Genomic DNA, 41,265 nt, shown 5'->3' on the forward strand with positions numbered 1-41,265 from the left:
AAAGCGGGTGAACTGGAGCAGACCATCGATATCATTAACAGTACAGGGTATGGACTGACCATGGGGATCCACTCCCGCATCGACGAACGTGCGTTTGAACTGGCCCAGTTGTCGCGGGCCGGCAACGTTTACATCAACCGCAACATGATTGGCGCCATTGTGGGCTCCCAGCCGTTCGGCGGACGCGGACTTTCAGGTACCGGTCCCAAAGCCGGCGGCCCTAACTATCTTGCCCGTCTGATGATTGAAAAGGCCACTCCGAAACCGTTAAGCGAATCTGAGGTGCCAGAGCAGGAACCGGCACTGGAAAGTAACCGGGACGCCACACAGGTAGCAAATACCCTGATGGATCAGGCATTCAGCGCGGAAAAAATCTGGCGACTCACAGCCCTCAACGACAGAGTCTCGGCAGTGCGTCAGTTGCTTGCCAATATTGCCCGGGTCGACATTGTCGAAGAGCTGGCCGACGACTTGAACGCCACCCTGGCGACTGCACGTTCGCAGCTGATCAACATTGAAAAGCACCTGCGTAAGCCGATCACCCTGCCGGGGCCAACAGGTGAGTCCAACAAGCTCTATTACGAGCCGCGTGGCATTCTGGTGTGTTTTGCCGATAAAGACGTAACCTTCGAGTACTGGACTCTGTCCATCGTCACCGCGTTGGCGACCGGCAATACGGTCATCGCCGTGGTGTCAGATCTGTTCTACGAAGAAGCGTTGGCGTTCAAAGCCAAATTCAATGCGACTCACGCGCCGGAAGGCGTTCTGCAAGTTGCCAAGTTGTCTCAACTGGAAGCCCTGTTGTCGCACCCACAACTGGCCGGTGTGGTCATTGACAGTGCCAGTGACCGTCGTGCTTACATCGCTCACCGCCTGGCAGAGCGTGACGGTGCCATCCTTCCGGTCATCACCTCTGAGTATCAGGACAACCTGATCCAGCGTTTGTTGACCGAGAAAACCATCAGCATCGACACCACCGCGTCAGGGGGTAACACCTCGCTGATGACATTGGTCGACGAAGACGACTGATCTGGTCTGGGTTGTCATCTTGCGGTGACAACCCAGCGCCAACTTTTTATTCACCACGCTGCAAAAATACACGGCCCTGAACTAGGCTTAGGGAATCAACCTGGGCGTTTGGCAGTGGGCCATGCATGAATGTAGCATTTTGTATCGTTGAAAATATCGTGTGGGTGCGGTTCTCCGGCCACATCGATGCGCTGGATCTGATCCAGCTTTCAGCCGATGACAACTACCTTGAGTCTCTGCGCAAATACCGCCGTGTTATCTTTGACTACTCCCAGGCAACATCGGTCAATATGGGCTTTGAAGAGATCCGGCAACTATCAACCATCACCCGGGTAGAGTGCAATTTTACCGAACACCTGCACGGTGCCATTGTTCCTCTGGACGATGCCGGCTGGATCCGGGCCAAACGTTACGCGGAAACAGTCAAACCCTATGGCTGGGAAATGGTTATCGTTGATTCCACCGAACAGGCGTTTGAGCACCTGGGCGCCCGCATACCGGGCTAGCGCGTCAACGGCAACCTTGCTATCGTAACAAGCCCATGATGAACAAGGAGACGTTATGCCTGCACTGGACACCTGGTTGGCTTTCGCCCTGGCGGCAGCGCTATTGTGCATATCGCCCGGCCCGTCAAATCTGTACATCATGGCCCGCAGTCTGAGTCAGGGCTATCAGGCAGGCACCGCGGCGGCATCAGGTATGGCCTTGGGTTCACTGACCTACGTACTGGCCACAGCACTGGGTATCGCGGTGATTTTTACCTATTCCCCACTTGCATACCTGGTCCTGAAACTGGCCGGTGCCGGATATCTCATATACCTCGGTGTGCAGTATTTTCGCCATGGTCAGGCGCATCACCCGGAAAAGCCCACCGTACGTTGGATGACCCGGCCAGCCATCTTTCGCCAAAGCATCGTGGTGGAATTGACCAACCCCAAAACCGCCCTGTTTTTTCTGGCATTCCTGCCACAATTTGTCGATCCCGACCAGGGCGCGGTGATGCTGCAGTTATTCGTACTGGGCATTACCTACACGATTATCGGCCTGCTCAGCGATCTCACCGTTGTCATGCTGTCAGGTACACTGGGGCGCTGGTTGTCGCAACACCCGCGCTTCAGTCAGTGGCAGGATTACACCTCAGGCGTGATGCTACTGGGGCTAGGCATGTTTATTCTTTACCAGACGGTGTCTGAGCAACCGGCATCAAACTGAGTATTTCAACCACGCACCATTACGGAGAACGGTTATGGCATTGCTGGCCAGATTGCTAAAAGCATTACACTCGGCAAACAGTCCCTGGCAACTGGCACTGGGTTTCGCCCTGGGCATGCTGTTGGGGTTGACGCCCCTGTGGCGACCACACAATCTGTTGGTGCTGTTGGTGGTATTGGCTACCCGCGTCAACCTGTCGATGTTTTTACTCGGCTGGGCGTTGTTTTCGCTGCTGGCAGTGGGTCTCGATCCGGTGTCCGTCGCACTCGGTGAAGGGTTATTGGCGGCGCCGGCATTGCAAGGACTCTGGGAAGCTCTGTATGCCACCGGCATTGGCCGGCTCAGTCAGTTTAACCATACACTGACCCTCGGCAGTCTGGTGCTGGGCCTGGTCCTGTTTTTGCCCATCGCAGTGATCAGCAAGGTGTTTATTGTCCGCTACCGTCAACACATGCAACGCTGGGCGGATCGCTTTTTCCTGGTGCAATGGCTGAAAACCAGTCGCGCTTTCAAACTGTTCCAAACGATGAGGGGCGAATCATGAACAGCATTTTCCGTTGGCAGGGATTGGTCGGTTTCGGGGTCTTTATCGCAACCCTCGCAGTGCTGGTGGCACTGTTTCTGGATACCGGGTTACGGCTGGCGCTGGTGTGGGCACTGGAAGACGTTCAGGGTGCGGAAGTGAACGTAGAGCGGGTCGAACATCAGTGGCAACCTTTCGGTGTCAGCGTGTACAGTCTGGCAATGACCGATCCGGCTAACCCCGACACCAATCAGCTTGAAGCTCAACGTATCAGTGCCACCCTCAACCCCTGGTCGCTGCTGATGCAAAAACTGGAAGTCGACCAACTCACCATTGACGGTCTGGCCTTGTCGACACCCCGTCAATCCACCGGCGCCGTATACCGTCCTGTTGAGCAACAAGACACGGTATCAACGTTTGCGCTACCCGAGGGCGCGCCAAAAGACATCGACAGTTTGCTGGCGGCGTTGCCGCTGCAAACCCCGCAAGCCGCAGATGCCCTGAAGCAGGCTTATCAGCAACAGCAGACGCAGGTTAAAGCAGCGTATGAAAACCTGCCGGATAAAAGCCGCATCGATGACTACAAACAAAAAATCGATGCACTGAAGCAAGCAGATACAAAAAGCCCTGAAGCCATTTTGGCTGCCAAGCAGCAATTGGATGACATTAAAAAGGCACTCAAAAAAGACCAACAGGCCATCAACGACTTCAAGCAAACGGTTGCTCAGGCGCGCGAAGCGATCAGTCCCAAACTGGCCGCACTCAAAGCCGCCCCTGGCAAAGACTATGCCCAAGCCAAAGCCCTGGCTGGCGGTGATGCCGGGGCCATCACCGACCTGACCCGTCACCTGTTTGGGGACAAAGCCGCGCAGACCGTTTCTTACCTTTTAGCCGCCACAGACACCCTGGCGCCGATGCTGAACAGCTCTGAACAGCAACAGGAAGCGGCAAGTCGCGCTGAAGGACGCTGGATCACCTTTGATGATGCCAGCAAAATTCCGGACGTTTGGATCAAGGATGCCAGCGTGTCCGTGATCCTGCTCGACCAGACCCTCAGTACGGTGTGGCAGGACATCACCTACCAACATGATCTGATCGGCAAGCCGACCCGCTTTTCGGCCACGGCATCCACATCGCCTCGCTGGCAGGGCATCGATCTGAAAGGCGACTTCGCCTTCTCCGAAACCGGCCTCAACGGCCAGCAGCAATGGGATATCAAAGGGCTATTGTTGCCTGCCGCCGAATTGCTGAACAGTCCGCGCCTGACCACCGCCCTTAAAGACGGCTTACTCAACGCCAGCGGCAAACTGTCGATCAGTGGCAACCAACTGGACGGGAACGGCCGCTTCAATCTGCCACGGCTGAGTATGCGTGCCGACACGGATAATCAAAAACTGCGGGTAATCGCCGATGCACTGCAGCAGTTAACATCACTGAACGTCGGTTTGAACCTCAGTGGCGACTACCGCACCCCCGATGTGGCATTCAGTTCGGATCTGGGCCGTCAGCTGGCCAGTGCCATGGTCAGCTCTCTGTCACCTGAGGTAGAACAGAAACTGAACCAATGGCAATCGGGCTTGTTGAATGACGCCAATGCGCAAAGCGGTGCCACCGAGAGCGGCCTGGGCCAATGGCAGCAATGGCTGAGCAACGGTGATCAGATGCAGCAACAAGTGGATAAATTGCTCGAAACTCAGCTGGATGGCGCGCTTGACAAGCAGAAAGACAAACTCAAAGACAAGCTCAAAAACCTGCTAGGTAAAGATGATCCCTGAGTGGGTCAAAGGCAGGCTGGCATTGCACTGCAAAGCTCGGCATAATGCGCTTATGAGTCACAATCAGAGACGTACGACATGCGCTGGATAACCGTCGTGTTGCTCACCTTGCTGGTGATGCTGCAGTACCGTCTTTGGTTCGGCAAACATTCGTTCCCCGATTATCTGGCCATGCAAGAGGAAGTGGCGGCGCAACGCGCACAAAACGCCAACCTGACCCAACGCAATGACTTGTTGAAAGCGGACATTAACGATCTGAAAATTGGCCTGGAAGCCATGGAAGAGCGTGCGCGCAACGAGTTGGGACTGATCAAAACGGGTGAAACCTTTTACCGAATTTTACCCAACGACCAATAACCAAACCGATGACCATCACGTCTGATTTCCCTGTCGTGGTACCCGCCGCAGGGGTTGGCAAGCGCATGGGCGCAGACCGCCCCAAGCAGTACCTTCTCATTCACGGTAAAACCGTTCTGGAACATACCTTGCTCCTGTTGCTGGCCCATCCCCGCATTCGCTATGTGGTGGTGGCGATTGACCCACAAGACCCGTATTTTGATGCACTGGACATCGCCGATCATCCCGACATCAAGCGTGTCGACGGCGGCAAAGAGCGCGCCGACTCGGTCCTTGCAGGGCTGCAACTGATTGCCGATCAGGATTGGGTACTGGTACATGATGCGGCCCGCCCCTGTGTGCGTCACGACGATATTGATGCCCTGCTGGCGCTGGCCGATCAACATAACGGCGGCGGTATACTGGCCACGCCGGTGCGCGATACCATGAAGCGCGCCAGCGAGCAGTTTCCGGACAGGGTTGATCATACCGCGCCTCGGGAACACCTGTGGCATGCGCAGACACCGCAGTTTTTCCCCGCAGGCCAACTGCGTCAGGCCTTGGAGCAGGGAATGGCGAAAGGATTACCCATCACCGATGAAGCCTCAGCCATGGAAGCCGCGGGATATCCGGTGCAACTGGTCGAAGGCAGCGAACAGAACCTCAAGATCACACGACCAGATGATCTGGCGTTGGCAGAATACTATTTATCCAGGAGGACAACCTGATGCGGATCGGTCACGGCTTCGACGTACACAAATTTGGTGGTGAAGGCCCTATCGTCATTGGCGGCGTCACCATCCCTTACTCTCAGGGGCTGCTGGCCCACTCGGATGGCGATGTCGCACTGCACGCCTTGTGTGATGCGCTGCTTGGCGCAATGGGCCTGGGTGACATCGGGCGGCATTTCCCGGATACCGATCCGGCCTTTGCCGGTGCCGACAGTCGCGACTTACTGCGTCAGGTTATCTCGCAAGTTCACCAAAGAGGTTACCAGGTGGGCAATCTGGATCTGACCATCGTAGCCCAGGCCCCTAAAATGGCACCTCATATCGACGCGATGTGCCAACACATTGCGACGGATGTAGGTGTGGATGTCTCGCAGGTCAACGTTAAGGCCACGACCACTGAAAAGCTTGGTTACACCGGGCGCAAGGAAGGCATCGCCTGCCATGCTGTGGTGTTACTGGTGGCTGACAAATGACCGTGACACTGAGCACAGAGCATTGGCATTACCTGCACGGATGCCCTTCTGCCACCGGTACCCTTAAAGCAGCGCCGGAAGATTTTCAGGTCGAAGAAATCCTCGGGTTCAGTCCCAGCGGGGAAGGCGAGCATGTGTTTTTATGGACCGAGAAACGCGGTCTCAACACAGCCTATGTGGCAGAGCAGCTTGCAGCCTACCTGAACCTGCCGCTGCGGGCAGTGACTTACGCCGGACGTAAGGACAAGCATGCCCTTACCCGCCAATGGTTTGGTTTGCACATGCCCGGTCAGGAGATGCCGGACCTCAGTGGTTTGAACGTGCCGGGATTTCGCGTTCTGAGCCAACATCGACACAACAAAAAGTTGCGCACCGGCGTTCTCAAAGGCAATCAATTCACCCTGCAGGTCAGAGACATCGATGACAGGACAGCCGTGGAGCACCGTTTGCGCGCCATCGCCGACAGTGGTGTGCCCAATTACTATGGTCAGCAACGGTTTGGCGATAGTCGTCACCACGCCAACGGCGGTAACCTTAACCTGGGCGAGCGACTGATCGCCGGTGAAGCCATTCGCAATCGCAACAAACGCAACCTGGCCATCTCGGCTTTGCGCAGTTGGTTGTTTAACCAGGTCGTAAGCTGTCGTCTTGCCCGCCAAGATCAACCCGCGCCACTGGCCGGTGATGTGTTTTTACTGGCTGGCAGTAACAGTTTTTTCGTTGCGCAAGGTGTGGATGCACAAATACTGCAACGTCTCGAACAACGTGATATTTTACTGTCTGCACCACTGTGGGGGAAAGGCCCGTTGGCCAGCCAGCACGGCGCCCTGGCCCTGGAACAGGCAGCCTTGGCTGATCACCAGCCGGTGTGCGCGTTTCTGGCCTCGCTCGGGCTGGATCAGGAGCGGCGCACATTGATGCTCTACCCTAAAGAATTGCAGTGGCATTGGCCCGATGACAAGACCCTCAGTATCACCTTTTCGTTGCCCAGTGGCTGTTTTGCCACCGCAGTGATCCGGGAGGTCTGCCAACTCACCAAACAGGAGGACAAACATGAAGCTATTGCTGAGTAACGATGATGGCGTGTTTGCTGAAGGTTTGGCCGTTCTGCATCAACACCTCAGCCAGCGTCACGATACCACGGTGATCGCACCGGACAGAAACTGTAGCGGCGCCAGCAATGCGCTGTCACTTCATCAGCCGCTGCGGATCCAGAAAATGAAAAACGGCTTTTATGCGGTCAACGGAACCCCGTCCGATTGCGTGCACCTGGGGCTCAACCGGTTTATGCAGGAAGAACCCCAATTGGTGGTATCGGGGATTAATCATGGCGCCAATCTCGGTGATGACGTGATTTATTCAGGTACTGTGGCGGCAGCAACAGAAGGGCGCTATATGGGCCTGCCGGCCATCGCCGTGTCGTTAACCAACTACAAAGGCGGCCATTTTGATACCGCGGCCAAGGTCGTGCTGGATATCCTTGAACGGCTCGAAAATCACCCGTTGGCGCCCGACCAGATCCTCAATATCAACGTGCCCGATGTCCCCTATGAAGAACTGGCCGGTATCGAAGTGACTCGCCAGGGACGTCGTCACCGTGCAGAATCGATGGTGAAAGACACCGACCCTTATGGGCGTGATATTTATTGGTACGGGCCAGTGGGCAGCGAGCAGGATGCCGGACCCGGCACCGACTTTTATGCCATATCCCGGGGCTATTGTTCAGTCACCCCCCTGAGCGTCGACATGACGGCCTATCAGAGCCTGGATGAGATGCAAAGCTGGCTGGAAAAAAAACATAACAATGACTGAAACACAGTCAGACAACGGAACCATAAAGACTGACGGAATGCTGTAACTATGATCCAATCATCCCGCAAGGGCGACACCCTCGCCCGCTTATTACAACAAGAGGGGATCAGCGATCCCCGGGTGCTGTCCGCCATTGCAGCTACACCCCGTGAGCTCTTTCTGCCCGACGCATTGCGTCACAAGGCATACCAGAATACCGCGTTGCCGATTGGTCAGGGCCAGACCATTTCGCAGCCCTACATCGTGGCCAGAATGACCGAGCTGTTGCTGACCAGCCTGTCGCCCCAAAGCACAGTGTTGGAAATCGGCACCGGTTCGGGTTATCAGACTGCGATCCTGGCCCAGGTGTTCTCGCATGTGTATTCGGTTGAACGGATTAAATCACTGCAATTCCAGGCAAAACGCCGCATGAACCAGCTTGATCTGCACAATGTTTCCATGAAGCACGGCGATGGCTGGCAGGGCTGGCCGAGCAAGGGACCCTTCGACGGCATTATCGTCACCGCGGCCGCCAGTCACCTGCCCACGGCGCTGATCGAGCAGCTCACAGAACAGGGTAAATTAGTGATCCCGGTAGGCAGTGCCGAGCAACATCTGCAATGTATTCACCGTACCGACGAGGGTTTCGACACAGAAGTCGTCGAATCGGTGCGATTTGTCCCCCTGATCGCCGGCGATATCATCTGATCACAACAGGAACCCAGCATGGACAATCTTCATAAAGCGCCGGCCAGGCAATGGAAAGACTACCTGCCTATCAGCCTCAAGGGCATGATGATGGGTGCTGCCGATGCAGTACCCGGCGTTTCCGGCGGCACGATTGCCCTGATGACCGGGGTGTACGAAGAACTGATCCATGCCCTCCGGCAGTTTGGTCCACATACCCTGATGCTGCTGTTCAAGCAAGGCATCAAGCCGGCCTGGCAACAGGTTCACGGCAGCTTCCTGCTGGCCCTGTTTGGTGGTGTACTGCTGAGCCTGTTGACCATTGCCAATGCGGTGCTGCACTGGATGGACACCGTACCCGAACGTCTGTGGGGCTTCTTCTTCGGCCTGGTCCTGGCAACGGTGTTTTCGGTGGCGCGACATGTGCAACAATGGCACCTGCGTTCAATCGTGGCGTTTGTGGTCGGCACCGCAGCGGCCTATGCCATTACCACGTTAACCCCCGGCCAGCTCGTGGCAACACCGCTGACGGTTTTTGTGGCTGGCATGATTGCCGTGTGTGCCATGATCCTGCCGGGTATTTCCGGCAGTTTCATGCTGTTGCTGATGGGCATGTATACCGCCATGCTAAGTGCCATCAAAGAATTTCAAATCGTTACGCTGGCCATTTTCGCCAGTGGCTGCGTCATTGGTCTGCTGAGCTTTTCCCATTTACTCAGTTGGATGTTCGACCGCTTCAAGAACATGACCCTGGCGTTGATGTGTGGTTTCCTGCTCGGCTCATTGAACAAAGTATGGCCGTGGAAACACACCCTGGAAACGATGTTAAACCGTCACGGCGAACAGGTTCCGGTGGTGCAGGAAAACGTATTCCCGGCCCAGTATTCGGTCTTGACGGGTCGCCCGGACGAGTTGTGGATTGTATTGGCCATGATGGTCCTGGGTGCACTGATCGTCGCCTGGATGGATCACTGGGGACGTAAACAGGGCGTTGACCCGCAAGGTTGAGCCAGATGAGCAGGATAGCGCACTGGACCATCGCAACCACCACGGCACTGAGCATCATTGTCATCGGTGGCTGTGCCCAGCGCACGACCCCGGCACCGGTGATTGAACTCTATCAGGGCAAAGACTACCGCGACTTTGAGGCCGATAGCTGGACACAGAAAACCTATCAGGTCAAAAAAGGCGACACATTGTTTGCCATCGCCTGGCAAACCGGAAATGACTACCGCGATCTGGCCCGCTGGAATAACATCCCAAAGCCTTATCACATCTACCCTGGGCAACAATTAACGGTACGAAAAAACGCCAATGCGGCGCCCTCTGCCACTGCGAAAAACACTGGTCAGACCTCAAAAATAAATGCAAATCAGGCAGTTGACCGCCCTCAGAAGCAGGCGTATGGTGATGAAAAAAGCAGCACAAAAACCACGGCTGATTCAAACGCCGCAAGTGATTTTCCATCACGGGTTTCGCGCTGGCAATGGCCTGCGAATGGCGCGCTTCTGAACCGTTTTTCGTTACAGGAGCAAGGCAACAAAGGCATAGATATCAGCGGTAAATCAGGCGATCCAATCGTCGCTGCTGCAGATGGCAAGGTGGTGTACACCGGTAATGCGTTACGGGGTTACGGTAACCTGGTCATCATTAAACACAGTGAAACCTTTTTAAGTGCCTATGCGCACAATAAGGACATCAAGGTTTCCGAACAGCAATGGGTTAAAGCGGGGCAAGTGATTGCCTCCATGGGCAGGAGCGGGACCGAGTCGGTTAAGCTTCATTTTGAAGTAAGGTATAAGGGCAAGTCTGTTGACCCTTTGCGTTACCTGCCACGCCAATAACAATAAATAATAATTATAAGTAAAGGGGAGTTTTAAAGATAAAACACTGAAAACCTTGCAGGAGATGTGGTCATGGGTGATACCAAAGCCGTAGTGGTAGAAAAAGCTGCCGCCAAAGACCTTAACAAAGACATCGACAAAGAACTCGAAGAGATCGAAGCCGATGATACTGACCCTATGGAAGAAATTCTGGCCGGTCAGGAAGAAATCCAGAAAAACCTCGACGCTACTCAACTCTATCTCGGTGAAATCGGTTACTCGCCGTTATTATCCGCCGAAGAAGAAGTCTACTTTGCCCGCCGGGCGCTGAAAGGCTGTGAAGCCTCACGTAAACGCATGATTGTCAGTAACCTCCGACTGGTGGTTAAGATTGCCCGACGCTACAACAACCGTGGACTGGCATTACTTGACCTGATTGAAGAAGGTAACCTTGGCTTGATCCGGGCGGTGGAAAAGTTTGATCCGGAACGAGGATTCCGCTTCTCAACCTACGCCACCTGGTGGATCCGCCAAACCATCGAACGGGCGATCATGAACCAGACGCGCACCATACGCTTGCCGATCCATGTGGTCAAAGAGCTGAATGTGTACTTGCGCGCCGCGCGGGAACTGGCGCAGAAGCTAGATCATGAGCCAACCGCCGAAGAAATTGCCAGTGCTTTAGATAAGCCGGTCGAGGATGTCAGCAAGATGTTGCGCCTTAACGAGCGTATCACCTCGGTAGATACCCCCATCGGTAGCGATAACGACAAAGCATTGCTGGACATCATCGCCGACGAAAAAGGCCATGGCCCCGAAGAAGAACTGCAAGATAAAGACATTAAGTCCAGTATTGTACGCTGGCTGCAGGAACTGAACCCGAAACAGCGGGAAGTACTGGCACGCCGGTTTGGTCTGATGGGCTACGAACCGTCGACGCTGGAAGATGTTGGTGCCGAAATTGGCCTCACCCGTGAGCGGGTGCGCCAAATCCAGGTCGAAGCACTGCGTCGCCTGCGCGACATGCTTGGCCATCAGGGACTCAATCTGGAAGCCTTGTTTAATCAGGCCCTGTAAATCTCCTGAACAATAAAAAAGCCTCGAACGAGGCTTTTTTTGTGTCTGATGTAACCGCGCTAGTCCTTATCGAGTGCAGCCAACGCCTGGTCATAATCGGGCTCGTCAGCGGTTTCAGCAACCTGCTCGTTGTACAGCACCACGCCCTGACGATCGATCACCACCACCGACCGTGACAACAAACCTTTCAGTGGCCCGGTGGTAAACGTCACCCCGTAATCTTTACCAAAACTGCTGCGAAAGGTGGAGCCGGTCAGCACATTGTCAATGCCCTCGGCACCACAAAACCGCGCTGCGGCAAACGGCAAATCTGCCGACACACACACAACGGTGGTGTTTTCCAGACCGGCAGCCTTCTGATTAAAAGCGCGCACAGAGGCAGCACAGGTCCCCGTATCCACCGATGGGAAGATGTTCAGTATGATATGCCGTCCGGACAAATCCTCCATTGTCAGCTCGCTTAAATCCCCCTTTACCAATGTGAATTCCGGTGCCTTGCTACCCACCGCAGGCAATGCCCCTTCGGTATCCACCGGGTTCCCTTGTAATGTAACGCGTGCCATGTAGACCTCCTTGATGATTAGATGAGGTCTCAGTGTAGTTCACCTGCCCTCCCTTTGCAGGCTACCTTGTGGATGGCGATGACTGTACACAGACCCTCAACCTGGGCTACAGTCACTACATATCCATGTCAGGGTGTTGTCCAGTGGTACGATGGTTGTTATTGATGGTGTTTGTCGTCGTTGGCAGTGCTGCTTATGCTGACAATGGGCTGCGCACGGTCTACTACCCGGTGCCGTCCAACCTGGAAGACAAGCGCAGTCAGTACCCCGAAGAACTGCTGTCACTGTTATTGACTCAACAGCAAGGGTTTAAACCGCAAGCGGTTTATTTTACCCACACCCAGGACAGGGCATTGCGCTTGCTGGAAAAGCAACAACTCGATGTAATGTGGAGCGGTGTGGATGACACTCGCCTGCAACGTTTTAGGGCCATTCGCTATCCACTGACCAAAGGTCTGTTGGGCTACCGATTACTGATGGTGAACCGTGGCTCTGCGCTGGCAACCGGCAAGGCGTTCGATTTGACTAACCTGCGCTTCGGTCAGGGTGCCGGATGGCCAGACACACACATTCTGCGCCACAACGGCCTTACGGTGATCACCGCCACCACTTATCAGGGATTGTTTTCAATGCTGGCTGCCCAGCGCTTCGATGCCTTTCCCCGCGCAGTGTCTGAAGTCTGGCTGGAATTGAATGCGCCAGGTAACCAACGCTTCACGGTCAACGATAGCGTGGCGTTGTACTACCCATACGCCTTGTTTTTCTACGTCCGCAAGGATGATGAGGAACTGGCTGACGCGTTGCAGCAGGGATTTGAGCGGATCATCGCCTCCGGCGCGTTTGAAAAAGCCTTTCACCACTGGCACGGTGAAGATCTGTTACGGGCGAACCTGTCGGGACGGCAACTGCTGATGCTGGACAATCCATCTTTTCAAATTGCGCCCCATGAGCGGGAACGTTATCTGTTGCCTAACCATCTCACCGGCACCACCCAGCCTTTAACCCCTTAACGCTGACGCTCAAGGGTTTCAAAGCGGTAGGCGTAAGGGTTTTTGTCATCCGCCTCGTGGTGTTCCTGCTCGACACAGGCCCATGTCGCCACAGCCTGATAGTCTGGGAAGTGGGTATCACCGTCCACATCAAGGGCAATGTGGGTCAGGTACAGTCTGTCCGCCCGGGGTAGCAGCGCGGCATAGATTGCACCACCACCAATGATCATGACTTCGTCTTCATTAGCGACCAATGTCAGGGCGGTATCGATGTCATTTACCACTTCGGCATCGGCCAGGGTGTAGCTGCTATCGCGACTGATCACCACATTCCGTCGGCCAGGTAACGCACGGCCAATCGATTCGTAGGTCTTGCGCCCCATCAGCACAGGCTTTCCCAGGGTAACACGTTTAAAATGGGCCAGATCTGCCGGCATGTGCCAGGGCATGTCATTGTCTTTACCAATCACTCGTCCACGAGCCATGGCTGCGATCATTGAGAGTTTCATCGGAGATTACTGCACCGTAAGTCGTTCGTGGCCTGCAACGCTAATCAAAGCGGCCTCACAACGCAAGCATCGCGGGGCAATCAGCATAAAAAAAGCCGGTAAAACCGGCTTTTCGTTATTCGTTTGTGTAAATGACTTCGACGTCGTAGTCGTCATCATCCCAATCATCATCATCGTCATCGACGCCATCCATTGCATCGGCAATGGCTTTCTTGTGATAACTGTCCCACTTGAACTCCACGTCTTCGGGTTCGTCGTCGGCCTGCTCCAACTCGTTGGGCAAGGTCGCAATGAAGTCCATGATCTTACGGCACAGCTCATCGGTGTTCTGCTTCTGGAACGCACTGATGGTGAAATACTCGCCGTCCCAGTTCAATTCGTCACGAATGCGCTGACACAATTCTTCAGCTTCTTCTTCAAGCAGCAAATCAATCTTGTTAAACACCAGCCAACGTGGCTTGGCAGCCAGTTTCGGACTGTACTTTTCCAGCTCCGCAATGATCGCTTTGGCATTGTCGACCGGATCGGATTGATCCGCCGGCATCAGATCGATCATGTGCAACAGAATACGGCAGCGTTCCAGGTGTTTGAGGAACTGGATCCCAAGACCTGCACCATCGGCGGCGCCTTCGATCAAACCGGGAATGTCAGCGATCACAAAGCTTTGCTGAGAATCGAGACGCACCACGCCAAGGTTTGGCACCAGGGTGGTAAACGGATAATCAGCCACCTTCGGCTTGGCCGCGGACACACTGCGGATAAAGGTCGACTTACCAGCATTGGGCAAGCCCAACAATCCCACGTCCGCCAGCAACATCAGTTCCAGCTTAAGGTTTCGGATCTCACCCGGCGTGCCGTTGGTCTTCTGCCGTGGTACACGGTTAACACTGCTTTTAAAGCGCGCATTGCCCAGGCCATGAAAACCACCCTGCGCAACCTTAAGGCGCTGGCCGTTTCGGACCAGATCACCCAACACTTCGCCGGTGTCAGTATCGGTGGCACGGGTGCCGATCGGTACTTTGACTTCCAGATCCTTGCCACCCTTACCGGTACAATTACCGCCCTGACCATTCTGGCCACGTTCGGCACGGTGAAAACGCTCGAAACGGAAATCGATCAGGGTATTAAGGTTTTCATCGGCCACCAGATAAACACTACCGCCGTCCCCGCCGTCACCGCCGTCAGGGCCGCCCTTAGGAACGTATTTTTCACGGCGAAAGCCAACCACACCGTTGCCGCCGTCACCGGCTTCGACACGAATGTCAGCTTCATCTACGAACTTCATCTGTTACCTCAACCTCGAAATACCTGATTGGATCAAAATACCATTAAAGCACAGACTGCTGGGGTCTGCTTGCCAGCCATGGTTACTGGCAACAAAAAGCCCCGCGGATGCGGGGCTTTTCACATCGATTAGATCGACTGCTTATTCAGCAACGATGCTGACGAATTTACGGTTCTTAGGACCTTTGGTCTCGAACTGTACTTTACCGTCAGTCAGGGCGAACAAAGTGTGGTCTTTACCTACACCCATGTTGTCGCCGGCGTGGAACTTAGTGCCACGTTGACGAACAATGATGTTGCCCGCTAATACAGACTCACCACCGAAACGCTTTACACCCAAGCGTTTGCTTTCTGAGTCACGACCGTTGCGAGTACTACCACCCGCCTTTTTATGTGCCATCTGTTCGTACTCCTACTTAAGCTTTAATACCAGTGATCTTCACTTCAGTGAACCACTGACGGTGACCCATTTGCTTACGAGAATGCTTACGACGACGGAACTTGACGATATTCACTTTATCGCCACGACCGTGAGTAACTACTTCAGCAGTTACCTTGCCGCCATTCACATAAGGGGTACCAATCTTGATATCGTCACCGTTGCTAACCATCAAGATGTTATCGAATTCAACAGTGTCGCCAGGGGCAACTTCGATCTTCTCCAGACGAACGGTTTGGCCTTCGGCCACACGGTGTTGTTTACCACCACTTTGGAAAACCGCGTACATACTAAACTCCGCTCTGCGTACTATGACGCTACAATTCAAAAACAGGGCGCGAATTGTACGGCAAGTGCCCTATTGCCGCAAGCCCAAAATTTGATTTTTTTGGTTAAAATTCCAGCGCCGTCGGCCAGGGTAAGGATTTTCTCGTCAGGGTGACTGGATACCGTGGTCAATTTCTGTAAAAATCCGTGCCATTCATACAGCAACCGTGATGTTGAGTGAGCCAGGCAGTATGCAACTCGAACAGATCCGCCAGCTAGCCGACGCCGACATGCAAAGCGTCAACCAGTTGATCCAGCAACAGGTCGCCTCCGACGTGGCACTGATCAATCAACTCGGTTTCTACATCGTCAACAGTGGCGGTAAGCGTTTGCGCCCGCTGCTCACCGTGCTCGCCGCCCGTGCGGTTGGGATCCAGTCAGATCAACATCACACCCTGGCCGCGATCATTGAGTTTATTCATACCGCCACCCTGTTGCATGACGACGTGGTCGACGAATCCACCATGCGCCGGGGCCGGGAAACGGCCAACGCCGTCTTTGGTAACCAGGCCAGCGTATTGGTAGGTGACTTTTTATATACCCGATCCTTTCAGATGATGGTCAGTCTGGATCGCATGCGTGTCATGGCGATCCTGTCGGATGCCACCAACGTGATTGCCGAAGGGGAAGTGATGCAGTTGATGAACTGCAACGACCCCGACACCACCGAAGCCCGGTACATGGACGTGATCTACAGTAAGACCGCTCGACTGTTCGAAGCAGCAACCCAACTGGCAGCGGTTTTGTCCGATCAGACTCCGGCGATTGAGCAGGCCATGCAAGACTACGGCAAATACCTGGGTACGGCATTCCAGCTGGTTGACGACATTCTCGATTACGCCGCCGATGCCGACGAGATGGGCAAGAACGTGGGTGACGATCTAGCCGAAGGTAAACCAACATTGCCGCTGCTGTATGCCATGTGGCACGGCACGCCCGAACAGGCCGCATTGATCCGTGATGCCATCGAGCACAACAACGGCATGGATCACCTCGATGCGATCCTTGCTGCCATGCACAGCACCGGTGCGCTGGAGTACACCAAGCAAAAGGCCTTGCAGGCCGCCCAGCAAGCCATTGATGCGCTGGCCCCCCTGCCGGAATCAGACTACAAACAAGCACTGATTGGGCTGGCACACATTTCGGTTGAACGGGCCAGCTAACGCACATTTCGCACGGTCACAAAAAGCCGCCTGAGGGCGGCTTTTTTTATGCCTATAGGTGCGCCTTGAGCCGCACTTCCGCCAGATAACAGATCGTTTTGAGCACCAGCGCGTATTGCAGGGTCAACAGACACACCGCCGTCGCCGGGCCAATCACCTCACGAAACACCTCAGGCTCGACATTAGACGCGATCGCAATGGCACCGGTGACGACCCCGAAAAAGCCCATCAACAGCCCGGCATTGCCCAGCACCTGAAAAAAGCGCGCCCTGGCCAACATGGCTGATTGATCTGCAACGATCTGGCCATTGAGCAGTTGAGCCAGCGCGTTGCGGGGAGTGCCGGCGGGTACCGAACACCAGGCGATCAGAATTGCCGGAGGTAATACGATCAATAAACTGGGCAGGTTAATGAACATGCTCAGACCGCCGCTGAGCCATAAACTCATCAACACCACCGCGACAATCACGGCAACCGAGATAACAAACATCATCACTCCTCGTTGGGTTTTCAGTGCAAACCGCAGTGCAATATCCAGCACCTGCTGTAAAAGCCAGACATTGGCCGTCGCCGGATGGGTCTGGTGCTGTTGTTGATACGCTTCGGTAACATCGCCGCTGATTGCATCGTTAAGCGCATCGGGCAACGACCAGTCCAGTATCACCTGGTAGATACGTGGAAGCTGCCGTACGTGTTGAAGTTTGTGATCAGCCATGTCCCGGGGCCCCTCGCAACATATCGAGCCCTTCCGCCAGGGTGCGCAGATTACGCAGGCTGGCCTTTAATGCCGACTGGCCCTGAGCGGTGACCGAATAGTACTTCTTCGCCCTGCCGCCGCGCTGCGCAGTGGCTTCACCCATCTGACTTGTCACCAGCCCCTTGTCTTCCAGACGCGCCAGGGTGGTGTACAGGGCACCGATGGCCACATCCCGATGTATCTGCGCTAACAGGGTCTGGCGTATCTCCACGCCATAGCTGCGATTGCCAACCCGCAGAATGCTTAGCAATACGGTCTGCTCAAATTCACCCAACGGGCGCTGTTGTGTGTCCATGTCCACTCCACCTCATTTCAACTACAATTTAGTACAAATAAAGAACCGATTACAACTACTTTGTAGTAGTATCAATAATCGCGACGTTGGCAGACTTGGTCGCAATTCCACCCACGCAGGTCGTACTGGTCTACACTTGTAGCACCCCGACTACCACAGGATTGGTTACATGGCCGACGCTCCCGTACTGCCGATTAAGTTTGATAGCACCTCCAACGGCGAATTCGTTCCACCTACCCTCAGCCAGCGTGAACAACAGATCAACGCGCTGGCACAGGACACCCTCGATACCAATGCGCGCCACCTGGGGCTGTCACGGCGACAGTTTTTGCTCACCAGCAGTGCTGCGGCGGCTACCCTGTTGTGTGCCAATCAGGTCAACGCCGCCCATGGCCTGACCGGCGGTTTCTATGCGCTGGCGTCAGACAGTGGCGTGGAGACCGGGCTTGCCGATCAGACCCTGCAGGGGGACGAGTTTATCTTTGACATTCAGGGCCATTTCGTCGACCCCAACGGTCGCTGGCTGAACAGCGTACCCGATGGCGCCAGACCCTTTTCCGGCCTGCCCAATGCGGCCTGTGGACTGGCCGACGCGCCGGGCGAGCGCAGTTATCTGCAATGCCTGGGGCCGGAGCAATTTCTGAAAGATGTGTTTATGGACAGCGACACCCAGATGATGGTGTTGTCGTTTGTGCCGTCCCGTCGCGAGTCAGAACCGCTGACCATCGAAGAAGCCGATGCCACCCGCCAGATCGTTGAATCACTGGACGGCGATCATCGCTTATTGTTGCACGGGCGAGTTAACCCCAATCAGGATGGTGATTTGCAGGGCATGGATGAACTGGCAGAACGCTGGAAGGTCAGCGCGTGGAAAACCTACACCCAGTGGGGACCGAGCGGTCAGGGGTTCTACCTGGACGATGACGTCGGTCTGGCCTTTATCGAAAATGCCCGCCGCCTGGGGGTCAACAACATCTGCATCCACAAGGGGATCCCGTTTGGGGCGCAGTCCTATGAGCACAGCCTGTGTACGGATATCGGTCGTGTGGCAAAACGCTTTCCCGACGTCAACTTCATCATCTACCACAGCGGTTTCGATCCCCAGGTCACCGAGACCGCCTACGCCCCGGATGCCAACAAAGCCGGCGTCGATTCACTGGTCACCTCTCTGCTGGAAAACGGCATCGCACCGAACAGCAACGTGTATGCCGAGCTGGGCTCAACCTGGCGGTTCGTGATGCGTCACCCGGAGCAGGCCGCTCATTTGCTCGGTAAGCTGCTTAAATACGTCGGTCATGACAATGTACTGTGGGGCACCGACAGCATCTGGTATGGGTCGCCACAGGATCAGATACAGGCCTTCCGCGCCTTTCAGATCAGCGAGGCATTTCAGCAACAACATGGTTATCCGGCACTCACCGCCGAGTTAAAGCGTAAAGTGTTCGGCCTCAACGCCACGGTGCCCTACAAGGTCGATACGCCCAAGATCAGTGCACAGCTACAGCGCGATAACATTGCCCGCTCACGGGCCAACTATGCCAACAACCCGCAACCCCATTTTCAAACCTACGGGCCAAAAACACGGCGTGAATTTCTCAATCTGATGCGTTGGGAACAGCAGGGATAAAGCGAAAACGCCCCCGACGACGCGGGGGCGGGCATGATTAGCGCAGATCATCCCGTAGCGGACGATCCACCAGGCGTACAGGTGCAGATTGCTGCTCCAGCAACGCCAGTTGCTTCTGATCAAACAGACGTAAATGGCGCAGTGCATAAGGCGCCTGCAAACCACGCTGGGCCAGCAGTTCGCCATCAAACGGCATCACCAGTTCGCTGCGACCGCTGTTCAGGCTTTGGGCCACATGGGTTTCCATCGCCGGTACCAGCGCGCCTTTGGCGTTGGTCGCGTACAGCACCGCGCGGGCTTCGAACCGACTCGGCGTGTTCACATCCACCTGCACCAGCGCACGGGGCTCGGCGCCCTGAACCAGTTGGGTGTCTGCCAGTGATGCGGTGGGTTGCCCGACACCGAAGGCCACTTTGGCCGAACGGCGAACGTTCAGACCATCCTGCTCGGTACGCACATCGACCCACACTTCCTGCAGTCCGTGGATAGGTGCCGGCAAAGACGCCATGGCCTCAGGCTGGATCACCCACTGTCCCTGCTCGGCGCGCACTGTCAATGGGATCACCCGCTGATCGCTGGTACGCAGCTCAGCACTGATCTGATCCCCGTCCAGAGCCCGTTCCTTGTCATTAAACATCAGGGTGATGTTACCCAGCCGATCCGCCTTGGGTGTCAGCGCCGTATCGCTCTGCTTTAAGCGCAAGGCGTAAGCCGAGCGTGGCTCTTTGACAGTCACACCACACGCTGATCATCTGCCAGGGTCTGATGGGAGCGCAGCAACAACGTGCCCGGCAGGGCATCATCGCGGCTTTGCATCGCCACGGCATTGCCATACAGGCCAACGTTGGCCAGCGAGTCAGCCGAGAACCGGCGTGCCGCCATGTCGCTGCCGTCTTTGCTGGTCAGGTACAGCTGGTCTACGGCCAGCGCACGACTGGCCTGTTGCTCACCGTCAACACTGACCAGGATCATCGCCCCTGGTGCGGTGGTGTGCAGGCTGACCCCTTTGCGAAGGGCCTTGCCGGTGGTGGTGAACCAGTAGGCCTGGCTGTCCAGTTGATGGGACTTTTGCATACTCAGCGCCGCATCCGGCGCCAGGGCAAAACTGAAATGGGTGTAATCACCACTCGCCTGCGCCGTACTGGCGGCCACCAAGAGCAGCCCGGTCAGCCATTGGGTTAATCGGTTATGTTTCATGGCGACCTCCTAAACGTCGTTGCGCAGTTGTCTGTCCAGGCCGAAACAGGCCCGACGGGATTGTTGGTGACTCAGCGGCTCGCTGCCACGGGTGCGTTGCTTGTCGCGGAACCACACACTGCCCGCCGCTTCCTGTGAGCTGCATTCCAGGAAACCATCCGAACAACTGGCCAGCCAGTTCTGGGTGAACTCCAGGCCCACCTGGTTCTGGTAGCCGCCGCAATAGCTGTCGCTGTCCCAGATGGCCGATTCGACATCCGTACCAACCACCGATTTGAAATTCACCGGTAATCCGGGACGGCCACTGGTGCCGTACAGATAGTTGGCGTTGTAATACGCCATCCAGCTGACCTGTTGCTGCTTGACGGCATTGCTGCCATAGCCCAGCAACCAGCCCAGGCTGGTTTCGAAGGTGTTGCCATTGATCACCGCATCGGCCAACGGCGTACCGGCGCTCGACGGTGCCAGCGCGGTGACATTGACGATGCGTTGAATGATGGCCGGGAAACGGCTGTCATAGGTGGGGTTAGACAGGATCCAACGCATCATGTTGCCACCGTGGGAGTGGGTGATGACGTACATCTGGGTGATGTTTTGCTGCTGGATAAACTGGGTCATCTGGTCGGCCACACAACCGGTGGCGCGACTGTCCCACATGTATTGTTCAAAGTCGCAGTTGATCACCGCATAACGTGACGGCGTGGACGTGCCCTGCATCACGGACTGGGTGAACTCCCGTGTCCAGTAGTCGTCTTCCGCGTCGGTCTGAGAGCCGGTGCCATGCATAAACACGACCCCGTAATTGGCCAGTGCATGAGCACTGCCCAAACCTATCAACAACAGAATGCTGCTGACCCGCTTCAACCAGCGGGCAAGTGTGAGTGTTGCCATAGTATTGCCTTTATTCTTATGTGTTTCCTAGATGAAAACAGTGAATTGTAGGGTGTGCGCGGTAAAAATTATGACCGCACGAAATGTAAAATAATTGTTAAGGAAGCATTTGTAAAGTGGTTGGACGTCTGAAGTCCGATCAGTTCACAAAAACGTCATCTGAGCACATCGCGATTTCAAACGAGAGATTGGGGCAAGAGTTGTGAAACGGGCGGTTAGTGCCAGATGGGGACATTTATGTCGGGTCGCCGACAGCGACCAGAGGGCGCAGTGTGACGCCCTCTGGACTCCCCGCAGCCCGTATCGCGAAAAACGTTCAACAGCTAGCCAGGCAAGGTGTCACCGTACCCAAAAATGAATCCCGCATCTTCGCTACTGCCTCGACCTCCTGTCTCGGCTGTCACCTTGCTGTTCTGGCTATCTGCTGAACTTCGCTAGAGCGGGCAGTAAGGCTCTGAATACGCAGTGGAGGTGAGTGTTAGCTATGTGCCAGTAGTGGACGGTGGTGATTGGAAGTTTGAAAGATGGCTTAGTACGTAAAGTAGACATTGTGACCTTTTCCCATGAAAACACAGAATATGTTTTTTCATGGGAAACGGGTGTTACTATGAAGTCTCAGTAATAAGCTGTTAGGTATACCATTGAATCAAGTAGAACTCGGCACATTGATGCATTTAATCAAAAAAGTAGATTCCATGAAGAATAGAGTTCTACCAAATGATTACATTGAATCCGAAGCCAATGAAGCTGATGCAGATTTAGCCGAAGACTTTAATCGTCTAAATCTTCTAAATACGAATTTAAGGGCGGCAATTCAGAGTGGGGATATAAAACGTGCAGAGTTACTTCTTGCCGAAGTAATAGCATTAGTATCGGGTATCGAAGGTTTATTTAGAAACGTTGCTGACGACGCCAGAGATGTTTTAAAAGGTGTGTATAGGTATACCTAACAAGCTGTTTAACAAGGACAAAATACAGTTGGTTTTTTGCTCCTCCGTCGCTAATTTTAACCAACTATATTTTGCCCATTAACAGGGCGTTGACTGTCCGCTCTTTGTCTTGAGCAGATCTACACAACTGAAGAAACCAAGGTCCACTACTCGCACTCAGCAGACTGCCGTGTTGAGCAATGTTGGCTTGTAAATTCGTCGTATGCCTCCATATCAGCACCATGAACATGAGCCGAGCGCCGTTACAGTGGACCACCCTGCTGTCAGCATTGTTGCTGATGGTTGCGGTGCAAGTGTCGCTGGTCACTACCACCCGACAGGCACAGGCACCGAACACGGTGTCAGTGGCTTCTCCACCGGCACAGTTATCAGCCCCGCGACTGCAGGCGCTGTGCCACCACAACGAACAGCCACTTGCGACGTTGCCTGTATCAACGTTCGCCAGCACAACAACACCGGTCATTGCCAAGCTGCCTCGACATCCGTGGCCGATACAAAGTCGGCTGAATCGCCTCTTCAGCCTGGTGTCCTGCGCCTATTTTAAGAGCGCACTGCGCCACAGCTCCTGACGCACGACACAACGTCCCGGTCTGGGCCGGGTTCACTCGTTTCAGGAGATCAATACTATGCATCCTTTACAGGACGTCCTCCTGCCACTGTTGGTGTGGCTGGGATTTGTCGTGGTGATCGGCTTTTTTGCCCTCATGTACCGCTGGGCCCGTGCTCAGAAAGGTGCAGCAATGGCATTTGGCATGTTTGTGCAGATGTTTCTGCCCGACCCCAATGTGCAGAAAACCATTGCCATCGTGGTGGAAGCCAAGGCCGAAGACAAACAGAAAAAGCCCTCGGCACAGACCAGCGCCGATGATCACGATGTGACTTAACCACCATTTGCGACAACAAGAACAGAGGCACAGCATCAAGCCTCTGTTCCTTTTCGTCGGTCATGCTAAGCTGGGCAAAAAAAGTAAGGACACGATCATGAATACTCCTCCCCTGATGCAGGCCAACATCGACGATAAAGTCAAACAATACTGGCTGGTGCTGACCCTGATCATCTGCTTTTGTGGCGTTGTGACCATCCTGGCCCTGCCCGTTATCATCCCGCTGGTCATGTTTGCCTCCAACAAATACCTGGCGGCGCTGAGCGTCACTCTGCACGAGCGCAAATTGTCGGTCAAAAAAGGTGTGTTCGTGAAAGTGGAGAAGTCGGTACCACTGGAAAAGATCACCGACATCAGCATGATCCAGGGCCCATTGATGCGCCTGTTTGGCCTTTACCGCCTCAATTTCGAAACCGCCGGACAATCCGGTGAAGGGGCATTGGTGACGGTGATTGGCATCATTGATGCCGAAGGGTTTCGCGAGCGGGTACTGGCCCAGAAAGATGCGATTGCCGGGGTGGTAAAAAGTGATGTGCCCAAACCCCAGATCGATGACCCGATACTGGCCAGTGTGCAATCCATCGAAACCATGTTGCGTGAGCTGATCGAGCAGCAGCGGTCATCCAACAAGGGCTAGATCGCCAGACACAAAAAAAGGCCAGCAAATGCTGGCCTTAGCGTATTCGAAAAATCGCGCTTAGTTAACAGCGTCTTTCAGCTGCTTACCTGCGGAGAAAGAAGGCACTTTGCTGGCAGCGATTTGGATAACTGCGCCAGTTTGAGGATTGCGGCCTTGACGAGCAGCACGCTCAGAGATTTTGAAAGTACCGAAACCGACGAGAGCGACAGACTCGCCAGCAGCCAGTTGCAGCGTGATTTGAGCGGTGATTGCATCCAGTGCTTTGCCCGCATCGGCTTTGCTCAAGTCCGCTTTTTCTGCAATGGCATCGATCAGTTGAGATTTGTTCATTGTTATTCCTTGTTGCTTAAGGTGGCTGGTAAAAATGCGTAAAGCAAACCCAAGACTACTGGCAGAAGGCACGGCAGGCAAGGCCTAGATAGCAATTTGCAGGTATTCTTTGCTGTATTTAGGTATATGAGCGGGCTTTTTCCCCGATTTGGTGCAAAAAATCGCCGCTATCCCTGCGCCACATCGGCCAGGCCTTTGACCAGCACGACCTGATTGCGACCCCCCTGTTTCGCCGCATACAAGGCTTCATCGGCATTGGACAATACCTGACTGACCGTATCACCCAGGCGAAAGCTACCCACCCCGATGCTGACCGTCACACAACCTACCCCTTCAATATCAAGGCGCTCGACACTGGCGCGGATCCGATCCGCCATCACATGCACCTGCGCCAGGGTCGATTGATGAATGATGACCAGAAACTCCTCACCACCCCAACGACCGATGATGTCCTCGGGTCGCACTGATGCTTTCATGGCCTGAGCCACCCTTTGCAACACCTCGTCGCCTATAACGTGACCGTGGGTATCATTGATCGGCTTGAAATGGTCCACATCGATGATCAGCAAAAACGCCTCATCATCCACCAGCAAGGTGTCCTCCATTGCCTTTTGCAGCGCCCGACGACTGGCCAGTCCGGTCAGACCGTCAACATTGGCGGCCTTTTCCATTTGCCGGGCACGGACTTCGGTGGCCAGATGGGTTTGCCGAATGCGCACCACCGCAAACATACAAAAAATGTACACGCCGTGGGCCAGTACCATGTTCAACAGCAGCACCCGGATCTGGGGTTCAGTGATCACCACCCAGGGTGTGTAGGTGATGGCCATCAGCATGATCAACACCAGGTAGATAAACAGGGCACTGACAATGGCCGCTTTTTGGGTCAGAAACAGGAATGCCACGATGTAGATGATCGGCATCCACTGCAGCGTTGAAGCAAGGGGGTAAATCGAGTGCCAGTTGAGGGCTTCAACAAAGCTCAGGATCGCCAGGGCGACCAGGTACAGCGTGAGGTAGTAAAACAGAATGACTTTGGCCAGCTCGGTACGGCTGGCCAGGCGGCTGAGGAAATAACACCCCAGGGTCACCACCACGGTCACCCCGTACCCCACGGTGTCGTAATAGGCCAGCAGGTTCGCCGTTTGTTCGACAAACCAGATAGTGACCACCACCAGCGAGCCAATCAACAGTACTCGTTGGAACAGCTTGTCCTGATCCGAATGGGGCACGCGCAAAAATCACCAGAGACCGACCATTCATCTAGTGTAGTTCAGATGATGTGACTCGTCGGGCACATTGCACCGGACAATAAAAAAAGGGGCCCAAGGCCCCTTTCTGTGTTAATTCAACCCCAAATCCCGGGTCATGTTTTCATTGCGATCCCGGTGCACCACGATGTTGTCCTCGATCCGGATCCCGCCATAGGGTCGGAAACTGTCGATCACATCCCAGTTGATGAAGCGCGACTGTTCGGTGCCTTTCAAATCGGCCAGCAGGCTGTCGATAAAGTACAGCCCCGGCTCGATAGTAAATACCTGTCCTGCCTCGACCTGACGGGTAGTGCGCAGGAACGGGTGGTCCGCCGGTGGCGGCTTGGGTGTGCCGCGATCATCCGCCACATGGCCGGCCACATCGTGCACCTGCAAGCCCAGGAAGTGTCCAATCCCGTGAGGGAAGAAGGTCTTCACGATCCCTTCGGCCAGGGTATCTTCACCGCTCAGATTGACAATACCGTACTCGCTCAACAGGTTGGCGATCTGGCGATGGGCATCCACATGGATATCGCCGTAATCAACACCGGGCTTGAGTTGCTCAATCAGGCTCAGAGTCACGCCGTGCATGGACTGGATCAGATCGGCAAACGGGTGTTCGTCACGACAATAGGTGCGGGTGATGTCGGCCGCATAGCCATGAAACTGCGCGCCGGCATCGATAAGGAACGAACGGGACGTCTGCGGTGCCACCGCCTCGTGCTGCATGTAATGCAGGATGGCAGCGTTTTCGTTCAGTGCCACAATGCTGCCATAAGGCACCTCATTGTTGTTCAGACGGGTCGCTCTTGCGTACGCCAGGTTGATGTCAAACTCACTCAGTCCCTGCTCAAAGGCCTCTGCCGCTGCGCGATGACCGGCCACCGCCAGACGGTTGGCTTCACGCATGCAGGCCAGTTCATAGTCGGTTTTATAGGCACGGTGGTAGTGCAGGTAGTGCAACACCCGGTCGGGGTTAACCAGATCGAATCCCAAAGCCCGGGCCACTTCCAGGTATTCACCGATGTAGGCGTAGCGGGCTTTATCATAGGGCAGGTGTTTTTCCACCGCATCGGCCTGGGCCAGCAGCACGATATTGAAGTGCTCCGCCCAGAACGCAGAGGGCTCCGGGGGCACTTTGTGCCAGAAATCCTTGGGCCGGTAGAAAATCAGCGTGGGCTTGTCGACGCCGTTGACGATCAACCAGCAATTGGGGTTATCAATCACCGGCAACCAGGCTTTAAAGTGAGGATTGACCTTGAACGGATAATCGTTGTCGTCCAGAAACAGGCGTTTGGCCTGACCGGAGTGGATCACCAGTCCGTCAATGCCTTCTCGTTCAAGGGCCTGACGGGTACGGGCCTGCAACGTGTCGAGGTGTGCAGGGTATAAAGCAGACAATGTTTGCATGTGTATTTTCGTCACCAGCAACTAACAATGCCGCTACACTATCACAGCCTTGCAGGGCGCCTCAATCCACGCGCGACGAGGGCTATTGCAACAACGTTGAGTTGATTTGCATCGCCGCGATGTTTTCAAACAGGTTGTCGGTATTGCCAAGCTGATGGGCGTAGATCTGTTTGTACGCCAGTACCGCTTTGACGTAGTTGCGGGTTTCTTTGTAGGGAATGGTTTCAATCCATACATCCACCGGCACACTGCCTTGTGCCGGGATCCAGTCTTTCACCCGCCGCCAGCCGGCGTTGTAGGATGCGGTGGCCAGGATAGGGTTATCGGCCATTTTGTCCAGCAAATAACGGAGGTACTGGGTGCCGAAACGGGCATTCTGCTCTGGATCATACAGGGTGTTAGTGCTGACTTTCTTTTTCGCCAGATAGCGTGCCGTACCGGGCATCAACTGCATCAGCCCTCGCGCACCGGCACCGGAATAGGCATCGGCCATGAACGAGCTTTCCCGCCGCGCAATGGCAAACGCCCAGGCCGGATCGATGTTCTGCTGGCGGGCACTGGTCATCAACTGATCGCTGTAGGCCATCGGGAAGCGGCGCTTCACGTCGTCCATGTAGCCTGCTCTGGACAGGGTAAAGATGGTCTGATCGTGCCAGCCCCACGAATCAGCCAGCACCGCCGCCATCAGCAATTCACGCTCTTCGAGGCGATCCCGAAGGGCATACCACTCGCGCCGGGCACTGACGTAACGCCCCAGTTGCAGGAACTCGTAGGCACGGCGTACCGCCGGACGGTTGGCCATATCGGACAGATCGGCGGCGCTGAATTGCAGCGGACGGTCAACAAACTTGGGCGCCTGGGCCAGCTTGCCGCTGGCCAGAAAGCCGTAGTAGTGACGCTTGTCCGCCAGCGAGGCCAATTCAATCTGCGCCTGCTGGGGTGCATCCAGCTCTTCGTAGGCACGGGCACGCCAATACTGATAGGCATAGTCCGGTGGCAGTTGCTCGTCCGCCATGTCGATCACGTCCATGGCATGCTGCCAGTCCTGCTGGCGGAGCACGTACGCCAGGTGCCAGCGAAACAGCTCTTCGTTCTGCACATGATCATTGGCACGTTCCAGCCACACTTCGGCTTCCGGATGATTCTTGCTGGCCAGTGAAATGGCAAAACGTTCGGCAATGCGTGCCATTTGCTCACCGTTAAAGCGGAAACGTTTGACGGCATTTTCATAACTGGACAGGGCCAGCTCCCGATCCCGCCAGATCAGACGCGACAACCCGTAGGCCAGAATATCGGCTTCTTTTTCACTGAAGGTGCCGGGGAACTGCGACAAGCGGCTGACAAAGGATGGCGCGCGTCGGGTCTTCAACCACAAATCGGCCAGATAGCGTTGATTCGCGGGCAACAGGGTTTTCAAATAGGGAATAAGGGTGTGTTTGCCACCATCGGCGGCCATGGTCAGGCGCTGCCAGACATGCTCGGTGGTGCGCAATCCGGCCTGCTGCCAGACCTTAAACGGCCGGTCACATTCTTTGGGTTGGGATTTGCCCACCAGCCAGAAATCTTCCACCTCTTTCATGGTGGCGGGCTTCTGGCCGTCACGGCGGACCCGGTAATCCAGCGCAATACAGGCCAGCCGATCATCGCCGATGTCACGGTAATAATGCAGAAACAGGGCCTGCTGATCTTTTTGCGCCAGGTACGTCAGCCAGCGTTTGCGCAGCGGCTCATCCAGCGGCGTGTCGGCATAGGCATCCAGAAACCGGTCAATCTTGTCCCGGTTGGACAGGTACGGAAAGGCCATCAGGGTTTTCAGCTCGATGTACGGCCACAACGGGTAGCCTTTTAGCTGTTTTTCGAGGTATTGGTAGTCCCAGCTTTTGGGGTTGGTGGCCACGTGTTCGGCCTTCTCGAACATCTTGCGCTGATGGATCAGGGTGTTCTCATCGGCAATGGGTGTCTGCCCACGGGCCAAGGACGTGGTGACAAGGAACACAAACAGAACTGATACGAACGCTGCTTTTGACAAGGCTTTGCTACTCCCCCGCTACCGGATAAACGATAATGAACTGGCGTTAATATGCAAGCAGGTTATTTGGAGTATAACAAAATAAAAGGGTTCACTACCCCTTGAATCCTGTACAGTCAGACCTATCTAAACAATTGTTTGAATTTGGGTTGAAAATTCCCCTGGCTTCAACAAGAATTTAGCCACCCTACACCGGAGGCCTGTGGCGTCCGGATTTGCCAATCCCGGCATTTGCTTGAGGAGACAATAATGATATTTGAAGGCAAGAGCCTTTCTGCAACCCTGTTGGAAGAGGGCATTGCTGAGTTGGTGTTTGACGCCCAAGGCTCAGTGAACAAGTTTGACAGACAGACCGTTTCCGAACTCGACCAGGTGACCGAAGCACTGAAAAATACCGCCGGCGTGAAGGCCGTAGTAGTGCGTTCTGCAAAATCCACCTTTATCGTGGGCGCCGACATCACCGAGTTTACCGGCCTGTTCAGCTTATCCGATGAAGAAGTACTGGCCTGGGTTAAACAGACCTCTCAGGTGTTTGACCGTTTCGAAGACTTACCTTTCCCCACCGTCGCGGCTGTAAATGGCTTTGCACTGGGTGGCGGCTGTGAAATGACCCTGGCCTGTGACTTGCGGGTTGCCGACACCACCGCCAGCATCGGCCTGCCGGAAGTCAAACTGGGCCTGATGCCCGGCTTTGGCGGTACCGTGCGTCTGCCACGCATCATCGGTTCCGACAACGCGCTGGAGTGGATGACCACCGGCCGCGATCGCAAAGCCGACAAAGCCCTGGCCGAAGGAGCAGTGGACGCCGTGGTTGCTCCTGAAGCGCTGCGTGACGCCGCCATCGCCATGGCCAAAGACGCTGCTGCCGGCAACCTTGACTGGCAGAACCGCCGCGCCGCCAAACTGGCGCCATTGTCACTGAACGCCAACGAAGCCACCATGAGCTTCTCCACCGCCAAAGCGATGGTGGCTGCCCAGGCGGGTAAACACTACCCGGCCCCTCACATGATGGTGGACACCGTGGCCAAGGCTGCCGGTCTTGATCGTGACGGTGCACTGGCGCTGGAAAACCAGGGCTTCGTGACCCTGGCCAAAACCGATGCTGCCAAAGCACAGATTGGCATTTTCCTGGCCGATCAGCTGGTCAAAGGCAAAGGCAAAAAAGCCGCCAAAGCCGCGACCAAAGCGGTTGAGCAGGTTGCCGTACTGGGCGCGGGTATCATGGGTGGCGGTATCGCCTACCAGGCTGCCAGCAAAGGTATGCCGGTGGTGATGAAAGACATCGCCCAGCCTGCGTTGGATTTGGGCCTGAACGAAGCGGCTAAAATCCTTGGCAAAGGCATGCAAAAAGGCAAGGTTGACGCCACCAAGATGGCCAAGACCCTGAACAACATCGTGCCGACCCTCGAATACAGCACCATGAAAAATGCTGACATGGTCATCGAAGCCGTGGTGGAAAACCCCAAGGTCAAAGGCATCGTACTGAAAGAAACCGAGCAAACCGTGGCCGACGACGCCATCATCTGCTCCAACACCTCGACCATTTCCATCAATCAACTGGCCGAGAACCTCGATAAGCCCGAGCGTTTCTGTGGTATGCACTTCTTCAACCCGGTGCACCGTATGCCGCTGGTGGAAATCATCCGTGGTGAGAAAACCTCCGATGACACCATCGCTGCGGTGGTTGCCGCGACGCTGAAAATGGGCAAAACCCCGATTGTGGTTAACGATTGCCCCGGCTTTTTGGTCAACCGCGTGTTGTTCCCTTACTTCGCTGGCTTCAGCAAGCTGGTGCTGGATGGCGCCGACTTCGCTGCGGTCGACAAAGTGATGGAAAAACAATTTGGCTGGCCGATGGGTCCTGCTTACCTGCTTGACGTGGTGGGCATGGACACTGCCGATCACGCCTCCGGTGTGATGGCTGATGGCATCCCAGAGCGGATGCAGAAAATTGACAACGATCCGGTCACCTGCCTGTACAAGGCCGAGCGTTTGGGTCAGAAGAACGGCAAAGGTTTCTACGATTTCGGCACCGACAAGCGCGGCCGTCCGACCAAGAACCCCAGCGATGATGCCTACGCGTTGTTTGCGCCCCATTGTGCCGACAAACGTGACTTCGACAGCGAAGAGATCATTGCCCGCTTGATGATCCCAATGGCCAACGAAGCCATTCGCTGCCTGGAAGAAGGCATCGTCGGCAGCGCCGCCGAAGCCGATATGGCACTGCTGTACGGTCTGGGCTTCCCGCCGTTCCGCGGTGGTATCTTCCGTTACATTGAAACCATGGGTCTGGCGAACTTTGTGGCACTGGCCGACAAGTACGCCGATTTGGGTCCGATTTACCAGCTGTCTGACGGCGTCCGCGAGATGGCCGCTGCCGGTAAATCGTATTTTGACCAAGCCTAACCCCGACCCAAGGAGAACATTATGAAAGACGTAGTCGTTATCGATTGTATTCGCACCCCGATGGGTCGCTCCAAGGGCGGTGTGTTCCGCAATGTGCGGGCAGAAACCCTGTCAGCCCATTTGATGAGCGCGCTGCTGGCGCGTAATCCATCGCTGGATCCGGCCGAGATTGAAGACATCATCTGGGGCTGTGTACAACAAACCAAAGAGCAGGGCTTCAACATTGCCCGTAACGCCCAACTGCTGACTGACATCCCCCGCAGTGTTGCGGCGGTCACCGTCAACCGTCTGTGCGGCTCTTCCATGCAGGCTTTGCACGACGCCACCACCGGTATCATGACCGGTCAGGGTGACGTGTACATGATCGGTGGTGTGGAGCACATGGGCCACGTGCCGATGAACTTCAACCTGGACTTCCACCCGGGTCTGGCCAAGTACACTGCCAAAGCGTCCGGCAACATGGGCATGACTGCCGAATTGCTCGGTCGCCAGAACGGCATTACCCGTGAAATGCAGGATACCTTTGGTGCCCGCTCTCACCAACGCGCCCATCAAGCGCACCTGGAAGGCCGCTGGGCCAACGAAATCGTGCCGATTGAAGGCCACGATGCCAATGGCCTGCTGACCAAAGTGGACTATGACGAAGTGATCCGCCCTGACTCCACCGTGGAGACCATGGCGGCATTGCGACCGGTGTTCGATCCGGTCAACGGTACGGTCACTGCCGGTACGTCTTCGGCCATTTCTGACGGTGCGTCAGCCATGCTGCTGATGTCTGCCGACAAAGCCAAAGCGCTGGGCCTGACTCCTCGTGCACGCATCCGTGCCATGGGCGTAGCAGGCTGTGACGCGGCAATCATGGGTTACGGTCCGGTACCGGCCACCCAGAAAGCCCTCAAGCGCGCCGGCATGACCATGGATGACATCGAGATTGCCGAGTTCAACGAAGCGTTCGCCGCCCAGGCACTGAGCTGTATCAAGCAACTGGGCTGGATTGACAGCTATGACGACAAGGTCAACCTTAACGGCGGTGCGATCGCATTGGGCCACCCGCTGGGTTGCTCCGGTGCGCGTATCTCCACCACCTTGCTGAACCTGATGGAGTCCAATGACAAGTCTGTTGGTCTTGCCACCATGTGTATCGGTCTGGGTCAGGGAATCGCGACCATCTTCGAGCGTGTCTAGCCCTCGCTGATTAAGTGTTCAAAAAGCCGATGACCTGTTCATCGGCTTTTTTTGCCCGTCAACAAAGGCCTGTAACAGGTCCACACACTTTTCCCCTGGTGCAACATAGCTTCTCTGCCTTATCCCCTGTAGCATGCGCCCTTCTCGGTCTGGTCGCGGCCAGCCAACCATTTGTGCGTTAAAGGAATAGACCATGATAAAAAGGGTTACACGCTCGCTCTGCGCTTGTGTTTTATCACTAACGACCGTTGTTTACGGCTCGGCCCAGGCCGACCCCATCGCCGACCTGCAACAGACACTCACTGCGGCGCAAATGCGCCAGGACATCGACGCCTGGCACCAGTGGCTGCACGACACCCATCCGGATCCCAGTATTCGCATCGCGGACATGGACATGTTCAAACAACGCCTTGCCGGCATTGAAAACAGCTTCGATGGGCCGCAAACCACGCTGCAGTTTCTGGATGGGATCACGCCGTTAAACAGCCTGTTCAATGACGGTCACATGAGCCTGATGGTGCCCAGTCAGGGCAAGTTGGTGCGCGCATTGATGGACCAAGAAGGCGGATTGTTTCCCTTTGAAGTGACGGTCAGCGACGGCCAGTTGTTCATTGCCAGTCAGTTGGGCGGCGCGGCCACTGAACACCACGGCAAGCAGCTTAGCCACATCAATGGCGTTGCCGCCGACAGCATCTACACCACCCTGATGGCGCGGGTCTATGGTGATACTGTCCGCCATCGCGAAGCCATCCTGGCGCAAAAATTTGCCCACTATTACTGGCTGTTCATCGCCCAGACCAACACCTTTGATGTGCAGTTTCAGGACGGCAACACAACCACCTTTGAAGGCTTGTCCACGCTGCCTGTGGCGCTGCAAAACGAAGGGTTTGACGAGCTATTCACCTTTGAGGTCCTGGATGACCACCAGGCACTGCTGACCATCAACCTGTTCTGGTGGGAGGACAAAGACCGTTTCTACGCGTTTACCGAATCGGTGTTCAAACAACTCAAACAGCAGGGCATTGAGCATCTGATCATCGATGTACGGCAGAATCCGGGCGGTGACGACGACACCTGGAAACAGGGGATCCTGACCTACATTGCGGATAAGCCCTATCGACACACCAGCCGCTACACCAAAAAAATCATCGCCAAGTACATGGATGAGGGTGAGGTGTTAGGCGACGTGGTCAGCGAAGACTACGACGCATTCGACACCCCGCAACCCGACCATCCGCTGCACTTTGACGGCGATGTCACGGTGGTTATCGGCGCGCTGACCTATTCGTCGGCGCTGGTGTTTGCCAACACGGTGCAGGATTTCGGGTTTGCCCAAATTGCCGGTGAACCGTCTGGCGGCTACTCCTGGCAGACCGGCGGGATCCAGTTCTTCACCTTGCCCAACTCCGGTCTCAAAGCGGTTGCACCGCGCTTCTACCTGCACCGCCCCAGTGGCGAAGGCAAAGGCCAACAGGTGATGCCGGACGTTGAGCTAAGGGATGATCCCCGCACACCGCGCAATCTGATTGAGCAATTGGCCCGCCGCTACAACGACCGCGCTACCACCGCGGTAAGCCCTTAAACACCCAAGCAGACAGGGGATACCGGCGCCTGTGCGCCGGAATCTTGCATTCTTCGACCACCAAGGTTAACTGTCGCAAAATAGCTGACCCGGTACAAAAAATCCCCTACACTCCCAGCGGTTTTATCACCGCATAATAAAAATCGACAGGAGATCCCGTGAAGATGTTTAAACCTGCCATTGCACTGCTTACCCTACTGTGCAGTGGATTTGCCGCCGCCGATGAAGGCATGTGGCAGCCTCACCAATTAAAAGACCTGGCCCAGACCCTGAGTGACAAAGGCCTCAATCTCGACCCCGACAAGATGCAAAATCTGGATCAGTTCCCGATGAATGCGATCATCAGCCTTGGTGGCTGTACTGCGTCTTTCGTGTCACCCAAAGGCCTGGCACTGACCAACCACCACTGTGCTTACGGTTCTATCCAGTACAATTCCACCGAGCAGAACAACCTGCTGGAAAACGGCTTTGTGGCCAAGACCCTGGCGGACGAATTACCCGCTGCCCCCGGCAGCCGCATTTACGTGACCGAATCGCTGACCGACGTGACCGACAAAGTCTCCGGCGCAGTGCATTCAGCGCTGCAGGGCGAAGCGTATCAACAGGCCATCGAAGCCAACGAAAAGGCCCTGGTCGCGGCGTGTGAAACCTCGCAGGACTATCGCTGTGAAGTGTTCAGTTACCACGGTGGTGCATCGTATTTTCTGATCAAATTGCTGGCCATCCGTGACGTGCGTCTGGTTTATGCTCCCCCTTCCAGCATCGGTAAATTCGGTGGCGACACCGACAACTGGATGTGGCCCCGCCACACCGGTGACTGGTCTTACTATCGTGCCTATGTGGGTAAAGACGGCAAGCCTGCCGACTACAGCGAAGATAACGTACCTTACACGCCCAAAGCGCACCTGAAGGTCAACGCCGGTGGCGTATCGGCAGACGATTTTGTCATGGTGCTGGGCTACCCCGGCCGCACCAACCGCTACCGCACGCCGGTGGAAGTCAGCAACCAGTTTAACTGGGTGTACCCCACTGCCAAGCGCTACCGTGAAGAATACATTGACGTGATCAAAGCAGTGGCGCCGAAGGGCTCCGATGCGCGGATCAAATACGAAAGCACCATTGCCGGTCTGGCCAACTATGCGAAAAACTATGGCTCGATGATCACCAGCTACCAGCAGGGTGATATGCAGGCACGCAAAGCCGAGCTGAACCGTCAGCTGAAAGCCTGGATTGCTGCCGATCCGAAACGTCAGAAAGCCTATGGCGAATCGCTGGATCAGCTCGACCGTCTGGTGGAGAAAGGCAATGCCATGCAAGCCCGGGATCTGGTCATGGGCTACATGGGCCGCACCGCCATGTGGAATGTCGCCAAAGAGCTGGTGAAGCTGGCCCATGAGCGCAGCAAACCCGATGCCGAGCGTAATCCGGGCTATCAGGAGCGCGACATGAACCGCTTCAAACAGAAGATGGAACGGGTCAATCGTCGCTTTGATGCCAGCGTCGACACCGAAGTGCTGGTGCACTTCATTCAGGAATATCTGTCACTGGACAGCAGCCAGCGCGTACCGGCGTTCGATACCTTCTTTGGCCTCAACGATGGGTTTGACGAGGCAGCGTTGCGGGAAAAAATCGCCACCATGCACGCCAATACCGAACTGGATGACACCGATACCCGTCTGGCACTGATGAATGCCGATTTCGCAGCACTGAAAGCCAGCGATGATCCGTTCATCCGCTTTGCCGTCGCCCTGTTCGACCACGATCAGGCCGTTGAAGCCCAGGACAAGGCCCTTGAAGGCGAGTTACTCAAAGCCCGTCCGGCCTACATGCAGGCATTGATTGCTTACAAACAAAGCCGCAATGAAGCAGTGTATGCCGATGCCAACAGCTCGTTGCGTATCACCTACGGCAACGTCAAAGGCTACTCGCCCAAAGACGGCATGATGGCGCTGCCTTTCACGACCCTGGAAGGTCAGCTGGCCAAGTACATCCCCGGCGATGAAGAATTTGATTTGCCAGCGTCGGTACGCAGCCACATCCAGGACAAAGACTACGGCCCTTACGCCAACCCTGAGCTGGGTTCGGTGGCCGTTAACTTCCTGTCCACCGTCGACACCACCGGTGGTAACAGCGGTTCACCAACCCTGAACGGTGATGGCGAGCTGGTCGGCCTGCTGTTTGATGGCGTGTACGAGTCAGTGATCGGCGACTGGGATTATGATCCTAACCTGAACCGCTCAATCCACGTGTCCACCCCATACATGCTGTGGGTGATGGACAAGATTGACGGTGCACACAACCTGCTGGAAGAAATGACCATCGTCGAGTAATCAGCGTTGTGTTTAAAAAAGGGAGCATCATGCTCCCTTTTTTGATCGTGCGCCGTGTTGGTGCAGTGGTCACAGACCTGCAACATTTGCGTAACGAACCCCTAATAAGTCGTAAAGATAGCGATACTTCGCCTCACGTTCGCGACAATGTTAAATCCCTTTACCGCCACACTTCAGACCCGAACTTGGGTAAAATAGCACCAATTCCAATAATACCCCTACCCCGATGTCCCGCCCTCTGGCGTGGACATGTGCTGACCATTGACCGAGGGAGTTACGACATGAGCACGCCAAAAACGGCACAATTACACCGTTTTTATGAAGACATCCTGGCCTTACTGTGTGCCGGTGTACTGGTGTCGCTGGGGATCCTGATATTCAACACGCAGGGGGTATTGGCCGGGGGCTCTGCGGGCATTGCCCTGATCGGGGCACAACTGCTGCCCGTCAGCTTCGGGATGCTGTTTTTCGCCGTCAACCTGCCATTCTATATCCTGTCCTGGCGCCAGCTGGGCAAGCGCTTCACTATCAACACCTTTGTGTCGGTCAGCTTTATCTCAGTGCTCAGTGAGCAGTTGCAGCGGGTGATCCACATCAATGACGTGCACCCACTGATCGCCGCGACCGTCGGCGGCACCCTGATCGGTGTGGGTCTGTTGATCATGTTTCGTCATCATTCCAGCCTCGGTGGTCTGGGGATCCTGGCGTTTTACCTGCAAAATCGCTTCAACATCCGCGCCGGCAAGTTCCAGATGGCCGCCGATTGCACCATCCTGATGAGTTCGGGTTTGCTGTTTGGTGCCCAAATCATGCTGTTGTCGGTGATAAGCGCCATCACCCTCAACCTGCTGCTGGCGGTTAATCACAAGCCCGGACGCTATCAGGGCACATCAACACGGCCTCGGACTCACCCGAAACCCGAGCCGGTGCACGACGACAGCGAGTGCCCCAGTCACTGAATGTGCAGCATGCGTGGCACGCCTGATTGCGGTACACTGGTGGCCTTAATCGCGCCCGTTCGGGCGTGAACCCATTTCAGCGTAAAAGGACACTAGCATGGCACAAGATCACTCCTCATTCGTCGGCTTTCTGCTACGCGCCCGCAATATTCGTCGCTGGCCCCTGATGAGCCAGTTTGTCGAGGAGCGTCTGGATTCCCACATTTACCAGGCCGCCGCGATCGGCCATTTGCTCGGCGCCATCGAAGTGGCGGTATACGGCAATGACGAGGTCGACCCGGACAAAGTCTCCGCCATGGCAACCTTTCACGAAGCCAGCGAAATAGCCGGCATGGGCGACGTACCCTCACCGGTCAAATACATCGACCCTGAAACCACCGCTCTGATGAAACGCCTGGAAGGGGTGTTTGAACGGCGTTTGCTGGGCAGCCTTCCCACCGAACTGCAGGCCTTCTACCAGCCCTACATCGAACAGGACAAGGTCGATATCCATGTACAACTGGCCAAGGCCGCCGATGTGATCTGTGCCTACCTGAAGTGCGCGTTTGAGCTCGACAAGGGCAACAAGGAATTCCACAAATCCATGCAGGAAATGGAAAAGCAGCTGGCGGCGTTCAAAGAACGCTACCGCAGCGTGGAATACTTCGCCAAGATTTTCATGGGCGACGCCCTGCTGACCATCGACGAACAGGCCAAAGACATGGCCTGGATAGAAAACGCCAATAAAGTGCATATTGACTAAGGTGCAAATCGACAGGGAGCTCTGTCCCTGCGATTTGCGCAAGGTGAGTCAGGCTGTCTGACTCATTCAACAACAAACTCGAACTATCCCTGCGATTTGCGCAAGTTGAGCCAAGCTGTCTGACTCATTCAACAACAAACTCGAACTATCTCAGCAATGAGCGCAATGGGTAAAGCGCGGTGAGCGAAGCGAATGAGCCGTAATAGGTAATTACGGCGAAGGCGCTGCACGACGCATCGTGGACGATGCGGCTGGAACCCAGCCACAGGGACGTGTTGTTACTTCACTGTTTCAGAATCAACAAAACGTTACTGACAACAAGATCCCAGAAGCATAGCGATGCGGCTGGAATCCAACCACAGTGACGTGTTGTTGCTCCACTGATTCACAAGCGAATACTCGACACCATCACTCCCGATAGCACGCCCGTTGCAGGCGGTCCTGTACTTCCAGCCATGCCAGCGGGGGCCGTTCAATCCAGATCTCGCCTCCGGCCTGACTGTCAGCCCAAGCCATCGCGTCGTATAACTGCCGCGCATAGTCGCGACGCTGATTGGGCAGGGCCTTGGCGATAACATCAGGCGCTAGGTCAATCGCGCTGTAATGCAACACCACCGGGCGGTGCTGATCAGCCTCGATTTGTGCCAACGCCTCTACCAGGGTCGCCCGCGCCATCAGCTGCGCTGGCGTGTTCGGTTGATAATGGGCAGGCATATTGCCCGCCACCGACACACTGTGTTGCTCCGGCGTCAACACCGTCTGGCCCAGCACCTCGCTGAGTTGATCCGCGAAAAGGGGTCCAGCCCGCAATATTCTGGGGGGCTGATGACATACATCCAAAATGGTCGACTCCAGACCCAGTGTACAAGGCCCGCCATCAACCACCGCATCAATGCGGCCATCCAAACCCTGCAGTACCTGACGGGCGCTGGTTGGACTGATTTTTTTATGCGGGTTGGCAGACGGTGCCACCACCGGACCGCAATTAGACAGGATCTCTCGCAGCAATGGATCGGCCGGCATCCGCACCGCAATAGTATCCTTGCCCGCGGTGATGAGGTCGCTGGCTTCAGGGTGTCTGGGCAGGATCAAGGTCAACGGCCCGGGCCAGAACGCATCCATCAGTGTGCGGGCCTGGTCACTGATGTGCGCAACCCAGCCATCCAGTTGCTCAACCGTTGCAACGTGGAGGATCAGAGGGTGATCCAAAGGCCGGCCCTTGGCGGTAAAAACACCCTTAACCGCATCCCCATTGGCTGCGCTGGCTGCCAATCCGTACACCGTTTCGGTCGGTATTGCCACCAGCTTGCCCTGCTTCAGCCAACGTGCTGCCGTTGATCGTCCCTGAACATCGGTCAGGGAAAGTGTCTGTGTGGCTTTAAGCAAACCCGCCCCGGATAACCCCTCCATCAGAAGTAACCCTCGCGCTTCTTCCGTTCCATGGAACCGGGCTGATCCTTGTCCAGCAACCGCCCCTGTCGCTCGCTGGTGCGGGCCGTGAGCATTTCCTGAATGATTTTGGGTACCGTATCCGCCTGGCTCTCCACTGCTCCGGTCTGTGGATAGCACCCGAGGGTACGGAAACGGATCGTACGCTCTCTGAGGGATAGCTTTTCGTCTGCATTTAAGTGTTCAACCATGCGATCATCATCCAGCGCCAGCAAGGTGCCGGAATCGCTGTCCACCCAGCTCATTCGGGGTTTGGCGTAATACAGTGACACGATAGGAATGCTTTCCCGGTAGATGTATAGCCAGATATCCAGTTCTGTCCAGTTTGACAATGGGAATACCCGTACCGATTCTCCTTGCCCCAATGCAGTGTTGTAGGACGACCACAGCTCAGGCCGTTGCTGTTTGGGATCCCAGCCCTGATGGGCATCCCGAACCGAGAAAATCCGCTCCTTGGCCCGTGACTTCTCTTCATCCCGACGGGCACCACCCAATGCAGCGTCGAACCGATAGTGTGCCATGGCCTGCTTTAATGCCTGGGTTTTCATCTGGTCGTTGTACACCACCGAGCCAGAGCGGATTGGATGAACACCCTGCGCCAGGGCGTCGGTATTGGTGTGTACACGCATATCCAATCCGTGTTGTTCAGCCAACGTGTCCCGGAAACGCCCCATCTCGGCAAACTCCCAGGTGGTGTCGATGTGCAATAGCGGAAACGGTATGTTACCGGGATAGAATGCTTTGCGGGCCAGATGCAGCAATACGGTTGAGTCTTTGCCGATGGAATAGAACAGGCAAGGGTTGTCAAAACTGCCGGCCACTTCACGAATGATGTGAATGCTCTCGGCTTCCAATTGCCGTAAATGAGAAAGGGTAGAAAACACCAGACGAACTCCGCTGACAAAGTGGCTAGATTGGAGGAGGATTATCTGTCCGGACAATGGTTCTGTAAAATAGATAAATATTAACTTATCGTTCTTATTTGATTATTTATGTGTCAATGGGAAAGCTCACTACCTCGTAACGCAGGTTTTACCTTACAATGAGGCGCCAACCGGATTTACTCAAGGAAGACCCATGTACATCATCTCACTGACATATCAGGTACCACTGGAAGACGTGGACGCCTTTATCCCGGAACATATCGCGTTCCTCGACAAACACTACGCTGCAGGCAACTTTCTGCTGTCAGGCCGCAAGGTGCCGCGCACCGGCGGCGTCATCCTGGCCACCGCAGCTTCCCGCGAAGCCCTCGATGCGATATTGGAGCAAGACCCCTTCTTTCGCGAAAAACTGGCCCGCTACGATATCACCGAGATCGTACCCACCAAGGCCGCAGAAACGTTGCAGTATTTATTGGCGTAGAACAGTGAAATGTCGGCTTAGAGCGATTAGTGGACATTGATTTGTTCGGTTTCGGCGGTTTTCTAAAGACAATGAGTAGACACTCAACGCCTTACTAATTGGCGCAAAAATTCTTGGCTAAAATTAGCGACTAAGGAGCACAAGCCTGCTGTAGTGTGTCCGCGTTTTAATGGCCTTGTTAGGTGACTTTACCCAATTTTTGCTAGTGCTTCTTGAGCTGCTACCATAACAACTTTCCATTTGGGGTCTTTTA

The 41,265-nt window shown here is 55.3% G+C and carries 44 protein-coding genes (1 of these 44 running past the window's edge); 28 read left to right on the forward strand and 16 right to left on the reverse strand.

The genetic code is table 11. The annotated features are described in order from the left end of the window. The 14 genes from putA to rpoS form a co-directional block, all read left to right on the forward strand. On the forward strand, positions 1 to 1,029 hold the end of the coding sequence (gene putA, locus LJ739_RS17045) for a bifunctional proline dehydrogenase/L-glutamate gamma-semialdehyde dehydrogenase PutA (RefSeq protein WP_229162415.1). Its footprint begins 2,766 nt before the window's first position; only the last 1,029 of its 3,795 coding nucleotides appear in the window; the start codon falls outside the window, past its left edge; the stop codon is at positions 1,027 to 1,029. 125 nt (positions 1,030 to 1,154) lie between these two features. Further along, positions 1,155 to 1,535: a hypothetical protein gene (locus LJ739_RS17050; RefSeq protein ID WP_229162416.1), complete on the forward strand. Its 381-nt coding sequence runs from the start codon at positions 1,155 to 1,157 to the stop codon at positions 1,533 to 1,535. Between the two features lie 55 nt (positions 1,536 to 1,590). Then, positions 1,591 to 2,241 carry a LysE family translocator gene (locus tag LJ739_RS17055; RefSeq protein WP_229162418.1) on the forward strand — a complete coding sequence of 217 codons (651 nt, stop codon included), beginning with the start codon at positions 1,591 to 1,593 and terminating at the stop codon, positions 2,239 to 2,241. Positions 2,242 to 2,275: 34 nt separating this feature from the next. Then, positions 2,276 to 2,785, forward strand: a complete 510-nt coding sequence (locus LJ739_RS17060; RefSeq protein WP_229162419.1) for a TIGR03546 family protein — start codon at positions 2,276 to 2,278, stop codon at positions 2,783 to 2,785. Continuing rightward, on the forward strand, positions 2,782 to 4,539 hold the full coding sequence (locus tag LJ739_RS17065) for a TIGR03545 family protein (RefSeq protein ID WP_229162420.1): 1,758 nt from the start codon (positions 2,782 to 2,784) through the stop codon (positions 4,537 to 4,539). The genes LJ739_RS17060 and LJ739_RS17065 overlap by 4 nt, the downstream gene beginning before the upstream one ends. 78 nt (positions 4,540 to 4,617) lie before the next feature. After that, positions 4,618 to 4,896: a cell division protein FtsB gene (gene ftsB, locus LJ739_RS17070; protein WP_229162421.1), complete on the forward strand. Its 279-nt coding sequence runs from the start codon at positions 4,618 to 4,620 to the stop codon at positions 4,894 to 4,896. Positions 4,897 to 4,904: 8 nt separating this feature from the next. Continuing rightward, positions 4,905 to 5,603: a 2-C-methyl-D-erythritol 4-phosphate cytidylyltransferase gene (ispD, locus tag LJ739_RS17075; protein WP_229162422.1), complete on the forward strand. Its 699-nt coding sequence runs from the start codon at positions 4,905 to 4,907 to the stop codon at positions 5,601 to 5,603. After that, complete coding sequence (gene ispF, locus LJ739_RS17080) at positions 5,603 to 6,079, forward strand: 2-C-methyl-D-erythritol 2,4-cyclodiphosphate synthase (RefSeq protein ID WP_324254914.1); 477 nt, start codon at positions 5,603 to 5,605, stop codon at positions 6,077 to 6,079. The genes ispD and ispF overlap by 1 nt, the downstream gene beginning before the upstream one ends. Then, on the forward strand, positions 6,076 to 7,152 hold the full coding sequence (truD, locus tag LJ739_RS17085) for a tRNA pseudouridine(13) synthase TruD (RefSeq protein WP_229162423.1): 1,077 nt from the start codon (positions 6,076 to 6,078) through the stop codon (positions 7,150 to 7,152). Before ispF ends, truD begins: the two co-directional genes overlap by 4 nt. Continuing rightward, complete coding sequence (gene surE, locus LJ739_RS17090; RefSeq protein ID WP_229162424.1) at positions 7,133 to 7,891, forward strand: 5'/3'-nucleotidase SurE; 759 nt, start codon at positions 7,133 to 7,135, stop codon at positions 7,889 to 7,891. Before truD ends, surE begins: the two co-directional genes overlap by 20 nt. 48 nt (positions 7,892 to 7,939) lie before the next feature. Beyond that, complete coding sequence (locus LJ739_RS17095) at positions 7,940 to 8,578, forward strand: protein-L-isoaspartate(D-aspartate) O-methyltransferase (protein WP_229162426.1); 639 nt, start codon at positions 7,940 to 7,942, stop codon at positions 8,576 to 8,578. Between the two features lie 18 nt (positions 8,579 to 8,596). Next, positions 8,597 to 9,565, forward strand: coding sequence for a DUF368 domain-containing protein (locus LJ739_RS17100; RefSeq protein ID WP_324254915.1), 969 nt, complete (start codon positions 8,597 to 8,599; stop codon positions 9,563 to 9,565). Between the two features lie 5 nt (positions 9,566 to 9,570). Next, complete coding sequence (locus LJ739_RS17105; RefSeq protein WP_229162428.1) at positions 9,571 to 10,401, forward strand: peptidoglycan DD-metalloendopeptidase family protein; 831 nt, start codon at positions 9,571 to 9,573, stop codon at positions 10,399 to 10,401. A 72-nt stretch (positions 10,402 to 10,473) separates the two neighbouring features. After that, positions 10,474 to 11,457, forward strand: coding sequence for an RNA polymerase sigma factor RpoS (rpoS, locus tag LJ739_RS17110; RefSeq protein WP_229162430.1), 984 nt, complete (start codon positions 10,474 to 10,476; stop codon positions 11,455 to 11,457). A 59-nt stretch (positions 11,458 to 11,516) separates the two neighbouring features. Here rpoS and tpx read toward each other — a convergent pair whose 3' ends face one another. Continuing rightward, positions 11,517 to 12,020: a thiol peroxidase gene (gene tpx, locus LJ739_RS17115; RefSeq protein WP_229162432.1), complete on the reverse strand. Its 504-nt coding sequence runs from the start codon at positions 12,018 to 12,020 to the stop codon at positions 11,517 to 11,519. Positions 12,021 to 12,163: 143 nt separating this feature from the next. On the opposite strand from tpx, the gene LJ739_RS17120 reads away from it, so the two are divergent. Then, on the forward strand, positions 12,164 to 13,030 hold the full coding sequence (locus LJ739_RS17120; protein WP_229162434.1) for a substrate-binding periplasmic protein: 867 nt from the start codon (positions 12,164 to 12,166) through the stop codon (positions 13,028 to 13,030). Here LJ739_RS17120 and folA read toward each other — a convergent pair. The 4 genes from folA to rplU all read right to left on the reverse strand — a co-directional run bounded on the left by folA (position 13,027) and on the right by rplU (position 15,530). Beyond that, positions 13,027 to 13,518 carry a type 3 dihydrofolate reductase gene (gene folA / locus LJ739_RS17125; protein WP_229162436.1) on the reverse strand — a complete coding sequence of 164 codons (492 nt, stop codon included), beginning with the start codon at positions 13,516 to 13,518 and terminating at the stop codon, positions 13,027 to 13,029. The genes LJ739_RS17120 and folA overlap by 4 nt on opposite strands. A gap of 115 nt (positions 13,519 to 13,633) precedes the next feature. Then, positions 13,634 to 14,803, reverse strand: a complete 1,170-nt coding sequence (gene cgtA / locus LJ739_RS17130; RefSeq protein ID WP_229162437.1) for an Obg family GTPase CgtA — start codon at positions 14,801 to 14,803, stop codon at positions 13,634 to 13,636. 141 nt (positions 14,804 to 14,944) lie between these two features. Continuing rightward, positions 14,945 to 15,202 (reverse strand): 50S ribosomal protein L27, encoded by a 258-nt coding sequence (rpmA, locus tag LJ739_RS17135; RefSeq protein ID WP_229162439.1) that lies wholly within the window; start codon positions 15,200 to 15,202, stop codon positions 14,945 to 14,947. Between the two features lie 16 nt (positions 15,203 to 15,218). Beyond that, on the reverse strand, positions 15,219 to 15,530 hold the full coding sequence (gene rplU / locus LJ739_RS17140) for a 50S ribosomal protein L21 (RefSeq protein ID WP_229162442.1): 312 nt from the start codon (positions 15,528 to 15,530) through the stop codon (positions 15,219 to 15,221). 229 nt (positions 15,531 to 15,759) lie between these two features. Here rplU and ispB point away from each other — a divergent pair, with 229 nt between their 5' ends. After that, complete coding sequence (gene ispB / locus LJ739_RS17145) at positions 15,760 to 16,731, forward strand: octaprenyl diphosphate synthase (protein ID WP_229162498.1); 972 nt, start codon at positions 15,760 to 15,762, stop codon at positions 16,729 to 16,731. 52 nt (positions 16,732 to 16,783) lie between these two features. Here ispB and LJ739_RS17150 read toward each other — a convergent pair whose 3' ends face one another. Continuing rightward, positions 16,784 to 17,446, reverse strand: coding sequence for a MotA/TolQ/ExbB proton channel family protein (locus LJ739_RS17150; RefSeq protein ID WP_229162444.1), 663 nt, complete (start codon positions 17,444 to 17,446; stop codon positions 16,784 to 16,786). Then, complete coding sequence (locus tag LJ739_RS17155; RefSeq protein ID WP_229162446.1) at positions 17,439 to 17,783, reverse strand: PadR family transcriptional regulator; 345 nt, start codon at positions 17,781 to 17,783, stop codon at positions 17,439 to 17,441. The genes LJ739_RS17150 and LJ739_RS17155 overlap by 8 nt, the downstream gene beginning before the upstream one ends. Positions 17,784 to 17,952: 169 nt before the next feature. Between LJ739_RS17155 and LJ739_RS17160 the strand changes: the two genes are divergently transcribed. Further along, entirely contained in the window at positions 17,953 to 19,410 is a 1,458-nt protein-coding gene (locus LJ739_RS17160) for an amidohydrolase family protein (RefSeq protein WP_229162448.1), read from the forward strand. Positions 19,411 to 19,447: 37 nt separating this feature from the next. Here the strand turns inward: LJ739_RS17160 and LJ739_RS17165 are convergent, their stop codons facing one another. The 3 genes from LJ739_RS17165 to LJ739_RS17175 are packed head-to-tail and all read right to left on the reverse strand — an operon-like array spanning position 19,448 to position 21,498. Then, positions 19,448 to 20,146 carry a DUF4785 family immunoglobulin-like domain-containing protein gene (locus tag LJ739_RS17165; protein WP_229162450.1) on the reverse strand — a complete coding sequence of 233 codons (699 nt, stop codon included), beginning with the start codon at positions 20,144 to 20,146 and terminating at the stop codon, positions 19,448 to 19,450. Next, positions 20,143 to 20,607, reverse strand: coding sequence for a DUF4785 domain-containing protein (locus LJ739_RS17170; protein WP_229162451.1), 465 nt, complete (start codon positions 20,605 to 20,607; stop codon positions 20,143 to 20,145). The genes LJ739_RS17165 and LJ739_RS17170 overlap by 4 nt, the downstream gene beginning before the upstream one ends. A gap of 9 nt (positions 20,608 to 20,616) precedes the next feature. After that, complete coding sequence (locus LJ739_RS17175) at positions 20,617 to 21,498, reverse strand: hypothetical protein (RefSeq protein ID WP_229162452.1); 882 nt, start codon at positions 21,496 to 21,498, stop codon at positions 20,617 to 20,619. 641 nt (positions 21,499 to 22,139) lie between these two features. Between LJ739_RS17175 and LJ739_RS17180 the strand changes: the two genes are divergently transcribed. From LJ739_RS17180 to LJ739_RS17195, 4 genes are all read left to right on the forward strand, one after another. Beyond that, positions 22,140 to 22,448 carry a hypothetical protein gene (locus tag LJ739_RS17180; protein ID WP_229162453.1) on the forward strand — a complete coding sequence of 103 codons (309 nt, stop codon included), beginning with the start codon at positions 22,140 to 22,142 and terminating at the stop codon, positions 22,446 to 22,448. A 227-nt stretch (positions 22,449 to 22,675) separates the two neighbouring features. After that, on the forward strand, positions 22,676 to 23,017 hold the full coding sequence (locus tag LJ739_RS17185; protein ID WP_229162454.1) for a hypothetical protein: 342 nt from the start codon (positions 22,676 to 22,678) through the stop codon (positions 23,015 to 23,017). Between the two features lie 57 nt (positions 23,018 to 23,074). Further along, positions 23,075 to 23,332 carry a hypothetical protein gene (locus tag LJ739_RS17190; RefSeq protein WP_229162455.1) on the forward strand — a complete coding sequence of 86 codons (258 nt, stop codon included), beginning with the start codon at positions 23,075 to 23,077 and terminating at the stop codon, positions 23,330 to 23,332. Between the two features lie 97 nt (positions 23,333 to 23,429). After that, positions 23,430 to 23,969, forward strand: coding sequence for a PH domain-containing protein (locus tag LJ739_RS17195; protein ID WP_229162456.1), 540 nt, complete (start codon positions 23,430 to 23,432; stop codon positions 23,967 to 23,969). 60 nt (positions 23,970 to 24,029) lie between these two features. Here the strand turns inward: LJ739_RS17195 and LJ739_RS17200 are convergent, their stop codons facing one another. The 4 genes from LJ739_RS17200 to LJ739_RS17215 form a co-directional block, all read right to left on the reverse strand. Continuing rightward, positions 24,030 to 24,302, reverse strand: coding sequence for an HU family DNA-binding protein (locus LJ739_RS17200; protein ID WP_229162459.1), 273 nt, complete (start codon positions 24,300 to 24,302; stop codon positions 24,030 to 24,032). A gap of 167 nt (positions 24,303 to 24,469) precedes the next feature. Beyond that, the gene (locus LJ739_RS19160; protein WP_229162461.1) at positions 24,470 to 25,534 is read right to left on the reverse strand and encodes a GGDEF domain-containing protein; all 1,065 of its coding nucleotides are present in this window, start codon (positions 25,532 to 25,534) and stop codon (positions 24,470 to 24,472) included. A 111-nt stretch (positions 25,535 to 25,645) separates the two neighbouring features. Next, positions 25,646 to 26,965 (reverse strand): Xaa-Pro dipeptidase, encoded by a 1,320-nt coding sequence (pepQ, locus tag LJ739_RS17210; RefSeq protein ID WP_229162463.1) that lies wholly within the window; start codon positions 26,963 to 26,965, stop codon positions 25,646 to 25,648. Between the two features lie 82 nt (positions 26,966 to 27,047). Further along, positions 27,048 to 28,994, reverse strand: a complete 1,947-nt coding sequence (locus tag LJ739_RS17215; protein WP_229162465.1) for a lytic transglycosylase domain-containing protein — start codon at positions 28,992 to 28,994, stop codon at positions 27,048 to 27,050. 249 nt (positions 28,995 to 29,243) lie between these two features. Here LJ739_RS17215 and fadB point away from each other — a divergent pair, with 249 nt between their 5' ends. The 6 genes from fadB to yfbR all read left to right on the forward strand — a co-directional run bounded on the left by fadB (position 29,244) and on the right by yfbR (position 38,198). Beyond that, positions 29,244 to 31,400, forward strand: coding sequence for a fatty acid oxidation complex subunit alpha FadB (gene fadB, locus LJ739_RS17220; RefSeq protein ID WP_229162467.1), 2,157 nt, complete (start codon positions 29,244 to 29,246; stop codon positions 31,398 to 31,400). A 21-nt stretch (positions 31,401 to 31,421) separates the two neighbouring features. Next, a complete protein-coding gene (gene fadA, locus LJ739_RS17225) occupies positions 31,422 to 32,585 on the forward strand; it encodes an acetyl-CoA C-acyltransferase FadA (protein WP_229162469.1) in 1,164 nt (387 codons plus the stop codon). Between the two features lie 193 nt (positions 32,586 to 32,778). Further along, positions 32,779 to 34,167, forward strand: a complete 1,389-nt coding sequence (locus LJ739_RS17230; protein ID WP_229162471.1) for a S41 family peptidase — start codon at positions 32,779 to 32,781, stop codon at positions 34,165 to 34,167. A gap of 164 nt (positions 34,168 to 34,331) precedes the next feature. Beyond that, positions 34,332 to 36,497 carry a S46 family peptidase gene (locus LJ739_RS17235; RefSeq protein ID WP_229162500.1) on the forward strand — a complete coding sequence of 722 codons (2,166 nt, stop codon included), beginning with the start codon at positions 34,332 to 34,334 and terminating at the stop codon, positions 36,495 to 36,497. Positions 36,498 to 36,778: 281 nt separating this feature from the next. Then, positions 36,779 to 37,456: a YitT family protein gene (locus LJ739_RS17240; RefSeq protein ID WP_229162472.1), complete on the forward strand. Its 678-nt coding sequence runs from the start codon at positions 36,779 to 36,781 to the stop codon at positions 37,454 to 37,456. A 97-nt stretch (positions 37,457 to 37,553) separates the two neighbouring features. After that, a complete protein-coding gene (gene yfbR / locus LJ739_RS17245) occupies positions 37,554 to 38,198 on the forward strand; it encodes a 5'-deoxynucleotidase (protein WP_229162473.1) in 645 nt (214 codons plus the stop codon). A 408-nt stretch (positions 38,199 to 38,606) separates the two neighbouring features. Here yfbR and LJ739_RS17250 read toward each other — a convergent pair whose 3' ends face one another. Both LJ739_RS17250 and cysD read right to left on the reverse strand, forming a co-directional pair. Then, a complete protein-coding gene (locus tag LJ739_RS17250; RefSeq protein ID WP_229162474.1) occupies positions 38,607 to 39,608 on the reverse strand; it encodes an L-threonylcarbamoyladenylate synthase in 1,002 nt (333 codons plus the stop codon). Next, a complete protein-coding gene (gene cysD / locus LJ739_RS17255) occupies positions 39,608 to 40,531 on the reverse strand; it encodes a sulfate adenylyltransferase subunit CysD (protein ID WP_229162475.1) in 924 nt (307 codons plus the stop codon). The genes LJ739_RS17250 and cysD overlap by 1 nt, the downstream gene beginning before the upstream one ends. Before the next feature lie 193 nt (positions 40,532 to 40,724). Between cysD and LJ739_RS17260 the strand changes: the two genes are divergently transcribed. After that, the gene (locus LJ739_RS17260; RefSeq protein WP_229162476.1) at positions 40,725 to 41,012 is read left to right on the forward strand and encodes a YciI family protein; all 288 of its coding nucleotides are present in this window, start codon (positions 40,725 to 40,727) and stop codon (positions 41,010 to 41,012) included. The last annotated feature ends 253 nt before the right edge of the window (positions 41,013 to 41,265 follow it).

This window comes from Fluctibacter halophilus, from assembly GCF_020687825.1.
Lineage (GTDB): Bacteria > Pseudomonadota > Gammaproteobacteria > Enterobacterales > Alteromonadaceae > Fluctibacter > Fluctibacter halophilus.

Excerpts from the sequence above, each read along its gene's own strand:
- LJ739_RS17050 (WP_229162416.1), top strand. The coding sequence starts at position 1,155 with ATGAATGTAGCATTTTGTATCGTTGAAAATATCGTGTGGGTGCGGTTC.
- LJ739_RS17055 (WP_229162418.1), top strand. The coding sequence starts at position 1,591 with ATGCCTGCACTGGACACCTGGTTGGCTTTCGCCCTGGCGGCAGCGCTA.
- LJ739_RS17060 (WP_229162419.1), top strand. The coding sequence starts at position 2,276 with ATGGCATTGCTGGCCAGATTGCTAAAAGCATTACACTCGGCAAACAGT.
- LJ739_RS17065 (WP_229162420.1), top strand. The coding sequence starts at position 2,782 with ATGAACAGCATTTTCCGTTGGCAGGGATTGGTCGGTTTCGGGGTCTTT.
- ftsB (WP_229162421.1), top strand. The coding sequence starts at position 4,618 with ATGCGCTGGATAACCGTCGTGTTGCTCACCTTGCTGGTGATGCTGCAG.
- ispD (WP_229162422.1), top strand. The coding sequence starts at position 4,905 with ATGACCATCACGTCTGATTTCCCTGTCGTGGTACCCGCCGCAGGGGTT.
- ispF (WP_324254914.1), top strand. The coding sequence starts at position 5,603 with ATGCGGATCGGTCACGGCTTCGACGTACACAAATTTGGTGGTGAAGGC.
- truD (WP_229162423.1), top strand. The coding sequence starts at position 6,076 with ATGACCGTGACACTGAGCACAGAGCATTGGCATTACCTGCACGGATGC.
- surE (WP_229162424.1), top strand. The coding sequence starts at position 7,133 with ATGAAGCTATTGCTGAGTAACGATGATGGCGTGTTTGCTGAAGGTTTG.
- LJ739_RS17095 (WP_229162426.1), top strand. The coding sequence starts at position 7,940 with ATGATCCAATCATCCCGCAAGGGCGACACCCTCGCCCGCTTATTACAA.
- LJ739_RS17100 (WP_324254915.1), top strand. The coding sequence starts at position 8,597 with ATGGACAATCTTCATAAAGCGCCGGCCAGGCAATGGAAAGACTACCTG.
- LJ739_RS17105 (WP_229162428.1), top strand. The coding sequence starts at position 9,571 with ATGAGCAGGATAGCGCACTGGACCATCGCAACCACCACGGCACTGAGC.
- rpoS (WP_229162430.1), top strand. The coding sequence starts at position 10,474 with ATGGGTGATACCAAAGCCGTAGTGGTAGAAAAAGCTGCCGCCAAAGAC.
- tpx (WP_229162432.1), bottom strand. The coding sequence starts at position 12,020 with ATGGCACGCGTTACATTACAAGGGAACCCGGTGGATACCGAAGGGGCA.
- folA (WP_229162436.1), bottom strand. The coding sequence starts at position 13,518 with ATGAAACTCTCAATGATCGCAGCCATGGCTCGTGGACGAGTGATTGGT.
- cgtA (WP_229162437.1), bottom strand. The coding sequence starts at position 14,803 with ATGAAGTTCGTAGATGAAGCTGACATTCGTGTCGAAGCCGGTGACGGC.
- rpmA (WP_229162439.1), bottom strand. The coding sequence starts at position 15,202 with ATGGCACATAAAAAGGCGGGTGGTAGTACTCGCAACGGTCGTGACTCA.
- rplU (WP_229162442.1), bottom strand. The coding sequence starts at position 15,530 with ATGTACGCGGTTTTCCAAAGTGGTGGTAAACAACACCGTGTGGCCGAA.
- ispB (WP_229162498.1), top strand. The coding sequence starts at position 15,760 with ATGCAACTCGAACAGATCCGCCAGCTAGCCGACGCCGACATGCAAAGC.
- LJ739_RS17150 (WP_229162444.1), bottom strand. The coding sequence starts at position 17,446 with ATGGCTGATCACAAACTTCAACACGTACGGCAGCTTCCACGTATCTAC.
- LJ739_RS17155 (WP_229162446.1), bottom strand. The coding sequence starts at position 17,783 with ATGGACACACAACAGCGCCCGTTGGGTGAATTTGAGCAGACCGTATTG.
- LJ739_RS17160 (WP_229162448.1), top strand. The coding sequence starts at position 17,953 with ATGGCCGACGCTCCCGTACTGCCGATTAAGTTTGATAGCACCTCCAAC.
- LJ739_RS17170 (WP_229162451.1), bottom strand. The coding sequence starts at position 20,607 with ATGAAACATAACCGATTAACCCAATGGCTGACCGGGCTGCTCTTGGTG.
- LJ739_RS17175 (WP_229162452.1), bottom strand. The coding sequence starts at position 21,498 with ATGGCAACACTCACACTTGCCCGCTGGTTGAAGCGGGTCAGCAGCATT.
- LJ739_RS17185 (WP_229162454.1), top strand. The coding sequence starts at position 22,676 with ATGAGCCGAGCGCCGTTACAGTGGACCACCCTGCTGTCAGCATTGTTG.
- LJ739_RS17190 (WP_229162455.1), top strand. The coding sequence starts at position 23,075 with ATGCATCCTTTACAGGACGTCCTCCTGCCACTGTTGGTGTGGCTGGGA.
- LJ739_RS17195 (WP_229162456.1), top strand. The coding sequence starts at position 23,430 with ATGAATACTCCTCCCCTGATGCAGGCCAACATCGACGATAAAGTCAAA.
- LJ739_RS17200 (WP_229162459.1), bottom strand. The coding sequence starts at position 24,302 with ATGAACAAATCTCAACTGATCGATGCCATTGCAGAAAAAGCGGACTTG.
- pepQ (WP_229162463.1), bottom strand. The coding sequence starts at position 26,965 with ATGCAAACATTGTCTGCTTTATACCCTGCACACCTCGACACGTTGCAG.
- fadB (WP_229162467.1), top strand. The coding sequence starts at position 29,244 with ATGATATTTGAAGGCAAGAGCCTTTCTGCAACCCTGTTGGAAGAGGGC.
- fadA (WP_229162469.1), top strand. The coding sequence starts at position 31,422 with ATGAAAGACGTAGTCGTTATCGATTGTATTCGCACCCCGATGGGTCGC.
- LJ739_RS17230 (WP_229162471.1), top strand. The coding sequence starts at position 32,779 with ATGATAAAAAGGGTTACACGCTCGCTCTGCGCTTGTGTTTTATCACTA.
- LJ739_RS17235 (WP_229162500.1), top strand. The coding sequence starts at position 34,332 with ATGTTTAAACCTGCCATTGCACTGCTTACCCTACTGTGCAGTGGATTT.
- LJ739_RS17240 (WP_229162472.1), top strand. The coding sequence starts at position 36,779 with ATGAGCACGCCAAAAACGGCACAATTACACCGTTTTTATGAAGACATC.
- yfbR (WP_229162473.1), top strand. The coding sequence starts at position 37,554 with ATGGCACAAGATCACTCCTCATTCGTCGGCTTTCTGCTACGCGCCCGC.
- LJ739_RS17250 (WP_229162474.1), bottom strand. The coding sequence starts at position 39,608 with ATGGAGGGGTTATCCGGGGCGGGTTTGCTTAAAGCCACACAGACACTT.
- LJ739_RS17260 (WP_229162476.1), top strand. The coding sequence starts at position 40,725 with ATGTACATCATCTCACTGACATATCAGGTACCACTGGAAGACGTGGAC.